The following is a 55,786-nucleotide window of genomic DNA, read 5'->3' on the forward strand; positions in this document are numbered from 1 at the left end:
GCATCGGCGGCGGCTCAAACGCCATGGGCCTGTTCCATCCCTTCCTCGATGACCAGAGCGTGGCCATCATCGGCGTCGAAGCGGCCGGCCACGGCATCGAGACCGGCCAGCATGCGGCCAGCCTAAACGGCGGTGTACCCGGCGTGCTGCACGGCAATCGCACCTTTCTGCTGCAGAACGAGGACGGCCAGATCATCGACGCCCACTCGATCTCAGCCGGCCTCGACTACCCCGGCATCGGCCCCGAGCACGCCTGGCTGCACGACATCGGCCGTGTTGAGTACACCTCCATCACCGACAAGGAAGCGCTCGCCGCCTTCCACAAGTGCTGCCGCCTGGAAGGCATTATCCCGGCCCTGGAAAGCGCACACGCGCTGGCCGAAGTCTTCAAGCGCGCCCCCGGCCTGCCGAAGGATCACCTGATGGTGGTCAACCTCTCCGGCCGCGGCGACAAGGACATGCAGACCGTCATGCACCACTACGACGAACAGGAAGAACACATATGAGCCGCCTGCAGACGCGCTTCGCCCAGCTGAAACAGGAAAACCGCGCCGCGCTGGTGACCTTCATCACCGCCGGTGATCCGGACTACGCCACCTCGCTGGAAATTCTCAAGGGCCTGCCCGCCGCTGGCGCCGATGTAATCGAGCTCGGCATGCCCTTCACCGACCCGATGGCCGACGGCCCGGCGATCCAACTGGCCAACATCCGTGCGCTCGCGGCCAAGCAGGACCTGGCGAAAACCCTGCAGATGGTTCGCGAGTTCCGGCAGGACAACCAGGACACGCCGCTAGTGCTGATGGGCTACTTCAATCCCATCCACAAGATGGGTGTCGAGCGCTTTCTCGCCGAAGCGGTGGAAGCCGGCGTTGACGGCCTGATCGTCGTCGACCTGCCGCCGGAACATAACGAAGACCTCTGCGACCCGGCCCAGGCCGCAGGCATCGACTTCATCCGCCTGACCACCCCGACCACCGACGACAAGCGCTTGCCCACCGTGCTCAACGGCAGCTCGGGCTTCGTCTACTACGTCTCGGTGGCCGGCGTGACCGGTGCCGGCTCGGCGACGCTGGAACATGTCGAAGAAGCCGTGGCGCGGCTGAAACGCCACACCGACCTGCCGGTGGCCGTCGGCTTTGGTATCCGCACCCCGGAACAGGCAGCCGCCATCGCCCGATTGAGTGAAGGCGTGGTGGTGGGCTCGGCATTGATCGACCGGATCGCCAGCGCCGAAACGTCCGAGCAAGCCGTCGAGGGCGTGCTGGGCTTGTGTCGCGATATCAGTGCCGGAGTACGCGGCGCACGCGACTGACGTCCAGTCAGTCGCACCGGGGCCGTTGCCTCGTTTATCTGGGCAGCGGCTTTTTTATCTCGCCTTAATAGCCAACGGTGAAGCGTTGGCGAATGTGCGCCGGGTGCTCGATCTCATCGACCAACGCCACGGCGTAGTCTTCGAAGGAGATGCGACTGCCGTGTTCGTTGCTGAGCAGCGCGTCTTTGCCCAGGCGGAATTGACCTGTCCGCTCGCCGGGAACGAACTCGGCCGAGGGTGACAGAAAGGTCCACTCCAGTTCCGTTTCCTGCTTGAGTTGCTCAAGGAAGGCCGCGCCGCGGGAGGCTTCTGCTTTGTAGGCGTCGGGAAAATCAGGCAAGTCGATGACGCGCTGACCCGGCGCGGCTTCCAGGCTGCCGGCGCCGCCTACGACCAGATAGCGTTTGACGCCAGAGGCGCGTACCGCCTCGATCAGGGTATGCGGCTCGGACGAGGTGAAGTTGACCGCACTGACGACGGCATCGTGGCCGCGCAAGGTCGACGCCAGGCCTTGCAGATCCTGGGCGTCGCCCTTGACGGCCGTGACACCGACACGTGCAGCGATGCGTTCTGGGCTGCGTGCAATGGCGGTGACCCTATGGCCACGGTCAGAGAGCTCTTTGAGGATGCGCGAGCCAGCTGAGCCGGAGGCGCCGATCAATGCGATATGAGACATGCGAGACCCTATGTTCTATTTAGTGGACTAGGTATGTGTTGTAGACCTTTGGAGAGGCCGATGCTACGGTGCGCCGCCTTGACCCACAAGAAGTTAGGTTGGTGTTACCTGGTCACTCGCCGCTGACCTGGCTGGACCTAGGAGATCCTGTATGCCGCAAGCTGTTGGCGTTAACGCCGCTTTCGATCACCCTTGTCCGATCCGCGACGTGCTTGATCGCATCGGTGATCAATGGAGTTTTCTGGTGCTCGACGCGCTGTCCGAGCGCACGCTGCGCTTCAATGAGCTCAGCCGAGAAATCGGCGATATCTCCAAGCAGATGCTTTCGCGGACGCTCAAGCGGCTGGAGATGGATGGATTCGTACAACGAACCCTTTACGCCGAGGTACCGCCTCGCGTGGAGTACCGTCTGACTGATCTGGGGCGGGGGTTCCTGGTGCCGATGCAGGCACTGGTGCAATGGGCCGATGCCAATCACGAACGGATCTGCCAATCACGGCGCACGTATCGCTCAGCCGAAGCGGCAGCCGATTGACATTGCGCGCTTCGTGGCGGCTCGGACGGATGGCTGCTAGTCGAAACCTGGCGGCCGCACACGCCGCTCTACCAAGCACGCACATTCGAACCCATCATTGAGCATCGATGACCACTATCAATCCGCTCGATTTCGACCGTGCAAAACTAACGCGTAGCATGCCCTGCACATCCCCAGTAGCCACTCGAGGAGATTGCCATGCCTGATACCCCTTACGTACCGCCGAAAGTCTGGACCCATGACGCGCCGTCGGGCGGCAAGTTCGCCAATATCAACGCCCCTACCGCTGGCGCGCGCGAGGAAAAGGCGCTGCCGGTCGGCAAGCATCCGTTGCAGCTCTACTCGCTTGCCACGCCCAACGGCGTGAAGGTCAGCGTCATGCTCGAAGAGTTGCTCGCGCTCGGCCACAGCGGTGCCGAATACGACGCCTGGCTGATCAACATCGGTGAAGGCGACCAGTTCGGCAGCGGCTTCGTCGAGATCAACCCGAACTCGAAGATTCCGGCCCTGGCCGACCATAGCGTCGAAGGCGAACCGCTACGGGTGTTCGAATCCGGCTCGATCCTGCTCTATCTGGCGGAGAAGTTCGGCGCCTTCCTGCCGACCGAAACCCGCGCGCGCACCGAAACGCTCAACTGGCTGTTCTGGCAGATGGGTTCGGCGCCCTTCCTCGGCGGCGGCTTCGGGCATTTTTATGCCTACGCCCCGGAGAAGTACGAATACCCGATCAACCGCTACGCGATGGAGGTCAAGCGCCAGCTCGATGTGCTGGATCGCCAACTGGCCGAAAACCGCTACATAGCCGGCGACACTTACACCATCGCCGATATGGCGATCTGGCCCTGGTACGGAGGGCTGGTGCGCGGCGAGCAGTACGACGCAGGCGAATTCCTCTCGGTGCAGGATTACAAGCACGTGCAGCGCTGGGCTGCCGAGATTGCCGAACGGCCCGCCGTGATTCGCGGGCGCAAGGTCAACCGCAGCTGGGGCGACGAGTCGGAGCAGGCTCCCGAACGCCATAGCGCCGCCGATCTCGACTGACCTGCACGCCCCGGTGGGCCGAGGCGAACACTGCTCGGCCCGCTTCACCATCGCCCTCTCGACACGCATGATCGCGACCCACGTGATTCATGGCGCCCCCCGTGCGATTCAATTCCCTAACGCCCGTCGCACGGCGAGCCGAGCAACTATCCGACCGCCGATCTGAACTATGGCGGTGCGCCCCGACCCAATGTTCATGAGCGCCACTCTTGCAGCGGGGCAGCCATCGTCATGGCTGCCCGTACTGGAACCTGTCGTCAGCCATGTAAGCACAGCGCTCGTCATACCCAGTTGTTCAACACAACGCGAGGTGGACCATGAAACACACACTGGTAGCAGCGTTCGCAACGCTGACCGATGCAAACCGCACCCGGGGCGACCTGATGGCCCGGGGCATCGCTCAGGAACAGATACATTCGGTCGGGGCCGACAGCGCAGAGATCCATGCCTACGACGCGCCTTACTCCACCACGGACGGCAACGTGGATCGCGCGCATCACGAGTCAAAGGTCGCGCATTTCTTCAAGTCCCTGTTTGGCAACGAGCCGCACGAAGCGCACCGTCACCACGCCACCGCCTACCCGGAAGCCGTGCGCCGGGGCGCCCTGGTGATCGCGGTGGACGTGTACGACGACGATCAGTTGGTCAGGGCACGCGACGCTCTGGAATACAACGGCGCCATCGACATCAATGATCGCAGCGCCGGCCCAACTGACTCAGGCGCGATGCAGGGTTATGCCGGGCCTACCAGCCCCTATGCCGGCGCGACCGGTGGCGACAGCCATCTCGACAAGCATTTCACCAAGCCGGCCGCCACGACCTCGAACGCGACCACGACCGCTCACACCCACCCGGATGACGATCGGCTCAGCCACGCGGCCGGCGCGGGCCCGACCGACGAAGCATTGCCGACCGACCACGACCGCACAGCGACAGCCGACACGGGTCGCTACGATGTCGGCAGCAGCGCCAAACGAGCCGGTACGGATTATCCAGACACCTTGGCCACTAACCCGGTGACCGGCGGCGGAAATACCGTGCAGAGCTCCACTGCTTCCGGGACCGGCAGTGATCGCATCTGCGTGATCCAGCGGCCCAGCTGATTGCTCGATACGGTGAATGACAGGCCGCGCCCCTGCGGCCTGTCATGAACGTATGGCTCGAATGGGCGCTCCACAGGTCAATCATCTCTCTCCGCAGGGAGGGCCGGGCGGCGTTCCGCTTCAGCCCACCACGCGGAGTCAATGCCGGCGAAGCCGTACCGACACTCATTGCCTGCACGCTCCTAACCCAGCGCACGTCGCAGCCCCGCCCTGCCCAGGGTCAATGCCAGACCATCCTCGGCGAGCCCGAGGGCGGCGTTGATCAGCGGCCGCGGCTGGTAAGGCTTGCGCAGGCTCAGCCCGATCTTCGACGAAACCAGCGCCGCCGACGCACCGATCAGTGCCGGTAGCATCACCGGCTCACGTCGAACGCTCGCCAATGCTGCGGCCGTCACGCCACCCGACAGGGCACGGAACATCATCGACGGGACGATGGTGCGATCCGGCGCAAAGGGCATCTTGTCACCCAGCAGCTCAGCCGCCGCCATCGGTAACAGAACCTGCTGTGCAGGGTGCGAGGCCAGCATACGCGCCGGCTCGCCGGCATCTTCGATCCCGTCACGCGCGGCCAGCGCACGGCTGGTCATCGTCGGCGCCAGCGTGCTGCGCATGCCCGTGACCAGACCAAGCGCCAACGCGCCCCAAAACAGATTGCTGGATATCGTCATCGTCAAGCCTCCCGGTGGTTATCTATACCGACCGGGTGCGGATCGGAGGCGTTCAGCCGAGGAGATGAGCTGTGGTCCGACAACTGGGCTCGCGAGCGCCACCGCGCCGTTGTGGAACTTGGAATTGTCGTAGATGCAAAAAAGGCGGCTCGAAGCCGCCTTTTTCATGCTCGTTGAATCACTGGCCGAGCAGGCCGGCACCCTGTACCGAGCCGAAGGCAAAGCCGATGAACTCCTGGACGCTCATCTCGCGGCCATTGAAGGTCACCCGATCATTGGCGTAGTGCAGGGAGCTGATCAGGCGCTCGCCTTCCAGGCGGGACCAGCCCGAATCGATCGCCATGCTGCTGAACAGGTCGGTGCTGGCGTCGGCTTCCTGCTTCAGCGCCACAGGGTCCAGCTGCCCTTCCTCCTGCCGACGCTGTGCGACGAGGCTGACCACATCGCGCACCAGGCCTTTGTCGATACCGGCGTCGGCCTTGAGCGATGCCAGCATGCTGGAGATCATCGCGTCGGGAGTGAACGCCTCTGCGCTCGGCTCACGCAGATCCACCACTATGGACAGGCGGGCCGCGCCGTGAGCGGTTTCGAAGCCGAACTCCTCGAGGGCCAGCGTGGGGTTGTGCTCGAGCAGCTGCAGCGCCAACGCCTGCAATTCCTGCTGCTGGGAATCGGTGATGTTGGCGATCGACTCCTCCGGCGTGGGGCCGCTATCGAGTATTTCTTTGTAGCGATCGACCAGCGCCTTGAGCTTGCTGCCCTCGAGGTTACGCAGGCCGAAAACCAGAGCCAGGTTGCGGAAGGTCTGCCCTTGCGCGTCCACCTGACCGACACGGTAGCCGGCCGACAGGTCGAGGCCGCGCTCGCCCTCGGCCAGTGCGGCGTCGAACGACGCGTCCTGGATGATCACGGCAGGCTCGTCACCGGCCTGGATCTCCATGCGCTTGAGGGTGATAGCCGACGGCCCCAGGGCGAAGCCATTGGCATCCTCCTTGTTGTCGACGCTCAGGCTGATACCGCGCACATTCATGTGTATCGGCTTATCGGCGGCGCTGTGTTGCAGGTTGACGTCGATTTCCGGCAGCTCGCCGTTCATGCGTACGGCAGCGGCGTTCTTCGCCGCTTCGAAATTGATCGTGGCGGACGAGACGCGAACCGCGCCGTCTTCATCTTCGAAATTGAATGCGGCCGAACGCAGATCGCCGTATTGGCGACCGTCGTAGCCGATAGTGGTGTCGCCCACCAGCGGGCTTTCGCCTGAAGCGGCATCGAACAGCTTTTCGGTCAGCGGTGTCCGCACGAGCTCGGCATGGCTCTGGGCGGCAACCGGCATCAGTTGCCCGCGTGCCAAACGCGACAGAGGGAATGGACCGTGCTCGAGCTGATCTTGCAGCAACACCAAGTAGTGCTTGGTGTTGCCTTCGTCATCAGGCACTTCGATGTCGATCTGATAGCGCGCCGAGCTGGACAGCAGACCGCGCTCGAAGCTGACCAGCTCCAGGCTGACGTCGGCACCAGCGCCGACTCCCATCTGGCGAAGCTTGACGTTGGCCTGGTCGACGGCATCGCGAGCAAGCGATTCGACCTGGGTGCCGGTGTAGAGGGTGGCGGCTCCGATGAGGGCCAGGGGTACGGCAACAGCGAGTGCGAGTTTTTTCATGAAAGCATCCTGTGCGGCGGCTGGGCAGACATCCTGTCAGCCGATAGTTGGCGAGCGGCGGCACTCTATCAGTGGGGCTGCTCGGGCTCCAGCGCGCCATGCAACGAGATGGGAAGGGTGAGAACCTGCCAGCAAACCGCGTCGCGTCGTCACCAGTGGTAGAGCCCATAGACGATCACGCCAACGCCGAAGCCCATCTGCGCCAACAATAGCGCTCGGATGGCAAAGGTGTAGCTGATGACCGGGTTCTGTCCCAGCGCATCGTTGGCAAACAGCCGGTAGCTGGGCGGAAACTCGGACTCGATCTCCCGAAGCGCCGTGATGGTCAGCTGCAACAGCTGGCGGCTACGCGCATCGACGAGCCAGAACACCATGGCCAGCAACACGGTGAAGGCCCCCAGCAACACCAGCAAACCTGGCGAGAAGCCGCGCTCCAAGGCGGCCAGCACACCACCGTCGGCAAAGATCGCCAGCACCACGAAGAAGTTGAACCCACGCAGGCGCTGCTCGGCATTGAGCTTGAAATGCGCCCAAACAAACCCTCGACTGTCCACGCGATTCCCCTTATCGAAAGGCGGCATACCGCCACTTTGAACAGTAGACCCCGACCGTGGGATGGCGTTGAGCGAAGCGAAACCCATCGCCATCCCCGATGGGATATCGCCGACTCAACCCAGCCAGAAAAATTTCAGCTCACCGTCCGTGCCAGCGGTGGGGATAAAAGGCGACATCCTCCCTACCATCTACCGTAGGGTGGATCACGCCTCACCGATCCACCGCTCTACACCACACACCCGCCAAGTAGGATAGCCCTGAGCACTGCGAAACCCATCGAGGCCACCCCAAGCGTGCGAGGCGGATGGACGCTCACCCGTATACGCAGCACGTCAGCCGTCATTAACTCGCGTTTACGCGCGGAGCGACCTATTGCGCCAACAGCTCCTGAACCTGAACGACGGCCTGCTGCTCACGGCTAGCCCAGTCTCCAGCAATTTCTACGAACGGCTGCCGATGCTGCTGGAGCCAGCTGCGGCAGGCGTCATGAAAGATCCATCGCTGGGCGGCGTCCGGTTGGCAACGCTGGCCGTCCGCGTGCCACTCGGCGCCTTCGGGCGAAAGCAGGAGATGCTGGTTGTAGCGGCGCGCCAATAGTTCGGCTTCCAGCCACGCCGGGCAGCTGCCGAACAGCGTCTGGCTCCAGACCATGTTGCTCAGCAGGTGCGTATCGAGGATTAGCAGGCAGGGCCGCTGGATGCGCGCCGCGTCTTCCCAGGCCAGTTGGCCGCGGGCGATGGCCGGGATGTCAGCCAGGCAGGTGTCGCGCTGTTCGGAGTCGATGAAATGCCGGACGTACTCGCCCACCACCACCCCGCCGAAGCGCTGCTGCAGTCGCGCGGCGAGCCAGCTTTTGCCGGTCGATTCGGCTCCGGTGAGTACCAGCACCTTCATTGGCCCGCTCCCCTCGGCTGCCTGGCGTTTTCCCTGTCCATCCGCGAAGTCTTTCCCTCTGCCGTTACCGGTCCGTTCAATCCACGCCCACGAAGCCACCGGTCTGATGCTGCCATAGGCGCGCATAGAGGCCGCCGCGCTCGATCAGCTCGGTGTGGGTGCCGGTCTCGATTACCTGGCCCTTGTCGATCACCACCAGCCGATCCATGCGCGCGATGGTCGACAACCGGTGCGCGATGGCGATCACCGTCTTGCCTTCCATCAGGGTGTCCAGGCTCTCCTGAATCGCCGCTTCGACTTCCGAATCCAGCGCCGAGGTGGCTTCATCGAGCACCAGGATCGGTGCATCTTTCAGCAGTACCCGGGCGATGGCGATGCGCTGGCGTTGCCCACCGGAGAGTTTGACGCCCCGCTCACCGACCATGGCGTCGAAGCCCAGACCGCCCTGGCTGTCGTCCAGCGTGCCGATGAAGACGTCCGCCCGGGCCTTGCGGGCAGCGGCCCAGAGCTGATCGTCGCTGGCTTCGGGCTTGCCGTAGCGCAGGTTGTCGCGAATCGAGCGGTGCAGCAGCGAGGTGTCCTGGGTGACCACGCCGATGTTGGCGCGCAAGCTTTCCTGACCGACCTCGGCGACGTTCTGGCCGTCGATGAGGATCCGCCCGCTTTCCAGGTCATAGAGGCGCAGCAGCAGGTTGACCAATGTGGACTTGCCCGCGCCGGACGGCCCGACCAGGCCGATCTTCTCGCCGGGACGGATATCGATGCTCATCCCGCTGATCACCCCGCCGCGCTTGCCGTAGTGGAAATGCACATCGTCGAAGCGCACACCGCCCTGCTCCACCTGCAGCGGTTGGGCGTCTTCACGGTCGAGCACATCACGGGGTCGAACGATGCTCTTCATACCGTCCTGCACGGTGCCGACGTTCTCGAAAATGCCGTTGACCACCCACATGATCCATTCGGCCATGTTGTTGATGCGGATCACCAGGCCCAGCGCCAGGGCGATGGCACCGGTGCTGATCAGCGCCTCGCTCCAGAGCCACAGCGCCAGCGCGCCGGTGCCGACGATCAACAGGCCATTCATGCAGGTAATCGCGAAATCCAGGCTGGTGATGATGCGCGACTGTAGACGGAATTTGCCGAGCAGCTCCTGCATGGCCTCGCGGGCGTAGCTTTCTTCCTCCCGGGAGTGGGCGAATAGCTTGAGCGTGGCGACGTTGCTGTAGCCATCCACCACCCGTCCCATCACCTTGGAGCGCGCAGCGGACGCCGCCGCCGAACGCGCGCGGATACGCGGCACGAAGTACCAGAGTGCGGCGCTGTAGCCGACGATCCACAGCAGCAAGGGCACGATCAAACGCAGATCGGCGGCGGCGAACAGGTACAGCGCGCTGCCGGCATAGACCACCACGTGCCACAGCGCGTCGATCACCTGCATGGCCGAATCACGCAGCGACGGGCCGGTCTGCATCACGCGCTGGGCGATGCGCCCGGCAAAATCGTTCTGGAAGAAATTCAGGCTCTGCTTGAGCACATAACGATGATTCTGCCAGCGGATCAGGTTGGTCAGCCCAGGGTTGATCGCCTGATGAGTGAGCAGGTTGTGCAGGCCGAACACCAGGGGGCGGATGATCAGCGCCACGGCCGCCATCCACAGCAGCTCGTTACGATGCTCGGCAAAGAATGTCCGCGCATCGCTGGTCGCCTGGGCCATGTCGATCAACTGACCGAGAAAGCTGAACAGCGCCACTTCGATCACCGCCGCCGCGAAGCCAATCACCAACACCGCGATCATCAGCGGCCACACCTGCTTCAGGTAGTGGGCATAGAACCGCAGCATGCCGCTGGGTGGTGCTACATCGGGGCTTGGCTTGAAAACATCGATCAGGTTTTCGAAACGGCTGAACAACATGGGGCACGGTCTGCTCTGGCGAGTGGGCGGGCGTATTGCGTGTTGCGGTCGGCAGATGGAATAGCGCAGCAAGGGGCGGTAGTTGTGTTTCGGTGGTGCCCATATGCTCTGGCGCGTGGGTTACAGCCGGAGGTTGGCAGTATGGGAGGCACGTGGCGCCTTAACAATGACAGCGGGACCACTGGCCTGTTCGGCCAAGCAATGTCGACGGCAGCCGGTATTACGGCCACCCAGCGCCACCCGGCCTGCCAATTCGGCGCCGCGGGCCTCATTGCACCGCGAACTTCGACTGCCGCCACTCATGCAGGCCCATCACCGCCAGCACAGTGAATAACCCGTACAACCCCGCAGTGAACCAGTATTCCTGAAACACGAAGAACGCCACAAAGAGCACGTCCACTGCGATCCACAGCACCCAGCACTGCCACCGCTTGAGTGCCATCCACAGCTGCGCCAGCAGGCTGAACGCCGTCAACGCAGCGTCCGGCCAGGCATAAGCCGCTTCGGTAGCCATGGTCATCAACAAACCCAGCCCGACACTGCCGAGCGCCGCCACGGCAAGGCCCACACCCATCTCCATCGCCGTCGAGCCCACCACGGGCCGGCCACCGCCCTGCCCGCCGCCCCACGTCCACTGCCACCAGCCATACAACTGCATGGCGGCAAATACTCCGTTGAGCAACACCTGCGAATACAACCGCGCTTCGAAGAAGAACCAGGCATACAGCAGTACCATCACCAATCCGATGGGCCAGCACAGCGGGTTCTGACGCACGGTGAGCCAGACGGCGAGCACGCCGAGGGTGGAGGCGATCAGTTCGAGGGTAGTCATGGGCTGATGAAAGAAAACGGGGTGCGCATGATACGGCAAGCGGTGGCCACTGATGCGGTACCGGGCCAGATACAAACGAGGCGGAGACTTCCGCGTGTTTTCCGATCTGCTACGCGAACCCTTGCCACCTGGCACGCCCGCCATCACCCTGCCGAAACGCTGACATGAACAAAGCCATTCTCGCTGTATGCAGCCTTCTCGCCGCGCTCGCCCTGCTCTTTGGCTGGAGCCTGAGCGATGCGCTGAGCGCGCCGCCGTCAGTTTCGCAAGTCAGCCCACAAGGTGGCCATTTGATCGAAAGCGTGCAGGTACAAGGCCTGCTAGCCCCTGGCGGAGGCCTGTCGTATTTGCGCATCGTCGACCGTGCGGACCGGTCGAAGGTATTTCGCAGCCCACTCTTTACCACGCACTCCGTGGACATGCGGGCAAGCGAGGACAGCCAAAGCCTGGGCGTGACCTGGATCGCCTTCGACAAGCGCACCCAGGGCTTCACCCTGAGCATCCCTCAATGGCGCCCGGCCTGGCGCAACATCCTCTTCAGCAATACGCCCTACGAGGTCGTGCCGAACGGCTGAGCCACAAGAGAGGGAAGTTAAATTGAATGCAACAGGGTTGTATTCCATGCCGCGCGCCATGTCACATAGCCATGTCTGCTTGCAATACCCAACCCGATGGGCCAGCGCAGCCGGTTCTGCCGCACGGTAAGCCAAACGGCGAGAACGCCAAGGTACAGATGCACGGCCGACCGGCTTCAAGCCATTCGCGGTCTCAATCGTCATGTGATAAGTACCCCGGACCAAATCATTAGTTCTGGCGAGCCCAAGCGCTACCGGAAACCCCGAACTGGAATCGATGATGGCCGAGGACACTGTGAACAACCCCGGTACCACTGGGCTCATCCTCTCGGGTGGCGGCGCGCGAGCGGCCTATCAGGTGGGCGTGCTGTCCGCGATTGCCGATCTGCTACCCGAGTCCTCAGACAACCCGTTCCCGGTGATCGTCGGCACCTCGGCGGGCTCGATCAATGCCGTCAGCCTGGCATGCGGCGCCCTGCATTTTCGCGAGGCAGTGGGGCGGCTGAGCTCCGTGTGGCGCAGTTTTCATACCGATCAGGTGTACCGCAGTGACTGGCCGGGTGTGTTGCACCAGGCCAGCCGCTTTCTCGGCCGCAGCGTGCTGGGTATCGGCAAGCAAGTGCCGGTTGCGCTGCTCGACAGTTCGCCGCTGGCCAAGCTGCTTGAGCGCGAGCTGGATTTTTCCGGTATCGCCGCGGCTATGCGACATCGGCAACTGCGCGCGATAGCGGTGACAGCATTCGGCTACGAGTCGGCCGAGGCGGTGACCTTCTATCAGGGACATGCTGCGATCGACCCATGGCTGCGCCATCGTCGGGTGGGTGTGCCGACCCGCCTGGCAATACCCCATCTGCTGGCCAGCACGGCCATCCCGCTGATCTTCGAGCCGGTGAAAATCAACCGTGAATATTTTGGCGATGGCGCGGTACGCCAGACCGCACCGATCAGCCCCGCCCTGCACCTGGGCGCAACGCGTGTGCTGGTGGTCGGGGTCAGTGGCAACCCGGTGGGAGCTCAGGCCAAAACAGCGCCGATACCCAGGCCTGCCGGCACCATGCCAAGCCTGGCGCAGATCTCAGGGCACATGCTCAACAGCACGTTCATCGACAACGTCGAGACTGATATCGAGCTGCTGGAGCGCCTCAACCTACTGGGACGACTGGTGCCTATCGAACAGCGCAAGCGCGCCTATGGCCTGACGCCCGTCGAGGTGCTGGTAATTTCTCCCAGCCAACCGCTGGACAAGATCGCCGCTCGCCATCGGCGAGAGATGCCCGCGGCTCTGAGGCTATTCCTGCGTGGTTCAGGCGGCACGCGCGAAGGCGGCGGCGGGCTGTTGAGTTACTTGTTGTTCGAGCCCGGCTACTGCAGCGAGCTGATTGAACTGGGTTACCGGGATGCCATGGCCAAGAAATCCGAGCTCAAGGCCTTTCTAAAGCTCGATGTTTAGCGCACTTCCTAGCCCGCTGCTTCGCTAAGCACTCGCAGTTCTATTAACGACGAGTGGTGGCACTACCTAATTTGACAAAATCCAGGCTATTTCATAGTTTTACATGCACGCAAACGTTTGCGTATCCAAAATAATGACAATAACCGTGGAGTTTTCCCATGCTCGGTCTCCGTCCTGCCCGTCTCTGCGCCGCCATTGCTCTCGGTGCCGCCGCCCTAGTCAGTCTCTCCAGTGCTCAAGCTGCCGAAGGTGAAACGCCTCAGGTGGCACTGGTCATGAAATCCCTCGCCAATGAGTTCTTCCGCACCATGGAAGACGGCGCCAAGGCCTATCAGAAAGAGAACCCGGACCAGTTCACCCTGATCGCCAACGGCATCAAGGACGAGACCGATACTTCTGCGCAGATCCGCATCGTCGAGCAGATGATCGTCGCCAAGGTCGATGCGCTGGTCATCGCGCCAGCCGACTCCAAAGCCCTGGTGTCCGTGATCAAGAAGGCCAGCGATGCCGGGATCAAGGTCGTCAATATCGATAACCGTCTCGATCCGGACGTGGTGAAAAGCAAGGGCCTGAATGTGCCCTTCGTCGGCCCGGACAATCGCAAAGGTGCGCGTCTGGTCGGTGAATATCTGGCCAAGAACAAGCTGAAAGCGGGCGATGAGGTCGGCATTATCGAAGGTGTGTCGACCACTACCAATGCTCAGCAACGCACCGCAGGCTTCAAGGATGCGATGGAAGCCGCCGGCATGAAGGTCGTCAGCGTGCAGTCGGGCAACTGGGAAATCGATCGCGGCAACGCCGTGGCCTCCGCCATGCTCAACGAGTACCCGAACCTCAAGGCGTTGCTGGCTGGTAACGACAGCATGGCGCTCGGCGCGGTATCGGCGGTGCGCGCGGCCGGCAAGCAAGGCCAGGTACAGGTGGTCGGCTATGACAACATCAACGCCATCAAGCCCATGCTCGAGGACGGTCGTGTACTCGCCACCGCCGATCAGTTCGCCGCGCAGCAAGCCGTGTTCGGTATCGAAGCGGCGCTCAAGCTGGTCAAGGGCGAATCCACCGATGCCAAAGACGGCGTCATCGAAACCCCTGTCGAACTCGTGACCAAGCCGTGAGCCAAGCGGTAGCCGGTGGCGAGACCGTTCTCGCCGCCAGCAGCATCGGCAAGACCTATGCTCAGCCGGTGCTAGGCGGAATCGACCTGCAATTGCGCGCCGGCGAGGTGCTGGCACTGACCGGTGAGAACGGCGCCGGAAAGAGCACGCTGTCGAAGATCCTCTGCGGGCTGGAGCAGCCCACCACCGGCTCGCTGAGCTTTCTCGGCCAACCCTATGCACCGGCGAGCCGTCGCGAAGCCGAGCGTCTTGGCGTACGCATGGTGCTGCAGGAGCTCAACCTGCTGCCGACACTGACCGTGGCGGAAAACCTGTTTCTCGACAATCTGCCCAGCCGTGGCGGCTGGATCGCCCGTGGTCGTTTGCGTGAGATGGCGCGCCAGGCCATGGCGCAGGTCGGGCTGGAGTCGGTGGATCCGGATACGCCGGTCGCGGCCCTGGGAGTCGGTCATCAGCAGATGGTCGAAATCGCCCGCAATCTGATCGGCGATTGCCGTGTGCTGGTGCTCGACGAGCCCACGGCCATGCTGACCGCCCGCGAGGTGGACCTGCTGTTCGCGCAGATCCAGCGGCTGCGCGAAGCCGGCGTCGCCATTATGTACATCTCTCATCGCCTGGAAGAACTGGCAAAAGTGGCGCAGCGCGTCGCCGTGCTGCGTGACGGTCAACTGGTGGCGGTGGAAGCCATCGACCGCTACAGCAGCGACGAGCTCGTCACCCTGATGGTCGGCCGCGATGTCGGCGAAGCCATCGACCTGGGCGAACGCCCGATCGGCGCGCCCTTGTTGCAAGTCGATAATCTCACCCGTCGCGGCAAGGTGGAGGATGTGTCCTTCACTGTGCGCGCCGGTGAAATCTACGGCATCTCCGGGCTGATCGGCGCGGGTCGCACCGAGTTGCTTCGCCTGATCTATGGTGCCGATCGCGCCGACAGCGGGCAGGTCTCGCTCGGTAACCCGCCCGTGCCGGTCCAGGTGCGCTCCCCCGCCGAAGCCGTGCGCCACGGCATCGCGCTGATCACCGAAGACCGCAAGGGCGAAGGCCTGCTGCTGAGCCAGCCCATCGCCGCCAACCTGGCACTGGGCAACATGCCGGCCGTCTCACGCAACGGGCTGATGCGGCCAGCCGCGGAACAGGCCCTTGCCCAGCGGCAGATAGATTCCATGCGCATCCGGTGCAACGGGCCGCATCAGGCCGTGGTCGAGCTGTCCGGCGGTAATCAGCAGAAGGTCGTCATTGGCCGCTGGCTGGAGCGCGATTGCCGCGTGCTGCTGTTCGACGAGCCCACCCGTGGCATCGACGTCGGCGCCAAGTTTGAGATTTACCGCCTGCTCGGCGACCTGGCGCGCCAGGGCAAAGCGCTGGTGGTGGTGTCCAGCGACCTGCGCGAACTGATGCTGATCTGCGACCGTATCGGCGTGTTGTCCGCCGGCCGCCTCATTGAAACCTTTGACCGCGACGACTGGAGTCAGGACCGTCTGCTGGCTGCCGCATTCGCAGGCTACCGCAGCCGCGAAGCCATGCTCGGCGATGTCGCGCCCCCGTTACAGGAGCTTTCCCAATGACCGCTTCGTCCGCCACGCCTGCCGCCAAGCGCAGCGGCACGCACCAGGGCCTGGGCACTTACCTGGGCCTCGCTGGCGCGCTGTTGGCGATGATCGTGCTGTTCTCGTCCTTGAGCAGTCACTTCCTGTCCTACGCCACCTTCACCACCCTGGCCAACCAGATCCCCGATCTGATGGTGCTGTCGGTGGGCATGACCCTGATCCTGATCATTGGCGGCATCGACCTGTCGGTGGGTTCGGTACTTGCTCTGGCGGCGGCTGTGGTCAGCGTGGCGATGCTTGGCTTTGGCTGGGGCATCGTGCCGTCGGCGCTGCTCGGCATGGCCTGCGCCGCATTGGCCGGCACCGTGACCGGCACTATCACTGTCGCTTGGGGCATCCCCTCCTTCATCGTCTCCCTCGGTGTGTTGGAGATGGCGCGCGGCCTCGCCTACCAGCTTACCGACTCACGCACCGCCTACATCGGCGACGCCTATGCCTGGCTGTCGACGCCATTCGCGGCGGGTATTTCCCCCGCGTTCATCATCGCGCTGCTGGTGATCGTCGCAGCGCACCTGCTGCTGACCCGCAGCGTGTTCGGCCGCTACCTGGTGGCCATCGGCACCAACGAAGAGGCCGTGCGCCTGGCGGGCATCAACCCTAAGCCGTACAAGGTCTCAGTGTTCGCGCTGATGGGCCTGCTTGCTGGCCTGGCCGCACTCTTCCAGATCTCCCGCCTGGAAGCGGCCGATCCGAATGCCGGCTCCGGCCTGGAGCTGCAGGTGATCGCTGCCGTGGTGATCGGCGGCACCAGCCTGATGGGCGGGCGCGGTTCGGTGATCAGCACCTTTTTCGGCGTGTTGATCATTTCCGTACTGGCGGCCGGGCTGGCGCAGATTGGCGCCACTGAACCGACCAAACGCATCATCACCGGTGCGGTGATCGTGGTGGCGGTGATCCTCGATACCTACCGCAGCCATCGCGCCAAGCGCAGGGGCTGAAGGTTCATGGCCACCATCAAGGACGTCGCCGCGCGCGCCGGCATTTCCTACACCACCGTTTCCCACGTGGTGAACGGCACACGGCCGGTAAGCGACCCGGTGCGGGAAAAGGTCGAAGCCGCCATATCCGAGCTGGGCTATGTGCCCAGCGGCGTGGCGCGCTCGTTACGCGCACGCGCAACCGGCACCCTTGGGTTGCTCGTGCCGAACGCCAGCAACCCCTATTTCGCCGAACTGGCACGGGGCATCGAGGACCATGCCGAGCGCAACGGCTACAGCGTGATCCTGTGCAACTCCGATGACGATATCGACAAGCAGCTACGCTACCTGCGGGTGCTGGTGGAGCGTCGTATCGACGGTCTGATCGTCGCCACCGTGGCCAGCGACACGGCGTTCGCTCAGGCGCTCGCCGGTTTGAAAGTGCCGCTGATGCTGGTCGACCGCTCCCTCGATGGCGTGACGGCTGACCGCGTACAGGTCGATCACGAACGCGGCGGCTTTCTCGCCACGCATCATCTGCTCCAGCTCGGCCATCGCCGGATCGCCTGCATCGGCGGGCCGGCCAGCACGCAGGTCGCGCAGCTACGGGCGGCGGGCTATCGACGGGCGCTGGCGGGTGCGAAGGTCGAGACGCTGCCGGTCGTGGATTGCGCCTTTACCAGCCCCGCCGGCTATGCGGCTGCGCAGGCACTGCTGGCGGGCGATAAGCCACCGACGGCGGTCTTCGCCGGTAACGACATGATCGCCCTGGGCGTGCTGCGTGCAGCGGCCGAGCGCGGTGTGCGCGTGCCGGAGCAGCTCTCGGTGGTGGGCTTCGACGATATCGAAGTCAGCCGCTACCTGTATCCGGCGTTGACCACGGTCGGCCAATCCATCGGCCAGCTGGGTGAAACGGCGGCCGCGCGCCTGCTCGCGCGCATCCGCGAGCCCGAGCTGAGCGCCGCACATCAACTCGTCGAACCCACCCTGGTGCTGCGTGAATCCAGCGCGGCACCAGCGGCTTGAACGGCGCCACCGGTTGAAGAGCCATGAGCCGTCTGCGTATCGCCGCGAAAGAGGAACAACAGCAATGCAAGCAAAGGTAGTTGTGGTGGGCAGCCTGAACATGGACCTGATCGTTCGGACCCCTCGCCTTCCCGTCGGTGGCGAAACCCTCGCCGGCCACGGTTTCGCCACGGCGCCCGGCGGCAAGGGCGCCAACCAGGCTGTCGCCGCCGCGCGCCTGGGTGCCGATGTCGCGATGATCGGTTGTGTTGGCGATGACGCCTACGGCGCTGATTTGCGCGCGGGCTTGATGGCCGAAGGCATCGATTGCAGCTCGGTCATGAGTGCACCTGGCGTCCCCACCGGCATTGCCACGATTCTGGTGGACGATGCCGGCCAGAACGCCATCATCGTCGCCGCGGGCGGTAACGGGGAACTGACGCCGGAGCGTCTGGCCGGCCACGACGCGTTGCTTGAGGCTGCCGACATTGTCATCGCGCAGCTGGAAGTGCCGCTGCCGACAGTCGAGGCGACCCTCCTCCGCGCCCGAGAACTGAGCCGTACGGTCATCCTCAACCCGGCGCCCGCCACCGGCCCCCTGCCCGCTCACTGGTACGGCCTGGTCGACTACCTGATTCCCAATGAGAGTGAGGCGGCGTTGCTCACCGGTGTTCCGGTCGATTCGCCGCAGAGTGCGTTGCTAGCTGCGCAAGAACTATTGCGCCGTGGTGCCCGCCGTGTGCTGATCACGCTGGGCAGCCAGGGCGTGCTCTACGCCGACGATACGCGCCATCTACATCTGCCCGTTCAGCCCGTCGTGGCCGTCGACACCACGGCCGCTGGCGATACCTTCGTCGGCGGCTTCGCCGCTGCCCTGGCTGCCGGGCAGTCACTGGAAGCGGCCATTGGCCTGGGCCAACAGGCCGCTGCGCTGGCCGTCACCCGGCCGGGCGCCCAACCCTCGATCCCCTACCGCCATGAGTTGCCCGCATGAAGAAGACGCCCCTGCTCAACGCCGCCCTCTCGGCCGCCATCGCCCGGCTCGGACACGGCGACATCATCGTCATCGGCGACGCCGGCATGCCGATTCCGCCCGGTACGCCGTGCATCGATCTGGCGCTGACCGCCGGCGTACCGGATTTCGCCACCACCTTGCAGGTCGTGCTCAGCGAAATGCAGGTGCAGGGTCATCTACTGGCCCGCGAAACCCTGGAGGTCGCGCCTTCGGGGCTCGGCGCCATCGAGGCGCTGTACGCCGCCGGCGAACTGGGCGAGCGCCAGCTGGTCAGCCATGACGAACTCAAGGCCGCATGCGCCAAGGCTCGTGTGCAGATACGCACCGGAGAATGCCGGCCCTACAGCAATATCGGCCTAATCGCAGGCGTGACGTTCTGAGGATCTATCGGTGCCAGCCAACGCTGGCGCTGCTGTTTCTTGCACCGCATCTGGTTTTGATAGGTATGTTGCCGCTTACAAGTAGCTGCGGAGGTAGCCGACCGCAACGCAACGCAGCGCGTGGCCACATGTCATTCGGATCATGAAAAACGTGGTCTGCCCCCCTATTGCCCGTCCCCTATTCCCACACAGGGGTGTCGATGACCGAGACGCTATGTGACTTCCATCCCGGTGCAGTGGGACCTTAAAAAGTTCGCGAAGGCTAGGTTACAGCAGTGCAAACCTAGCCTATGCTCCGGTAAGCGTTTTGCTGTCGCTCACGGCCTAGCTTATGAAAAGGGACTTCATAATGAAGACAGCAATCGTTCCAGCACTCTGCATTCTACTGATCACTACCGGCTGCACCCCCGCACGACTTTCCACACGAACCCTGGAGGCTGAAGAAAGGGTTATTACTGCCGTGGACCGAAAAATCGGCAAAAACAGCGTCACAGAGCGCATCGTCTGCCCTGAACCTAGCCCCGACGCACTCAAAACCATAGCGGCATCCGCGAGCGCATCGAAGCAGAACATCGCTGCCATTGCGGCTACCTATGGCGAGTCGGCAGCGAACATTGGGCTGCGAACGCATTCGATACAACTGCTACGCGACCAGCTTTTCAGCATCTGTCAGGCGTACGCCAACGGCGCTATCTCTCCCAACACATACAAGATGTATCTAACCCGCAATCAACGAAACACTGTAGCCATCATGGCGATCGAGCAGCTGACCGGGATAGCTCATGGACCCAATGTCATCCTGGCCTCGTCGAGCTCAGCGGACCAGGGCAGAGACCTGCTTGAACAAACCAAACAGCTGAACGACGCAGAACAGAAATACGCTGCATTGGACGCCAAAACTGACGAAGCAAAAAACCTCCGCACAACGATCGACGCGTTAAAGCTGAAGCTTGAACAGGATCGCGCATCACTCGTAAGCACATCAGCTTCGGCGGTATCGAATACAGTGCCAGTAGTCCAACTGAGCCCGGATGCCCTCGGAAAGGTAGCTTCTTCAGTCGAGAACATCGCGAAATCGGTTATTGATGTTAACGATTTCTTCTATCTATGCTTTGATTCGTACGCCGACGAATCAACCCCAGACGAGCTCAAAGCAGCATGTAAAGCTACGTTTCACGGCAGTACTACAGTCAAGGTCGACCCGACTGAAAGTGGACCTACAGTTAACATAACCCTACCGCCGACAGAGGGGACAAAATAGGTAACTGGGCGCAGAGACAACAAGCCCAACCGAGCAACATTCACGCCTCAGTTTAAATACCAGCAAGCGCAAAGGCACATGAGTTCCACTACCGCTGGACGATGGCAAGGTGAGAGCACACCCGGAGAATGGAGAACAGCCTATGGTGGTGCTAGACGGTCAGCGCAACCTGTACAACTATCAACGAGGGCCAGCCAGCTTGGATGTGATGCTCCTCATCGATGAAAGCCCCTTCGCGCTGCTGTTCGGCGAGCGGACCGGGCAAAACAAGTCGGCCGCTTCCAGCGGTGGCATGCCCGGCTAGTTACACAAGCCTGGCCCCCTACTTCCCGGCGGCGACCGCAATCCAGCCACGAAATGAAAACGCGGCATAAAACAGCGCGACATCACTGAACCCCGCCTCACGGAGCAGTGCTTCATCCTCCTCCGGCGCGAGCAAAGGCAGCCGCTCGTTCATCGCCTTACCCGTAGCTTCCGCTTTTGCCCAATCGATACCGCTGTGGTCGCCGAAAGCGACCGAGCGTGTCATCCAGCGCTCAGCGTCTGGATCGGGCGCCGAGTGATGAGCGATCACAAGGTGCGCGCCCACTTTCAGGCGACGACGGATTTCCAGCAGCGTGTGCAACCGCTCGCTTCGGTCGAGGAAATGCAGCGTGAGAAGGCAAGTGGCGCCATCGAAAGGGCCAGCCGGTGCCTGATCAACAGTGCCCTCCAAGAGCTCGACGCGATGCGCAAACGGCAGGACGGCCTGGCGCGCAAGGTCCAGCATGGCAGACGCTGGATCGACGCCTGTGAAGCGCCAGCCGGGCCGAGCCTCGGCCATGGCCTTCGTTTCCAACCCGCCGCCCGCCCCGATAACGAGAATGTGCGTCTCGTTTGGCGCCTGCTCGGATAACAGCAAGGTCGTCATGCGATGGAGATCGGTCAGTCCAGGCACCTTACGCGGCGTGTCCTGCGCATAGGTCGCGACTGCAGCCTTATTTGCAAAGGGCGATCGGTTGTCCTGGCTCATGGCCGTTTACCGAAACTTAACTTCGAGCATATCTGGTCATGCATAGTGCTTCCTTGAGCGTATAACGGCTTGTTGGCTAACGTGCTGAGGCTGCCCAGTTCGCGGCGTATAATTCAAGACTGCCTTATTTTTAGTATCTTTTGAAGTTACTTTAGCAGACGTTTTAGCAAATATCGCTCTGGTCGGTGCCGCCGCGCACAGGAGCAGGCAGACACTGACCGCATGGAAAGTTCGGAAAACGGAACAGGTGCGTTCTTGAAGCGAGCCATTGCCAGAAATAGCCCTGCCCCCTTTCCGTTTCGCTTGTCAGCTTCCAGGGCGTCGCGCCCCATCCCTGACGTATTTTCAGCACTTACCAGCTCCGCCTCTGCGGTAAATAGACAGTACTCTGCGATACCCCTATACATAAGACAAAAGTGTTCCGTAACAAACAAACGACTAGCAGCTTTCTCTTTCATTACCCTCCTTGGCCCCCAAATAACGCAGCGTGAGGCGCAGCATGTCGAAGTGCTGTATGCCATCCTCAAAAAGAGGCTCGGGATAGTGTTTGATAAAAAAATCGTGGTCAACGCGTGTCACCCGGAAGCCGTGCCGCTGATAGAACGCGAGCTGATAGCCAAACGTGCCGGTGCCCACCTCTAGCTGCCGCGCGCCGCGTGCGCGGTAGAACTCGATGACCCATTTCAAGAGCGCTGCGCCATGACCCGCCCGCTGATGGTCGGGGTGAATGGCGATGCTCATCAACTCGTACGTCTCGTTGATAAGCGGCTGCACGACGCAGGCCCCAACCACGCATTCGCCCGCCAGCACAACGAAGCACTTCGACAGTGAAAGATAAGAACGTATTTTGTCTTCAGAGGGGTCTGCCAACAGCAACAACTCCATGGGAGCCTTTGATGCCGGGATTTCTTTAATCAGTAGCGACATACTGCTATCAGCCGTCTAACCATGCCGTTATGTGTGTACTGCGGTGATGGTGAGTGAACATCAGCGCTCCTGCGATAAATGGGAAAGGGGGACAGATCTATTTAGCGCACAGAAAGATGTACGAAATAAATAAATCTGCCCCTTTTCTTATCAAAGGGCGGGCTTTAGCCCGTCCCAGTGAGCGAAGCGAACGGTTTAAACCATTTGTTATACGACACTGTTTAGCTCTATAGTCATGGGCTGCACCAAAAGTGGTGAGCCAGCTCTCAACTCTTCAAGCTGTCCCGCAGCGATAAAACCAAATTTTTTATACAAGTTAACTGCCGCTTCATTGCTTGTTGTGACGCCAAGTGCCATAAGGCTGCACCCTCTGCCTAAAGCCCATGTTTTAATTTTAAGCAGAAGGGATTTTGCTATGCCTTTACCCCTAAGCTCTGGCGAGACCCACATTTGATAGATATGTGCGACTTGCAAGTTCGGCTTGTGTATAAAGCCCCAAGCAATACCTACCGGCTGGCCCTTGAGCTCTGCGATTAATGGCAAAGCATCAACATCACGAAATTTAAGATCTAAGCGTGATCTCCATTCCGCATCTGACAATACGGCTTCCTGATCATAAATTGAGCCAAAATAATCAGGCGATTCTTTTAAAGAATTTAGTCTGGCTAATTTGTATAACTCCCATTCATCCGGAGTTATTATTTTAATCTCAACCTCATTCATTTTTAGGCCGTATTGTATAACGTTTGGTTAAGGGGCGGGCTTTAGCCCGTCCCAGTGAGCGAAGCGAACGGTTTGAACCTGTTGTTATGTATTTGCTGGCTCATTAAATAGCACTTTATTTGAAAAAGGGTCCGTTACCGTAAAGCAACGATCACCCCATGGAGCCTGCTCAATTTCCGGTTTACTGTACTTATACGGCCGGGAGGTAACCTCATGATAGAGGGTTTCAATGTCACTTACGTTGACAAAAACCTTACTGCCAGGAGTGCAGTCGCCCGAATGTTCGCTGAGATGAAATACAAGATTTCCTTTTGATACCTGCATGTATATCGGTAAATTGGCCTCGAAGCGATGCTCCCAATCTAGGTTCATACCCAAGAATTCGAGGTAAAACTCTTTTGCTTTGCCTTCATCGAAAATTCTCAAAATAGGTATTGTTTGAAATTTCATGATCGATCCTTGATTACACATAACTATAATTAGACACCAATTGGTGTATAAGACGCCGGACGGGCGTGGTGTATAACATTCCACCATCGCCAGGCTGAGCTGCTCTAACACAAGTGCTGCGGCGTTATCGGCGCCCGTTCGGCGTGTTATCCCCCATTCAGCTCACCAGTTGATTGCACGAGATTCTGCGTACATCAGAGTTGCGAAACACCGCAAGCGTTGCTCCTGCGGTGCGGGCACTTGCACCTGACCGCGAAGGATTACGGCTCAACCTTCAGCATGATCTTGCCGATGTGCTTGCTGCTTTCCATCAGCCGGTGCGCTTCGGCGGCTTGTTCGAGGGGGAAGGTGGCGTGGATCACGGGGTGGCAATGGCCTTGGTCCAGTAGCGGCCAGACCTTGTCGTGCAATGCCTTGGCGATATCTGCTTTTTCTTCGCGACTGCGGGGGCGCAGGGTCGAGCCGGTGAAGGTGAGGCGTTTACGCATGATCGGCGAAGTGTCGAGTTCGACGCGGCTGCCTTTGAGAAAGGCGATTTGCACCAGGCGGCCTTCCACGGCGAGGGATTTGATATTGCGAGGAATGTAGTCGCCGCCGACCATGTCGAGGATGACGTTGACGCCGTCGCCATCGGTGGCCTGCTTCAGCACGTCGACGAAATCTTCTTCGTGGTAGTTGATCACCCGATCCGCGCCGGCGCGGCGGCAGGCGCCGGCCTTTTCGCTGCTGCCGACGGTGGTGTAAACGGTGGCACCGAACTGTTTGGCCAGTTGAATTGCTGTCAGGCCGATGCCGCTGGAGCCACCATGCACCAGGAAGGATTCACCGGGCTGCAGGGCACCGCGCTCGAACACGTTGCTCCAGACGGTGAAGTAGGTTTCCGGTAGCGCGGCCGCTTCCAGCAGTGACAGCCCGGCGGGCACCGGCAGGCAATGTTCGGCCGGGGCTACGCAATATTCAGCGTAACCACCTCCCGGTGTCAGCGCGCAGACCTGATCGCCCAGTTTCCAGCCGTTCACTTCGTTGCCGAGCGCGACGATTTCCCCTGAGACTTCCAGGCCGAGCAGGGGCGACGCATCCGGCGGAGGCGGGTAGCTGCCGGAGCGCTGGAATACGTCCGGCCGGTTGATCCCGGCGTAGGCCACCCGTATCAGCACATCGTGCGGGCCAGGCTCGGGGACCGGTCCTTCGGCCAGTCTCAGGCATTCGGCGTCGCCGCCTGGACGATGCTCTACATGACGCATGGTTTGTTCACTCATGGATGCCATTCCTTTCAAAGACCAGATAGCGCATTCGCCTTAACGAAGGCGGCTCGTCGTGACACGGTAGTGCCCAGCAGCCACAGCGCCAACCCCCAGGTGGGGTCGGCGTGGCCTCAGGGGTTTCGGTGAGATGACGGCCGGCCTGCGCGGATGCGGTCAAGATAACGGTAGACCGGCGTCTACTTCGATGGGTGATTTCATTCCTCCGTCCGTTTCGGCATCGGGATGGCGACGCTGCTTTCCACGCTGCCGGCCAACGGGTCGCCTTCCTTGTAGAAGGGTTCGATCTCGTCACGGGCCCGCATCCAGTATTCGACATCCTGTCCCTCGGGGCGGCCAGCGGCCTCCCAGAGCTGATAGGCCCGTTCGCGTATGCGTTGCTCGTCGCTCATGTCTGTCACCTCTCTGATTGAACCGGCTCCAGCCGGATATGCAGGACCGTCTTGGACGGAGCTCCTGTTCAGGAGAGGCGGCCGGTTCGAGGTTGGTTCCAGCTTTTCCTGTCGTAGCCGACGAATCGACCTGCGCTGGCAGCTAACGAGAATGGAAGCTGCTTGCCGCCGGTGAAAGCAGACGAGCCGCAAGACCTAGGCCACCTCGATGGGTATATTTCAGCCTTGGCTCTCAGGATGGCCTTGTTCGATGAGCACGACCCACACCGACCGCGACTGGCTTGCCCGCGCCACTCCATCGATGAAGATGGAGCGCATCGAGGCCTATTTTCGCGGGCACGGCTATACGCCCCATCGACACGACACCTACGCCATCGGCCATACACTTGCGGGCGTGCAGAGCTTCCATTATCGGCAGTCGAAACGGCATAGCCTGCCGGGCGGCACCATCGTGCTGCATCCAGACGAGATCCACGATGGCGAGGCGGGCACCCGGGCCGGATTCCATTACCGAATGCTGTACATCGAGCCGTCGTTGATCCAGAAGGTGCTGGGAGGCGAGCCGTTGCCTTTTATCGCTGGCGGGCTGTCACAGGATCCTCGGCTGTTTTCGGCCACCCGACGCTTGCTGTACAGCCTGGACAACGCCCTAGATCCACTGGAAGAAGATGATGCGATCTATGACCTGGCCCAGGCACTCAGGCTCGCCGCCGGCACGCATCGCGGCCGTCGTGCGATCGATTATCCCGCGGCGGAGCGGGCACGCACGTTCATCCATGACGCCCTGGAGAAGGCCATCACGCTGGGTGATCTGGAGCGGGCAAGCGGTCGCGATCGCTGGAGCCTGTCGCGGGACTTCCGTGCGCTGTATGGCACCAGCCCGTATCGCTACATCACCCAGCGGCGCCTGGCAGCGGTGCGCACTCGGCTGCTGGCCGGCCAATCGCTGAGCGACGCGGCGCTGACCAGCGGGTTTTTCGATCAAAGCCACATGACCCGTCTGTACACCCAAACCTTCGGCATCTCGCCTGCACGCTGGCTGAAGATGCTTGCGAGCCGGTAGCGGCCGCAGACGGAACTTGCACGATCATGCAAGACGGGCGTCGGAGGCAACACTAACGTAGTCGCCTACTCCGCAACGAGAGCGAGCCACGCCATGACATCCCAAGCGACACCCACCCGCTATACCTCCATCAATTTCGCCGAAAAATACGCGCTGTTCCACGAGCAGTGGGCGCCGAAAGTCGTGGCCGAGATGAACGACTACCAGTTCAAAATCGTCCGGCTCGACGGCGAGTTCGTCTGGCACAGCCACGCCGACACCGATGAGACCTTCATCGTGTTGGAGGGCGAACTGGTCATTCATTTTCGCGACGGTGAGGTAACCGTGGCGGCGGGCGAGATGTATGTGGTGAAGAAGGGCGTGGAGCACAAACCCAGCGCCGCGCGGGAGACCAAGCTGTTGCTGATCGAGCCGCGGGACGTATTGAACACCGGCGATGAAATCAACGAGCGGACCGCCGTGAACGACGTCTGGATCTGATCACTTTGCACCGGCCGCGACGCGAAGCATTTGCGCCGCGGCCGTTCACCATTACAGCACCGGGGACGCAGCACTCACCACACGCAGGGCTAGCCCCTCATAAGGGTCGAGGTTGAAGGTCATCTCGCCGTTCTCGGTCAAATCGCCTTCGACACTTTCGTGAATGATGTCGACCACCGGACCGGGCGCGATGCCAGGCAGCGTGATCGTCTCGCTGACGGTCTCGGCGCTGAAGTTCAGCGCTGTGATCTGCACGCCCTTGCCGGCGGGCAGCTCGTGCACCATGACCAGCAGCCCCGGAGCCTGGACGTCGGGAATCAGGATCTGCTTGCTCGCGGCGATGTCGTAGGCGCGGCGGACGCTGAGGATGTGCTTGAGCTGGCAGGCGAAGGAGCCCGGAGTCTTCAATTGTTCCACCAGGCTGCCATAGAGCGAGCGCGCCTTGGGCAGCCCCTCGCTGGACGTCTCGGCTTCGGGTGCGATATCGGCCAGGTCGTAGCCGCCGCGGTGCAACCAGCGGGTATCGCCGTCGCCCATCAGGTGCTCGACCTGTTCGGCCTTCAGGGGCAGGGCGCCGACCAGATCCCAGCCAGAGAGGGCGAACACACCGGGCTGCATGGCGTTGAACATCACCAGCAGGATGTGCAGGCGCTGAATCTGTTCGATGTCGGCCGGCTTGATGGCGTCCAGGTCACGAATGCCAAGCGCTGCGGTGATCACGCTGACCGTGGTGCAGGACACGCCGTTGGTGACGAATTTGAGGTTGTAGGGCGCGTGCTCTCCGGTCAGCCGCTCATACATTTCCTCGCGGATGTGCTCGCGAAGAATGCCGCCGGACAGGGTCTGGCCGTGATAGTGGTAATGGTCGTAGGCGTGCAGCGTCCAGAAGTGCACCAGCTCCAGGGTCAGCTCGTCGTGGTTCTGCATGGCGTGGATCAGTGATGCCGGGTCGATACCGAACGCGTGCACCTCGCGCAGCATCAGCCGCAGGAACTCGGTGTCGCCGGTGAGCAGGGCGTGCTGATAGGCGGGGCGGGTAATGAAGTCATAGGACAGGTCGGCGCCGCCGTGGGACATCGAGGCGATATCGTCGATGGTCAGGTTCAGCTCCTGGAAGCTGAAACCGCCGGCCTTGCGGATGGTGCTGGCGATCAGTTGATTACCGGTCACCGACAGCGGATGCCCCTCGGACCAGGCGGTGCCCTCGGCGCGGCGCTCGACACCGAGGAAGCCGTTGGCATCCAGACGCAGCACGCGCGCGCCGGAGATGTCGATGGCATGCAGGGCATCGCCGATGATCAGTTGCTGGGCGGCGAAGGTCGGGTCCAGCCAGTTCAGCGAAGGCTGGCCTTCCTTGAAATAGTGCAGATAGACCCAGCGCCGACGCTTGCCATCGACGCCGGTGACCACGCCGGTGGCGCTCCAGTCGGTGTCCTTGATGCCGGGTTCGAAGAAGATCACCCGCTGCAGCTGACCGACGATGTAGTGCTTGTCCTTGAGCTGGTCGACCACGATCGGCGAGAGGTTGACCGAGTCGCGCCCCTTGGGCACGTCGGGCAGCAGGGGCCAGTCCTCCTCGTTGATCTCGACCATGTGGTAGAGGCCCGGATAGTCGCCGTAGGCCATCTCGGCGAGTCGGAAGTCCGCGCCCTTGCCGGTATGCGCGGGCACGATGTCGTCGATGACGATGGCGTTGTGCGCGGCGGCCATGCGGCTGAGCTGCAGCATCTCGGCCTCGGTGCCGAGGTTGGGGTCGATGTCGAAGCTGATGCGGTCGAAGTTGCCATCGATCGTCGGCGTGAACTCGCGCCCACGCAGGCCGCCGGAGCGCTTCATCGGGCCATTGTGAATGCCCTGCACACCGAGTTCGGACAGCGCGCTCCAGAGGCGGTCGTCACCCAACGCTTGCAGCACCGAGCCGCCCTCGGGAGTGATGATCGCGGCGGGGTAGGCGGTGAACCACACAGAGGAAATCGCGCTCGCGTCGCGCGGCCGCGCCTGGGCGTAGGGACGCTGCCAGAGCCGCGCCTGGCCAGCATAGAGGCGGGCCCGCTGACGGGCTGCGTGGAGCATGGATTGGCTTTCCAGCCATTCGATGTAGGCGTTGTCTGGTGTGCTCATAACGACGTTGGGTTCCCGGTGCGCTGAAGGGGAAGGGTAGTCGTTTGAGTCGAACGCACCGGCATCGTTGCATCGATCGGCGTATCGATGTCCGGAGGTGCCGTAGCAGGGCGGCTTACATCTCTCTCACCCTTGCGAATCGTCGTGCGTAGGGTGGATATCGCTCTTTACATCCACCGTGACGGTGCTCGGTGGATCGGTGGGGCGTGATCCACCCCACGCCGCTTCGACCATCCCAGCCGGCAGCAGCGTGGTGTCGGGGCGATAGAAGCGGGCGGCTCGCCTTACAGCAGGCTCCGCGAATGAAGTCGCAGGCACCGAGGCCCCATCGTCCTGCGGTGCTTCAGCGCGCGCCGGCGACCACCGTAGCCGAATTGTCCGGCTGAGGGGTCAGCTGCCGCTTGGCCATTCTCTGCTGCTTGTAAGCCAGTGCGGCGGGCGCCACCGGGGTGGTCTTGCCGGTCTCCAGCCATTTCTTCAGACGGCTGGCATCGGCCATATGGGTGTACTTGCCGAACGAATCCAACACAACGAAGGCCACGTCGCGACGGTTCATGACGGTGCGCATCACCAGGCAGTGGCCCGCGGCATTGGTGAAGCCGGTCTTGGTCACGTGAATGTTCCAGTCGGGCTTGCGTACCAGCGCGTTGGTGTTGCGAAAACCCAGCGTGTAGTTGGGCTTGCGAAAGGCGACGGTCTTTTCCGAGGTGGTGCTGAACTGCTCTATCAGCGGATAGGCCTGGCTGGCCTTGAGCAGCTTAACCAGATCGTTGGCGCTGGACACGTTCTGCTCGGACAGGCCGGTGGGCTCGACGTAATGCGTATGACTCATTCCCAGCGCCCGGGCCTTGGCGTTCATGGCCTGAATGAAAGCGTTGTAGCCACCTGGATAATGGTGCGCCAGGCTCGCCGCGGCGCGGTTTTCCGACGACATCAGCGTCAACAGAAGCATCTCGCGCCGGCTGATTTCGCTGCCGATGCGTACCCGCGAATACACGCCCTGCATTTCCCGCGCATCGCGAATGGTAATGGGCAGGCGCTCGTCGAGCGGCGGCTTGGCGTCGAGCGCGACCATCGCGGTCATCAGCTTGGTGACCGAGGCAATCGGCACCACCAGGTTGGGGTTGCTCGAATAGAGCACCTCGTTGCTCTTCAGATCGATCAACAGCGCGCTGCCAGACGCCAGCTCCTGCTGGGTGGTCGCCTTGGAAGCAGCGATAACGGAAGGAGTCAGGATGACGCTGCTGCATGCGAGCAGCAGACCGAGAATGGATTGGCGAAATTTCAAGATGAACACCGATGAATTGGCAGTGAAAAAAGACGCGCCCGAAGCCGACGAACGCGACGCGCATTATAGGTAAACCCAGGCCACGCATAAGGCCCCTGCAGCGTTATATTTCGGCTCGTTCAGGGCCGTTTCGACCCGTTCCGTACAAGCCGTTTCGCTCGTTGCCCAGATTGGCGCCCGGGTATCCGACTGTGCTGAGCGGGCCCAGGGCGCTGCGTTCTGAGTGTAGAAGAACATCGACTGCTGCGCTTTCCACACCCTCCGAGCCGATACAGCGAAGCCGCAACACGAAACCACCGTGGAGGCCTCTCCCCGGCTATCGGCAGCGATGCGCGCCGAATCAATCAGCCCGACGGACGGGAACCCGTACGCCTGCTGCTGGTCCGCTGCCTGTCAGGATCTTTGCCGTAACCATGGGGTCCAACGAGCACATTCAAAAGGGGAGAACCGATATGTCCCGTTTCAGCCGCAAGCCCACCACCCGCGACGAAATCGAAAGCGAAATCCACGACTTGATGACCGCGCTCGATGAGCTCAAGCACGACGCGGCGCGCGGCTCACGACATCGCTTCGACTCCCTGCGCGCACGCGCCGAATCGCTATGGCACGACGCCGACTGGGACGCGCACTGCCGCGACCTGTCCAAGCGGGGGCGTGATGCCGGTCGCATGGCCAAGGAATGCGTACGCGAACACCCGCTGAGCACCGTTGCATTGGCCGCCGGCGCGGTCGCGCTGATCGGTTATCTGGTCACCCGGCGCTGACCGGCTCGTCCCGCCATGCTCAACGCCGAGACGCCCAGGCTCAAGTTCGCACTGTACGGGGCGCACTCAAGTCTGGGCAATGCCTTGCTGTGTGAATTACTGAGCCGGCAGCACGAGGCCGTGGCGCTGGTGGACGATCTGAATTCGATGACCGTCCGCCCAGGGCTGCGTGCCAAGACCGGCGATCTATTCGATGCCGTCAGCGTATCGCAGAGTGTCGCCGGCATGGACGCGGTGGTCTGCCTGTACGACAGCCAGTCGGTGCCCACCGCCTCCGGTACCGCAGCGGCAAAGCAGCCGCACGATCTATATCAGGCGGTCGATGCCTTGTTGTCCGGGCTACCGAAGGTCGGCGTCGAACGGCTGCTGCTGGTGGTCGACTTCAGCGCCCATGGCGGAGAGCCGGAGGTGGCGGCGGCGCTGCAGCGGATCGCGGAGCACCCACTGAAGTGGACCCTGGTGGATGCTGAAAGCAGCGGCGAGGACCTGTCGATCGAGGATTTCAGCGTCCTCGACGGGCTGGAAACCGATGACCGCCGCGTGCAGCTTCGGCGCATGGCCGCCGGCATGGTCGACGAGCTGGAAACGCCACAGCATTTGCATCAGCAGATCCACTTCCGCCTTTGAGCGGCACTCAGCCGGCGAGTTGCTGACGCAATTGCGTCAACACCGGAACTGCATCCGGACGTACCCCGCGCCACAACTCGAAAGCCGCCGCGGCCTGTTCAACCAGCATGCCCAAACCATCCCGGGTCTGCGCGCCAAGGTCAGCGGCCCATTGGCAGAAGGGCGTCGGCTTCGCGCCATACATCATGTCGTAGCAGAAGGTCGTGCCCGAGCGGATCAGGCTGTCGGCCAGCGGCGGCAATTCGCCGCCGAGACTGGCCGAGGTGCCGTTGATGATCACATCGAACGGACTTTGCAATTGCTCGAACGCGCTCGCGCTCACAGGGCCCAGCTCGCCGAACTCATCGGCCAACTGCTCGGCCTTGCCCAGCGTGCGGTTGGCAATGACCAGCGTTGTCGGCCGCTGTGTCAGTAACGGCTCGAGCACACCGCGTACCGCGCCGCCCGCACCCAACAGCAAGACGCGCTTGTCTTGCAGCACCACGCCGGCGTTATCCAGCAGATCGCGCACCAGACCAATGCCGTCGGTGTTGTCGCCCAGCAGGGGGCCGTCTTCGAGCTTCATCAGGGTGTTCACCGCGCCGGCGCGCCGTGCGCGTTCGGTCAGCTGATCGGCCAGGCGAAAGGCCTCTTCCTTGAACGGCACGGTGACATTGGCGCCCAGCCCGTGGGCGAAGAATTCACGGGCGAAGCCGGAGAAATCATCCAGCGGGGCCAGCAATGGCTCGTAGCTCAGCGCCTGGCCGGTCTGCTCGGCGAACAGGCGGTGGATCTGCGGTGATTTGCTGTGGCCGATGGGGTTGCCGAAAACGCCGTAGCGGTCCATGAAAGCTCCTGAATGTCGTAGCAAGTGCAGCAATGGCGAGCCGTGCTCAGGGCTGCTCGCCCAGCCAGTCGCGATCCTGCAGGAAATAATCGGTCAGTCGCGCTTCCGGCGTGCCGGGCTCCGGCTGCTTGTCGTAGCCCCAACGCACCAACGGCGGCAGCGACATCAGGATCGATTCGGTACGCCCGCCAGACTGCAGGCCGAACAAGGTGCCGCGATCGTAGACCAGGTTGTATTCCACGTAGCGGCCGCGGCGCAGCTCCTGGAATGCCCGTTCGCGCTCGCCGTAGGCCATGGCCTTGCGTTTCTGGACGATGGGCAGATAGGCCTCGATGTAGGCATCGCCAACCGCACGCATGAAGGCGAAGCTGGTGTCGAAATCCCACTCGTTGAGGTCATCGAAGAACAACCCGCCAACGCCACGCGGTTCGTTACGGTGCTTGATGTGAAAGTAGCGGTCGCACCATTCCTTGTAGCGCGGGTACACATCCGCGCCGAAGGGCGCACAGGCATCGCGGGCCACGCGGTGCCAGTGGATGCAGTCTTCCTCGTTGCCGTAATAGGGCGTCAGGTCGAAACCGCCACCGAACCACCACACCGGCTCTTCGCCTTCCTTTTCGGCAATGAAGAACCGCACGTTGGCATGCGAGGTTGGCACATAGGGGTTTTCCGGGTGTATCACCAGCGACACGCCGAGCGCCTCGAAGCCACGGCCGGCCAGTTCAGGGCGGTGCGCGCTGGCCGAAGGGGGCAGACCACTGCCGTGAACATGCGAGAAGTTCACGCCGCCCTTCTCGATCAGCGCACCGTTCTCGATCACCCGAGTTCGGCCACCGCCGCCGGCCGGGCGGGTCCAGGCGTCTTCAACGAAGCGGGCGCCGCCGTCTTCGGCTTCGAAGGCGGCGCAGATACGGTCCTGCAGGTCGAGCAGATAGGCTTTGACGGCTTCGGTACGCTCGTTCACGAAAATCACCTTGGCAAATAACCGCACAGGTCCGGCGTTATTGGCTGGCCGGGCCGTGCTTCAGCAAAAGGGCCGGCAAGCATATCACCCAGCCGATTGACGGACGCGTCCGGGAAGCGTTGGATAGGCTCCTTTGCATTTGCCCAGGAGTCGATATGTCGCAGCGCATCCAGTTCAGCCAGCACGGTGGTCCCGAGGTTCTCCAACAAGTAGATGTGCCCGTCACAGCGCCGGGGGCCGGCGAAGTTCGGGTGCGTAACCATGCGATCGGGCTGAACTTCATCGATACCTATTTCCGCAGCGGCCTCTATGTACCGCCGAGCCTGCCGTCCGGCCTGGGTGCCGAAGGTGCGGGTGAAGTCGAGACCGTTGGCGAGGGCGTCAGCGGATTTCAGGTCGGCGATCGCGTCGCCTATGGCACCGGCCCATTGGGCGCCTATGGCCAGCATCACACCTTGCCGGCGCGGCACCTGGTGAAACTGCCGGACGCCATCAGCTACGAGCAGGCCGCCGCCGTAATGCTCAAGGGCCTGACCACGCAGTATCTGCTGCGCCAGACTCACGCGTTGCAGGCCGGCGAAACCGTGCTGTTCCATGCCGCAGCCGGTGGTGTCGGTTCGATCGCCTGCCAGTGGGCCAAGGCCATCGGCGCGAAACTGATCGGTGTCGTCGGCTCGGCGGACAAGGCCGAACGGGCCAAGGCGCTGGGTGCCTGGGCGACCATCGACCGCACCCGCGAGGACGTTGTCCAGCGCGTGCTGGAACTCACCGAGGGTAAGAAATGCCCGGTGGTCTACGACTCGGTGGGCAAAAGCAGCTGGGAGATCTCGCTGGATTGCGTCGCACCGCGCGGCCTGCTGGTCAGCTTCGGCAATGCCTCAGGCGCAGTCACCGGGGTGAACCTCGGAGTGCTGGCGCAGAAGGGCTCGCTGTATGTCACCCGACCGACGCTCGCCGGCTACGCGGACACCGCCGAGCGCCTGCAGGCGATGGCGAGCGAACTGTTCGAGATGATTGCCAGCGGCAAGATCAAGGTCGAGATCGACCAGCGCTACCCGCTTGCCGAGGCGGCCGAGGCACAGCGCGCGCTGGCAGCGGGCCAGACCACAGGATCGACCATTCTGCTGCCCTGAGGTTGCCGTCCGGCTGTCGTCAAGACGGCCGAATGACCTCGCCGTTACGCACATCGCGGATGGTGCTGGGGTTGCGCCGCCCACCCAGGTAGCCGCCGAGCACCGCGTCGAGCTGGTCGGAGAAATACTGCTCGACGCGCAAGCGCGATCGCGCTGCGGGGCGGCCGGCGGGGTTCGCCGAGGTGGATACCAGCGGCCCGGTCAGCGCGCACAGTCGGGCAACCAACGGATGATCGCTGACGCGCAGGGCCACGCTGTCGTGCTTGCCGGTAATCCAATCCGGCAACCGCTGGCGATGTGGTACCAGCCAGGTATTCGGCCCAGGCCAGGTGCCGGCCAGACGATCCAGCCAGCGCTCGGGCAGGTCCTCCAGGAGGAAGTCGAACTGCTCGACGCAGTCGGCCACCAGGATCAATCCCTTCTCCACCGGCCGCTCCTTCAGAGCCAGTAACCTATGCACCGCATCGCTGTCCCAGGGATCGCAACCCAGCCCCCAGACCGCTTCGGTCGGATAGGCGATGACGCCGCCCTGTCTGACCACCCGAGCCGCCTGCTGCACACGCCAGTTTCCGATCATTAGCACCCCCGCTGAGACTGATCGGCGCAGTGTACCCAAGCACATGCGACTGCACAGCCGCGCTCAACCGGTTCGCGCGACCCAGAGCCCATTTTCACAGGCGACCAACCCTTCGATTTCCAGCTCGGTCAGTTCCGCCAGTACCTGAACCAAGGGCTGCGCCACCGCCCCGGCGAGAGACTCACTGGTCATCGAGCCGGCAATCAGTTGATCGAGCAAGGCATGTGCCGGCCGCTCTGGTTGCGGCTCGTCGGCTGCAGTCGTCTGTTGCCAGCCCCGGAGGGCCTGAAGAATATCGTCGACGCTTTCAACCAGTGCCGCGCCCTGACGGATCAGCTGGTGGCAGCCACGAGCGCCGGGATGATGAATCGAACCGGGGATGGCGTAGACCTCGCGGCCTTGCTCGGCTGCCAGGCGCGCGGTGATCAGCGAGCCACTCGAAGGGCTGGCCTCGACCACCAGCACGCCGAGCGAGAGCCCGCTGATGATGCGGTTGCGACGGGGAAAGTTGGAGGCGTGCGGTGCGCAGTCCAGCGGCAGTTCGGACACCAGAGCGCCGCCGCTCTCAATGATGCGCCCGGCGAGACCGACATGCCGGCGCGGATAGAGCTGTTGCAGACCGGTACCCAACACGGCGATCGTTCGGCCGCCTACGTCCAGCGCGCCCTGGTGCGCGGCGCCATCGATGCCGAGGGCCAGGCCACTGGTGATTACAAAGCCGCCGCCCGCGAGGCTGCGGGCAAAGGCAGTGGCATTGTCCAGGCCCGGGCGCGAGGCTCGACGGCTGCCGACCATGGCCAGCTGTGGTTGCTCCAGCAGGGTGGAATCGCCGTGAACGAACAACAGCGGCGGCGCATCCGGCAGCTCCGCCAGCAATGCCGGGTAGCCAGGGTCGTCCCACATCAGTAACTGATGGTCTGGCTGCTCCAGCCAGGCCATTGCCTGGGCGGCCCGTTCGCGTATCGCAGGACTGCGTCGGGGTTCAGCGCAGCTCGCCGGCAGCCCCAGCGCACGCCAGGCGGTCGCCGGTGCACTGAGCGCAGAGGAGGCATCGGGGAAGGCGCTGAGCAGTTTATGCAGACGCCGCGGGCCGAGCTCCGGCAGCAGATGCAGGCGCAGGCGGGCTTCCAGTTCGGCAGGGGAAATCGCAGGCATGGGTGAGCATTCCTTGTCTCGTCGCACCGCATCCATGCGGTGGTGTCGGCTGTAAAAAAAACCCCGCATTCAGGCTGCGTGAAAACGTAGCGAGCGAAGGTTAAGCAAGAACTAGGCGTCCCCACAAAAACAGGCGAGGAAGCGGACTGGGCTCGCACTCGAGTTTACGAGCTGTAAATGAGCATTCCGACTGGGCTCGCATCCGAGCCTGTTTTTAACGCGGCATAACCGAGCGCAGTAGTTTTCACACAGCCTGATCAGCGGGGCTCGGGAATCAAGGATTGCGGACCTTATCCATCACCGACAGCGAGCGCGTGGCCTGGAGGACCAGGCCATAGCTGAGCTTTTCATAGGTGCGGAAGACCATCAGCAGCCCCGAACGCTCATCGGGAATCTTGACGTTTTCACCGGTCACCCGGTCGCGCACGGTTTCACCGGTCTTGTACACCGCCAGCACATTGCCGACGCTCAACCCGTCGCGGGCGCCCTTGTTCAGGGTCACCACATCGAACTGGCCGATCTGGGTCACGCCGCGCGGCACGTCGAGGATCACGCCTTTGATCTCGCCTTCCGGTTCGCTCGGCATGAACGTCGAGTTCACCGCGCGCTCCTCGCTGGGGAACATGCGGTCGCCGAGACGGGCTTCCTGGGTGACGCGCGTGAGCATCATGGTGGCGATGTCACCTTCCATGTCGAGCAGCTCGGCGGTGCCTACGTCATCGGCGTTGATGCCCAGGAACTCCTCGGTCTCGGGATCTACATAGGTCTTGCCCTGACGAAAGATACCGTAAACCTTGATGTCGTCTTGGAAGTTGCCGCGCCCGTAGACGCGATCGCCTGCACCACTGATGACTCGCTCGGCATTGCCGGCGACGATATAGGGTGCAGCCTCGAATTCGGCGGCGTTGTTGACGATGCGGTTGCTCAGCAGGAAGCTGTTGATCGCTTCCAGCGGGATGGTGCTGATGGCTTCGGCTATGGGTGTGGTGCGGACGGTTGGTGACAGTTTGATGGTGCCGCGCGATGCTCCGCGATTGAGCACGACACGCGGCTGGCCGTCGATGTAGACCAGACTGAGGCTGTCGCCGGGATAGATCAGGTGCGGGTTTTCCACTTGGGGGTTGGCGTGCCAGAGCTCCGGCCATTTCCAGGGTTCGCGAAGGAAGCGACCGGAAATATCCCAGAGCGTGTCGCCTTTCACTACGGTGTACTGCTCCGGATGGTCATCCTTGAGCTGCACAGCGGCCTGTGCCATGCCGCCAACCGCCACCAGCAGCAGGGCGAGTAGTGATTTCCTCATGTGGTGAATCCCTTTATGATGTGCCTTCACGTAAAGCGCCCTAGCGCCGCAGAAACCCTTGTGGAAAGCGGCGTTAAGCCGTTTACAAGCTGCTCGGCATCTTAGCAGCGGCTTTTGACTTTATTCCATAAGTGCATCACAAACGCATATGGCAATCCTGAACATCCTAGAATTTCCCGATCCCCGGCTGCGCACCATAGCCAAACCGGTGGACGTGGTCGACGATGGCATCCGCCAGCTGATCGACGACATGTTCGAGACCATGTACGACGCCCCCGGCATCGGCCTGGCCGCGACGCAGGTCAATGTCCACAAGCGTGTGGTGGTGATGGATCTGTCCGAGGACAAGTCCGAGCCGCGAGTTTTCATCAACCCCGAGTTCGAGTTCCTGACCGACGAGATGGAGCAGTACCAGGAAGGTTGCCTGTCGGTGCCCGGTTTCTACGAGAACGTCGACCGCCCGCAGAAGGTCAAGATCAAGGCATTGGATCGCGACGGCCAACCCTACGAGCTAATCGCCGAAGGCCTGCTTGCGGTGTGCATCCAGCACGAATGCGATCACCTCAACGGCAAACTCTTCGTCGATTACCTCTCCACTCTCAAGCGCGACCGGATCAAGAAGAAGCTGGAAAAGCTTCACCGTCAGCAGGCTTGATCACCGACCCGAAGGCTTGCAGCAGCAAGCCTTTTTTATTTATTGACGAGTCCTTCCATGCGCATCGTTTTCGCCGGAACGCCGGAATTCGCCGCTCAGCATCTGCAAGCCCTGCTCGATGCCAATCGCCAGGTAGTGGCGGTCTACACGCAGCCGGATCGGCCGGCCGGACGCGGGCATAAGCTGATGCCCAGCCCGGTCAAGCAGCTCGCTCTACAGCACGGGATTGCCATCCATCAACCGCAGACCCTGCGCGACCCCGCGGCCCAGGCCGAACTGGCTGAACAGAACGCCGACCTCATGGTGGTGGTGGCCTACGGATTAATCCTGCCGCAAGCCGTGCTCGATCTGCCGCGCCTGGGCTGCATCAACAGTCACGCCTCGCTGCTGCCACGCTGGCGCGGCGCCGCGCCGATCCAGCGCGCGGTCGAAGCTGGCGATGCCGAATCCGGAGTGACCGTGATGCAGATGGAAGCCGGGCTGGATACCGGGCCCATGCTGCTGAAAGTCCGCACACCGATCGCCGCCGACGATACCGGCGGAACCCTGCATGACCGGCTCGCCATGCTGGGTTCGGAGGCGGTGGTCAAGGCCGTCGCCGCCCTCGAAGCCGGCACGCTCCGCGGCGAGGAGCAAGACGACAGCCAGGCCACCTACGCACACAAGCTGAACAAGGACGAGGCGCGCCTCGACTGGAGCCGCCCGGCTGTCGAGCTGGAGCGCCTGATACGGGCGTTTCACCCCTGGCCGATCTGCCATAGCCGGCTGGACGAGGCCGCTGTGAAGATTCACGCCGCTCGCCTGGCTTCAGCACAGGGCGCGCCCGGCCAAATCCTCGATGCCGGCAAGGACGGCCTGCAAGTCGCTTGCGGTGAGGGCTCGCTGCTGCTCACCCGACTACAACTGCCCAACGGCAAGCCGCTCAACTTCAGCGATCTGTACAACAGCCGACGTGAGCAGTTCACGCCTGGCAAGGTGTTCGTCTGATGTCGATGAATCCGCGTCTGGCCGCCGCGCGCGCGCTCAGCGCCGTGCTGTCCGGCAAGGCCTCGCTGAACAGCAGCCTGCCCGAGGTGCTGAGCAAGGTAGACGCCCGTGATCGCGGCCTGACCCAGGAACTGGCGTTCGGCACCGCTCGCTGGCAACCGCGTCTGGCCGGCCTCGCCGAGCGACTGTTGCAAAAGCCATTCAAGGCCGCCGACCGCGACGTCGAGGCTCTGCTGCTGGTTGGCCTCTACCAGCTGTTCTACACCCGCATTCCCGCTCATGCCGCCATTGGCGAAACCGTCGGCTGCGCGGAAAAGCTTAGAAAACCATGGGCCAAGGGCCTGCTCAACGCGGTGCTGCGCAATGCCCAGCGCGATGGCGAAACATTGCTCGTCGAACTGGAACACGACCCGGTGATTCGCTTCGCCCATCCGCGCTGGTTGCAGAAATCCTTGAAGGCGCACTGGCCCGAGCACTGGCAGGCGATCTGCACGGCGAACAACCTTCATCCGCCGATGATGCTGCGGGTCAACCATCGCCAGACCCGGCGTGACGCCTACCTTGGCGAGCTGCAGAGCGCCGGCCTCGAAGCCTTTGCCTGCGCCCACAGTGAAGACGGCATCCGCCTGGCCGCGGCCTGCGACGTCAACCAATTGCCGGGCTTCGCCGAAGGGCGGGTCAGCGTGCAGGACGAAGCGGCACAGTTGGCGGCCGGGCTGCTCGATCTCGCCCCGGGGCAGCGCGTGCTGGACGCCTGCTGCGCGCCCGGTGGCAAGACCTGTCACATCCTCGAGCGCGAGCCGGCGCTGTCCGAGGTCATCGCGTTGGATCTTGAGCCTAAGCGCCTTCAGCGCGTTCAGGAAAACCTCAGCCGCCTGCAATTGCAGGCCAAACTGGTCGCGGCCGATGCCCGCGCGACCGAGGTTTGGTGGGACGGCCAACCGTTCCAGCGCATCCTGCTCGATGCCCCCTGCTCGGCGACTGGGGTCATCCGCCGCCATCCGGACATCAAGTTGGCCCGCCAGGCCGACGACATCGCGCCATTGGCGATCCTGCAGGGCGAGATGCTCGACGCGCTGTGGCCGACGCTGGCAATCGGTGGCGTGCTGTTGTACGCCACCTGCTCGGTGCTGCCGACCGAGAACCGCGAGGTGATCGAGGCCTTCCTGGCGCGCATGCCTGGCGCCCGTGAGCTGGATTTGCCGAGCGGTTTCGGTGTCGAACAGTCCCATGGGCGTCAGTTGCTGCCGCAGGAAAACGGCCACGACGGCTTCTACTACGCCAAACTGATAAAAATCGCGGCCCAACCCAATGGCCATAATTCGTAAATGAGCCAGGCAGCATGCTTCGGCCAATCATGGATGCGGCGGCCTGCCGCCTTTCAGGAGTGATCGCGTGAAGATCATTATTCTCGGTGCAGGGCAGGTGGGCGGCACGCTCGCCGAAAATCTCGCCAGCGAAGCCAACGACATCACCGTGGTCGACACCGATGCCGATCGTCTGCGCGATCTTGGCGACCGCCTGGACATTCGCACCGTGGTCGGCCGCGGCTCGTTTCCCACCGTGCTGCGCCAGGCGGGTGCGGACGATGCCGACATGCTGGTGGCGGTGACCAACAGCGACGAAACCAACATGGTCGCCTGTCAGGTGGCCTACACCCTGTTCCACACCCCGACGAAGATTGCGCGGGTACGCGAGTCAGCGTACCTGACCCGCTCAGGTCTGTTCAGCAACGAGGCGATTCCGGTCGACGTGCTGATCAGCCCGGAGCAGGTGGTGACCAACTACATCAAGCGTCTGATCGAGCATCCCGGCTCGCTGCAGGTGATCGACTTTGCCGAAGGCAAGGCGCAATTGGTGGCGGTGCGCGCTTACTACGGCGGACCGCTGGTGGGTCAGGAGTTGCGCCAACTGCGCAAGCACATGCCCAATGTCGACACCCGCGTGGCGGCGATCTTCCGCCGCAACCAAGCGATCATGCCGCAGGGCGATACGGTGATCGAGGCCGACGACGAGGTGTTCTTCATCGCCGCCCGTGGGCATATTCGCGCCGTGATGAGCGAGATGCGCCGCCTCGATGATTCCTATCGGCGGATCGTCATTGCCGGCGGCGGGCATATCGGCGAGCGACTGGCCGAAGCCATCGAAAGTCGCTACCAGGTGAAGATCATCGAGATGAACCCGGCGCGCTGCCGCTACCTTTCGGACACCCTCGACAGCACCATCATTCTTCAGGGCAGCGCCTCGGATCGCGATCTACTGGTGGAAGAGAACATCAATGACGCCGATGTCTTCCTCGCGCTGACCAACGACGACGAAGCCAACATCATGTCGTCGTTGCTGGCCAAGCGTCTCGGCGCGCGCAAGGTGATGTGCATCATCAACAATCCAGCCTATGTCGATCTGGTCCAGGGCGGCGAGATCGACATCGCCATCAGCCCGCAGTTGGCCACCATCGGCACCTTGCTGACCCACGTGCGTCGCGGCGATATCGTCAGCGCCCACTCGCTGCGTCGAGGCGCGGCGGAGGCCATCGAAGTGATCGCCCACGGCGATTCGCGCTCGAGCAAGGTGGTCGGCCGCGCCATCGGCAAGATCGGTCTGCCGCCAGGCACCAGCATCGGCGCGGTGATTCGAGACGAGGAGGTGCTGATCGCCCACGACAACACCGTCATCGAATCCGGCGATCATGTGATCCTGTTCCTCGTCGACAAGAAGCATATCCGCGATGTAGAACGGCTGTTCCAGGCCGGCCTGACCTTCTTCTGAATTCAGAGCACCTCGGCAGCCACCGCGTCCACCGCACTTTTGGCGATCTCGACGACCTGATCCGCTTCCGCCTGGGTCAATACCAGGGGCGGGGCGAAGCCGAGGATGTCGCCCTGCGGCATGGCGCGGGCAATCATACCGCGCTCCAGGCAAGCGGCCGAGACCCGCGGGCCGACCTTCAGTGCCGCATCGAACGGCGTACGGCCCTTGCGGTCAGCCACGAACTCGAGCGCCGCGAGCATGCCGATGCCGCGCACCTCGCCGACCAGGGGATGGTGCTCGAAGGTCTGGCGCAGCTGAGCATTGAGATAGGCACCCACTTCAGCGGCATTGCCGGGAATGTTCTCCTTTTCCAGGATGTCCAGATTCGCCAGCGCCGCGGCGGCACAGATCGGGTGCCCAGAGTAGGTCCAGCCGTGCCCCATGGCGCCGTCAAGGGTCGAGGCTTCGTCTATCGCATCCCATACTTTTTCGCCGACGATCACCGCCGATAACGGTGCGTAGGCACTGGTCAGGCCTTTGGCCGTGGTGATCAGGTCCGGCTTCATGCCGAACAGCTGGCTGCCCATTGGCGTACCCAGACGGCCGAAGGCGCAGACCACCTCGTCGGCGATCAAAAGGATGTCGTATTTCGCCAGCACCGCCTGGATCGCCTCCCAGTAACCCTTGGGTGGGACGATGATGCCGCCCGTGCCCATCACCGGTTCGCCGATGAAGGCAGCGACGGTGTCCGGCCCTTCGCGCTCGATCAGTTGCTCCAGGTCATCTACGCAATGGCGCACGAAGGCCGCTTCGTCCATGCCGGCCGGGGCTTTGTAGAAGTGCGGGCAGGCGGCGTGCTTGATGTCCGCGTGTGGCAGATCGAAGTGCTGATGGAAACTGGCCAGGCCGGTCAGGCTGCCGGTCATGATTCCCGAGCCGTGATAGCCGCGCTGACGGGAGATGATCTTTTTCTTCTGCGGGCGGCCGAGCACGTTGTTGTAATAGCGCACCAGCTTGATCTGGGTCTCGTTGGCATCCGAGCCGGAGAGGCCGTAATAGACCTTCTTCATACCCTCAGGCGCCCAGTCGATGATGCGCCGCGACAGTTCGATGATGGCCTCGGTCGAGTGGCCGACGTAGGTGTGGTAGTAGGCCAGTTCCTTGGCTTGCTGGTAGATGGCCTCGGCCACCTCGGTGCGGCCATAACCGATGTTCACGCAGTACAGCCCGGCGAAAGCGTCGATCAGCTCGCGGCCTTCGTGGTCACGGATACGGATGCCCGAGGCGCCGGTGACAATGCGCCCTTGGAGCGCCCCGCTGGCATGGTCGTGGGCATGGGTGGACGGGTGCATGAAGTGGGCACGATCCTGGGCGAAGAGGGTGTCGTAGTCATGGCTCATGGGCTTCTCCTTTTGCGGTGATGGATGGGGCTCGGATTCCGCTTCCCTCATCCTGACCCACCCTTAAGGGCGGAAATGGCTCGGCTTGTCTGGCAGGCTGTTTTCGGTCCGCCAGTTTGGTGTTGGCTCTTCGGCTAGTGGCCAGGTTCTGTGGGAGGCGCGACCCGCGGCGAGCGGCGCCAACCCGGAGTCCGAAAAGCTTCGCCCCGGGGTCGGGCCTCCCACAAAAAACGCAGTGCACGGCGCCCCTTGTGGGAGGCGCGACCTCGCGCCGAACGACGCCAATCCGGAGTTCGAAAAAGCTTCGGCCCGGGGTCGGGCCTCCCGCAAAAAAACGCAGTGCACGGTGCCCCTTGTGGGAGGCGCGACCTCGCGCCGAATGGCGCCAACTCGGCGCCCGAAAAGCTTCGGCCCGGGGTCGGGCCTCCCACAAAAAAAGCAGTGCACGGCGCCCCTTGTGGGAGGCGCGACCTCGCGCCGAACGACGCCAATCCGGAGTTCGAAAAAGCTTCGTCCCGGGGTCGGGCCTCCCACGAAAAAAGCAATGCACGGCGCACCTTTGTGGGAGGCGCGACCTCGCGCCGAATGGCGCCAACCCGGCGCCCGAAAGCTTCGGCCCGGGGCCGGGCCTCCCACGAAAAAAAGCAGTGCACGGCGTCCCTTTGTGGGAGGCGCGACCTCGCGCCGAATGGCGCCAACTCAGAGTCCGAAAAGCTTCGCCCCGGGGTCGGGCCTCCCACGAAAAAAACAATGCACGGCGCCCCTTGTGGGAGGCGCGACCTCGCGCCGAACGACGCCAACCCGGCGCCCGAAAAGCTTCGGCCCGGGGTCGGGCCTCCCGCAAAAAAACGCAGTGCACGGTGCCCCTTGTGGGAGGCGCGACCTCGCGCCGAATGGCGCCAACCCGGAGTCCGAAAAGCTTCGCCCCGGGGTCGGGCCTCCCACGAAAAAAAAATGCACGGCGCACCTTTGTGGGAGGCGCAACCTCGCGCCGAATGGCGCCAACTCAGAGTCCGAAAAGCTTCGCCCCCGATGTCGGGAGCTCCCACGCAAGCGACCCGAGCATTGCGCCAACTCAGTGCCACAGCTTCGCCCGACCCACCAGTCCATCAGTAACGCTGACCTTGATGGTGGATGCAGACGTACTTGGTCTCGACGAAGGGCTCGAAGCCCTCGCTGCCGCCCTCACGGCCGAGGCCGGAGGCTTTCATGCCACCGAAGGGGATCGGGTGTCCGGTGAATTTGGTGCCGTTGACCGCGACCATCGCATGATCGAGCCGACAGATGAGCGGGTGAACGAGGTCCAGCCGATTCGAGCAGATGTAGGCCGCCAGCCCGTATTCAGTGTCGTTGGCCATGCCGACCGCCTCATCCAGGCTGTCGAACGGCAACACACCGGCGATCGGAGCGAAATTTTCTTCGCGGTAGATCCGCATGTCGGTGGTGACATCAGCCAGCAGCGTCGGCTGCCAGAACCAGCCGCCGAGCGCGTGGGGCTCGCCGCCGGCCAGCAACCGAGCGCCTTTGTCGAGCGCGTCGGCGACCCGCGCGGCGGTGGCGTCGAAGGCCGCCTGGTGCATCAACGGGCCGATCTGACTGCGCTCATCCACGCCAGGGCCAACGCGCAACTCATGCACGGCGCGGGCAAAGCGCATCAGGAACGCTTCATAAACGGGTCGCTGGACGAGGATGCGGTTGGCTGCGCAACAGTCCTGACCGGATGTTTGGAACTTGGCGTCCAGCGCCACCTGCACGGCGTGCTCGAGATCGGCATCTTCGCAGACGATCAGGGGCGCATTACCGCCCAGTTCCAGAGCCACTTTTTTCACCCCGGGGGCGGCAGCCTCCAGTATCAAGCGGCCGACCCGGGTCGAGCCGGTGAAGCTCACTGAACGCACACGCGGGTCCCGTACCAGGGTTTCCATGACCGTTTGCGGTTCGCCCAGTACCACATTGAACACGCCAGCCGGCAGGCCCGCCTCTTCGGCGAGCTGAGCCAGGGCGAAGGCCGAGTAGGGCGTTTCATGCGCTGGCTTGACCACCACCGTACAGCCGGCCGCGAGCGCCGCAGCGGCCTTGCGGGTGATCATCGCGCTGGGGAAATTCCATGGCGTGAGCAGGGCGCAGACGCCGACCGGCTCCCTCAGAGTGCTCAACTCGGCATCGACGATATGGCTCGGGATGGTCCGGCCATACAGCCGCCGCGCCTCCTCGGCGAACCAGGGAATGAAACTGGCGGCGTAGCGGATCTCGCCTCGCGCCTCGGCCAGCGGCTTGCCCTGTTCCTCGCAGAGGATGGCGGCCAGGTCTTCCTGGTGTTGCAGGATCAAATCGGCCCAGCGCTGCATAAGGGCCGCCCGCTCATCCAGGCTTCGCAGGCGCCAGGACGCAAAGGCCCGTTCGGCGGCATCCACCGCGGCGACGATCTGCTCGCACTCAAGCATCGGTACATGACCGATCTCGGCCTGGCTGGCCGGGTTGTGCACGGCGATGCTGGCGCCGCTGGGGTTGTGCACCCATTGCCCGTCCACGTAGCAAAGCGATTTCAGCAGCAGGGGGTGTTTGAGCGACATGGCAGTGTCTCCGGGCCGATGGGCATGGGAGACATGCTAGGGAAGGGCGGCTTGGGAGTTTTTCTGTAGCGGCTCGATTGGCGGGTGGATTTTTCTGTTTGGCGATGGGCAAACAAGAAAAGCCTGGAGGCTGGAGGCCTACGGTGGAAAAGGCTTCGCCGTTTTCCACCCTACGGGTAGGAGCCAAAGCGCTTTTTGCGCTTTGGCCGAGGCGGCCGTTTATGCGGTAGCGGTCTTCTGCTGCGGCAGCATGCGCACGATGGCATTGAGCAACACGCCGTAAAGCGGCACGAACAGCGCCAGGCTGACGGCCAGCTTGATCACATAGTCGACGCTGGCGATCTCTACCCAGTTGGCCGCCATGAACGGATCGTCGCTGTGCCAGAAGGCAATGGAGAAGAACACAAAGGTGTCCAGCAGATTGCCGAATATGGTCGAGGCACTGGGCGCTACCCACCACTGGCGCAGTCGCCGCAGCCGGTCGAATACCTGAATGTCGAGAATCTGACCGAAGACGTAGGCGAGAAAGCTGGCAATGGCGATGCGGAACACGAACAGGTTGAACTCGCCGAGCGCCGCGAAACCACTGAACGCCCCCTGGTGGAACAACACCGAGACCACGTAGGACGCCACCAGCGCCGGGACCATGACCCGCGCTATCACCTGCCGCGCCGGGCCCTTGCCGAGCAGGCGCACGGTCAAGTCGGTGGCCAGGAAGATGAACGGGAAGCTGAACGCGCCCCAGGTGGTATGCCAGCCGAACAGGGTGATCGGCAACTGCACCAGGTAGTTACTGGCGATGATGATGAGGATGTGGAAGGTGATCAGACCGGCGAGGGTGACCCGGCGGACCGACGAAGGGATCTGCAGCATGGTATGTCCTTTTTGAACGTGATGGGGTGAGGGAACCCATTTGCCGAGCCAACAGGGCCGAGGCGGCGCGCATTCTAGGGGCAAACCGACCCTGCGGTACAGACGCGCTGGTCAGAACGCCTCGCTGTTCGGCGCCGAGCGCTCATCATCGAGCCCTGCCGGCGGGCCTCCTTCGTCGCGCTTTACGCTCTTGGTAACGATATAGGTGTAGTAGCGCTCGATGCCCAGATCCTCCAGCAGTAACTGGTCGATGAAGCGCTGGTAGTGGTCGACATCGCGGGCGCGGATCATCGCGATGTAGTCGATACCGCCGCCGGTGGCGTAGCAGAAGGCGACTTCCGGAGCCTCGGCCAGGCGCTGCTCGAAGCGGCGCATGTCCTGTGCGGTGTGCCGCGCCAGGCTGATCTCCACCAGCACCTGCTGGGTCCGGAACAGCGCGCCCCAGTCGATCAGCGCACGATAGCCGCGCACCAACCCGGCGGCCTCGAGTTTGCGTACCCGCTCCCAGGCCGGGGTCACCGACAGGTTGATGGCCTCGGCCAGCGCCGACTTGGTGATGCGGCCATCCCCGGACAGGATGCGCAGGATCTTCAGGTCATAGCGGTCGAGCTTGTGCATGAACTCTCCTTCTCGATGCCCTGGCCGTTAGCGCTGCAGTTGACGTTCGCCCTCCGGCAAAAAGGCGAATGAGGATGGCCGCCACAGCGGCGGGCGAAGGGCCGCTGCACAGCGCCCTCACCCTACCACCTCGGCGATCACCGCCAACGTATCGCCGCTTTGCACTCGTCCCGGAAAGTGTCGGGCGCTGATCAGGCCGCTGCGCCGTGCTCGGTACTCCACCGGCGCGGCACCGGTACGGCGCACATCGTGCACCCGCGCCACCAGCTCGCCTTGCTGCACGGTTTCGCCCAGATCCTTACACAGCTCGAGCAGCCCGTCGCTCTCGCTGCACAGGTAGCAATCGCCGTCCGGCATATCCAGCATCACCGACTCGGCCGGCTCGAACTCGCCGTCGAGCAGTTCGAAATGGATCAACAGGTTTCGCACGCCACGTTCGGCGATGGCCAGACTCCAGGCGCTGATGGAGCCGCCACCGCCGAGCTCGGTGGTGACGAAAACCTTGCCCTGCGCCTCGGCCGCGGTGTCGTACATGCCCAGCGCATCCTGCTCCAGCATGCGCATGCAGTAGGGCGCCGCGAAAGCGCGCATGCCGGCCTCGCAGCGCGCCTGCTGGGCCTTGTCCGGCAGCACGTGACAGGCGGCGAAGGGCAGGAAGTCGAGGGTTTTACCACCGGAATGGATATCCAGCACGAGATCCGCCAGCGGTAGCAGGCTGCGCTGGAAGTAATCAGCGATCTTCTGCGTCACGCTGCCATCCGGGCGGCCGGGAAAACTGCGGTTCAGATTGCCCTGGTCAATCGGCGAGGTACGAGTACCGGCCCATACCGCTGGCGCATTCATGAACGGCACGATGATCACCCGCCCTTGCACGCGCGCCGGGTCGAGGCTTGCGGCCAGCTTGCTTAGCGCCAGCGGGCCTTCGTACTCGTCGCCGTGGTTGCCACCGGTGAACAGCGCGGTGGGCCCCACGCCGTTCTTCACCACGCTGATCGGGATCATCACCGCGCCCCAGGCCGAATCGTCACGCGAGTAGGGCAGGCGCAGATAACCGTGCTGCACGCCGTCTCGCTCGAAGTCGACGGTGGGGCTGATGGGGTTGCGCAACGGCGTTTCGCTCATGGCTAATCCTTGACGTAAAGCTTGCGTGGCAAGTCGCAGAAGGTCTCCATCCCGGTCTCGGTGATCAGGATGCTCTCGGTGATTTCCAGTCCCCAGTCGTCCATCCACAGCCCAGGGATGAAGTGGAAGGTCATGCCCGGCTCGAGCACGCTTTCGTCGCTTGGGCGCAGGCTCATGGTCCGCTCGCCCCAGTCCGGCGGGTAGCTGATCCCGATTGGGTAACCGCAGCGGCTGTCCTTCTGGATGTCGAACCTGTCCAGCACCTTGAGAAAGGCGCGGGCGATGTCGCCGGTGGTATTGCCCGGACGCGCGACTGCGAGGCCCGCGGAGATGCCCTCGACCACCGCCTGCTCGGCCTCGAGAATGTGCGCCGGTGGCTTGCCCAGGTAGATGGTGCGCGACAGCGGGCAGTGGTAGCGCTTGTAGCAGCCGGCGATCTCGAAGAAGGTGCCGGCGCCCAGTCGGAACGGGTTGTCGTTCCAGGTCAGATGCGGCGCACTGGCGTCGGCGCCAGTCGGCAGCAAGGGCACGATCGCCGGGTAGTCACCGCCGTGACCCTCAACGCCGAGGATGCCGGCGCGGTAGATGTCGGCGACCAGCTCGTTCTTGCGCAGCCCCGGTTCGATACGCTCGTAGATCGTCTCGTGCATGCGCTGGACGATGCGCGCGGCGACGCGCATGTACTCGATTTCCTGCGGCGACTTCACGGCTCGCCGCCAGTTGACCAGCGCGGTGGCGTCGAAAAACTGCGTCTGCGGCAGGTGCTGCTGCAGCGAGCGGAAGGCGGCCGCGCTGAAGTAGTAGTTGTCCATCTCCACGCCGATGGCCAGTCGGTCCCAGCCGCGCGCAGCGATCACCTCGCGCGACAGATAGTCCATCGGATGGCGCACGCTGGACTGCACGTAGTGGTCCGGGTAACCGACGATATCGTCGTCCGCCATGAACACCGTGCGGCGCGCACCGTTGGCGTCCTGGTCACGGCCGAACCACAGCGGGTCGCCCTCGAGGGCCAGCAATACGCATTGGTGCACGTAGAATGACCAGCCGTCATAGCCGGTCAACCAGGCCATGTTCGATGGATCGCTGACGATCAACAGCTCGATACCGTGGGCCGCCATGACCTGGCGAACCTTGGTGATGCGCAACGCATATTCCTCCCGACTGAACGGGAGATTGACGACGATTTCGGACATCTTCTTTGCCCTCGTGGGTGGACCGCGCTTGCTCTGCAGGGGCGAGCTGGCTCGCGAGCCGCAAGGTGCGGCCCGAGCGCGAGTAGGCTCGCGTCTGAAGATCAGGGGTTGAAGATGAAACCCCTTCCAGCCGCACGCGCCCGGTCGAAGGCGAAGCTGGCGATGGCGGTGTCCTGTGCGCCGGTGCCGGTCAGGTCGCAGAGGGTGACCTGGCCGGCCGAGATGCGCCCGGGGTGCTGCATGGCGATCACCTGGCCGAGTTCGGCGAAATCAGACTCGTCGTCCACCACACCTGCTGCCAGCGAATGGTGCAATTCACCAAGCCCCCGGGTCTGGCTCAGGCGGTCGGCGACATAGAGATCGCAGGCGGCGAGGGCGGCGGCGGCGATCTCGTTCTTGTGCTCTGCGTCCGAGCCCATGGCGGTGATGTGCAGGCCCGGCTGCAGATGATGCGCCTGGATCAGTGGCGTGCGGCTGGGTGTGGTGGTGATGGCAATGTCAACGCCGTCCATGGCGGCGTCGACATTATCCGCGACCCGCGCCTCGACGCCCTCCAGCTCGCCGGCGAACACCGCCGCCTTCGCCGGATCGCGCGCCCAGATGCGCACTTCGCGAACGTCGCGCACCAGCCGCAAGGCCGCCAGCTGCAAACGCGCCTGTTCGCCGGCACCGAGAATGGCGACGCGGCTCGAATCCGCCCGGCTCAACCATTTCGCGGCTATTGCGCCGGCCGCGGCCGTGCGTACCGCCGTGAGGAAGCCGTTATCCAGCAACAGAGCGTCGAGCAGGCCGGTACGCGCCGAGAACAGCATCATCAGCCCGTTCAGGCTCGGCAAGCCGAGCGCCGGATTGTCGAAGAAGCCGGGGCTGACCTTGATGGCAAAACGCGGCAGACCGGGCAGGTAGGCGGTCTTCACGTCGACCTCGCCGTTATGCTCGGGAATGTCCAGGCGCAGGATCGGCGGCATCGCCACCGCCGCGGTGGCGAGCAGACGGAACGCTTGTTCGACCGCGCCGAGGCTGGCCAAATCGAGTGCCAGGCAGGCGCGGAGATCGGTTTCGCTGAGCAGGACGGTCTCGGCCATGTTGATCTCCATCGGAGTACACCGGACGCACCGGTAGCAGGGTTGAGGGGCTTGGGTTGTTTATTCGTTGCTGCCGTTGAGCACGCGTAAGTGCTGTCCGGTATCCACGTTACGGCCGCTGATCACAATGACCACCGATCCGCGCGGCTTGATCGAATGCTCGAGCAGAGCGGCGATGCCGACGGCCGCGGCGCCTTCGATCACCAGCCGTTCCTCGTGGTAGGCATGACGGATGCCAGCGGCAATGGCCGGCTCGTCGAGCAAATGGATTTGGTCGGCCAGCTCGCGAACGAGGCCGAAGGTGTAGCGATTGTTCAGGCCGATGCCGCCGCCGAGTGAATCGGCCAGGCTGGGGCGCTCTTCGACCTCGACCGGATGGCCAGCCTCGAGGCTGGCGTGCATCGCCGCGCCACGGCGCATGCTGATGCCATGAACGCGGATCTCCGGTCGCTGACGCTTGATGCCCAGGGCGACACCGGCAAACAATCCACCGCCGGACAGCGGCACCAGCACTTCAGCGACTTCGGGGCACTGCTCGAGGATTTCCAAGCCGAGCGTGCCCTGGCCGGCAATGACGTGTGGATGGTCGAAAGGCGGGATGAAGGCAGCGCCCTGCTCACGGGCGATGCGTTCGGCCTCGACCTGGGCGTCGTCCTGGCTGTGACCGACAATGACCACTTCGGCGCCCAGCTCGCGGATCGCCTGCACCTTGTTTTGCGGCACCAGTTGCGACAGGCAAACGATCGCTCTGACCTCCTGCTGCGCCGCCGCGAAGGCGAGCGCCCGACCATGGTTGCCGGTGGAGGCGGTGACCACGCCGAGGCGCTTCTGCGTTTCCGACAACTGCGCGACCGCATGACTTGCGCCACGGAGCTTGAAGCTTCCGGTCGCCTGCTGCGATTCCAGCTTCAACCACACCGGTACGCCGGCCAGCCGGCTGAGCGACGCCGAACGCTCCAGAGGTGTTTCCCGGACGAGGCCGCAAATGAGCTCGCGTGCGTCGAAGAGGTGGTCGAGAAGAATCGGCTGCATGGCGAACATTCCGATGGTGAATGCGGCCGAGTGTAGGAGCGCTGATTTCACCAGCCCAATGTACTAGGACTCTTTTTTTTCGCCCCTCATATTGTGCCGATCTAAGCCCTGATGCGCCCTGATCTCGGGCTCTAAAGCCTGCGAGCGCGACCCGTTGGTGCACGGTGGGCTCGCTTTCAACGCGCGCCGCGAAATTCGTGAATCTCCGGGAACTGCTCGAAGACTTCGCGGATGCTGCACAATCCCTCACGCAGCCGTTCTTCGTCGCATTCGGCGCCTACGCAAAGACGCATCGCCCGGGGCCGTCGGGTACCGGGCGGCAGAAAGGGGTCAGGCAGAGTCAGGGCAATCTCGCGGCGGCGCAGTTCATGCTGCAGCGCATCCAGCTCCCAATGTTCAGGCACATTGAGCCAGGCGCTGAGGGAGGCCGGATGGCTGCCGCGCAGGTAATCGCCCAACTCGGCGGTCACCGCGGCCTGACGGGAGGCGATCAGCTCACGCTGCAAACGCACCAGTTCGTTGGCCTGACCACGCTCGATCCAGCGTGTGGCGATCTCGCCCAGCAGTGGCGCGGCCATCCAGCTGTTCACCCGCAGGATGCTCTCGGTGCGCAGGGCCAATCGCCGAGGCATGGCCAGGTAACCGATGCGCAGGCCGGTGAGCACCGACTTGGTCAGGCTGGTGCAGTAGAACGACAACTCAGGCAGGTAATGGCTGATCGGCAAGGCGTCGCGGTGCTCGCCGAGCAGCGGGCCGTAAACGTCGTCCTCGATCACATAGACGCCGTAGCGGCGGGCGATCTCGGCAATTTCGCGGCGACGCACGTCCGGCATTATGGTGCTGGTGGGGTTGTTCAGGTTCGGCGTGCAGACCAGCGCGGTGACTCGCTCGTTGCCGCACAGGTCTTCGAAATGCTCCGGATCGAGACCATGGCGGTCGGTCTCGACACCTTGCAGGGTGAAGCCGAGCACCTGGGCGGTACCGATTACGCCGTGATCGGTACAGTTTTCGCAAAGAACCAGATCGTCCGGTCCAGCCAGTGAGGCGAGGGCGAGAAAGATGGCGTGGGAGGTTCCATTGGTCAGCAACAGATCCTGCAACTCTACCTTCAAGCCCAGCCCAGCGAGCCATTGCACGCCGACTTCGCGGTGATGCTCGAAGCCAGCGATCGGCCGACAGGCGTGAATCCAGGGTTGCTCGTGCTCGGCCGCCAGCTCCTCGCAGGTCTGCCGCCACAGGCGGTCATGGGCCTCGGTGCGAACGATGCGCGCCGTGGAGAAGTCCAGCAGCGAATTCTCGCCGCGGTCGAGCATGGAGCTGGCGACGCGTTCGCTGATGCGCCGACTGACGAAGCTGCCGCGCCCGACCTCACAGCGCACCCAGCCCTGACGCTCCAACTCTTTGTAGGCATTGGTCACCGTTTGCACGCTGATATCCAGCTGCTCGGCGAGCAAGCGCTGCGGCGGCAGGCGCTGGCCGTCGTGCAGGTTACCCTGCTCGATGTCGGTTGCGATGGCGGTAACCAGCAGCTTGTATTTCGACGCGCCGCTACGGGCAGCGAGCAAGGCCTGTTTCCAGTTGCGCATGACGATCCACCTTCAGTCGAGCCGACAGGATCGACGCAAGCGCAGTGTCATGCAATTGTCCTAGTGCAATCCCATGAAGAAAACGGCTTTTGCTATGCTCGGTCGGCGAAACGCGGCGCACGCCTCTACGAAAAAGAAGTCCAAAGCCGCGCTGAGGCAGGGAATGCCCTGTCCTGATGCTCTTGAAACTGCCCTCCTAATAGCAGGCCTGCCTGCGTCCCATAAAAAGCACAGGAGAATTCATGATGAATCGCGCACATCCATTCCGTTTCGGCAAAGTTCTGCTGACCTCCGCTGTACTGGCCGGTCTATCCCTTGCTGGCTTGGCCCAGGCCGACACCCTTGATGAAATCAAGGAAAAAAACAGCGTTCGCATCGGCTATGCCAACGAAACCCCCTTCGCCTACACCGCCACTGACGGCAGCGTCACTGGCGAATCGCCGGAAATCGTAAAAAAGGTCTTCCAGCGGATGGGCATCGAAACCGTCAATCCTGTGCTCACCGAATGGGGCTCGCTGATTCCCGGCCTGCGTGCCGGACGCTTCGACCTGATCGCCGCCGGCATGTACATCACACCCGAGCGTTGCAAGCAGGTGATTTTTACCGACCCGCAATATCAGTTGCCCGACACCCTGCTGGTCAAAGCGGGTAACCCGAAGAACCTGCATAGTTACGAGGACATCGCCAAGAGCGGGGCCAAGCTGGCGATCATGTCCGGGACGGTGAACCTGGCCTACGCCCGCGACGGCGGTATCAGCGATGACCAGATCCTCCAGGTACCCGATACCACCGCACAACTTCAGGCGGTGCGCAGCGGTCGCGCCGATGCCGCGGTGGGCACTCAGCTGACCATGAAAGGTCTGGCCGAGAAGGGTGGCGACTCGCTCGAAGCGGTCAGTGAATTCAAGGACGATCCGTCACACACCGGCTACGGTGCGCTGGCGTTCCGCCCCGAGGACACCGCACTGCGCGACGCCGTGAATGCCGAATTGAAGAAGTGGCTCGGCAGCGAAGACCATCTGAAGACCGTCGAACCGTTCGGCTTCGATGAGTCCAACGTCACCGACAAGACCGCCGCGCAGCTCTGCGCCCAGTGATCCACGAGCGGAGCGCCGCGCCCTAATCGGTGCGGTGCCATCCGTTCGTGTGGTTTCGTTCCTGCACAGAGGTATCGAACCTATGGGCGAACTTCTCCCCCTCATGTTTCAGGGCGCCTGGGTGACATTGCAGATCACCTTCTGGGCCTCGCTACTGGCGATTGTATGCGCCGTCTTCGGTGCGCTGGGGCGCCTGTCACCGTTCGCTCCGCTGCGCTGGTTCTCGATTGCCTATATCGAGGTGTTCCGCGGCACTTCCCTGCTGGTCCAGCTGTTCTGGTTGTATTTCGTGCTGCCGATGCCACCGTTCCACGTGGAACTATCGGCTTTTACAGTCGCCGTATTCGGTCTTGGCCTGCATATCGGGGCCTACGGCGCGGAAGTCATGCGCGGCACCATCCGCTCGGTGGCACGCGGGCAATATGAAGCCTGCGTGGCGTTAAACATGTCTCCACTCAAACGCTTTACCCGGATTATCCTGCCGCAGGCGCTGCTGGCTGCTATCCCTCCCGGCACCAACCTGCTGATCGAGCTGTTGAAAAACACTTCGCTGGTCTCGCTGATCACCATTTCCGATCTGGCGTTCCGTTCGCGCCAGCTGGATCAGGCGACCTTCATGACACTTGAAATCTTCGGCATGGCGCTGGTGATGTACTTCGTCATGGCCCAGGCGATCAACCTCGGCATGCGCCTGATTGAACGGCGCCTCAGCCGCGGTAGGATCAAAGGAGGCCTGGCATGAACTTCTTTGATTGGCAGTTCGCCTGGGAGATCCTGCCTCAGCTGCTCCAGGCTTCGCTGAAGACGATTGGCATCACCATCAGCGGCTTCGCCATTGCAGTGGTACTCGGCCTGTTACTAGCCGTAGCCCGCCGCAGCAAGCGAGTCTGGTTGTCCTGGCCGGCTACCGGCCTGATCGAATTCATCCGCAGCACGCCGTTGCTGATCCAGGCCTACTTCCTGTTCTACGTCTTTCCCAATTACGGCATCAACCTCAGCGCACTACAGGCCGGCATCGTCGCCATTGCTGTGCACTATGCTTGCTATACGGCAGAGGTCTACCGGGCCGGGCTCGATGCCGTGCCTCGGGCCCAATGGGAGGCGGTAACTGCGCTGAATATGAAGCCGACGACCGCCTACCGCGATGTCATCCTGCCCCAAGCACTGCGCCCGATACTGCCAGCACTGGGCAACTATCTGGTGGCGATGTTGAAAGACACCCCGGTGCTTTCGGCGA

At 62.9% G+C, this 55,786-nt stretch carries 56 protein-coding genes (2 of these 56 only partly in view); 27 read left to right on the plus strand and 29 right to left on the minus strand.

The annotated features are described in order from the left end of the window. Both trpB and trpA read left to right on the plus strand, forming a co-directional pair. Positions 1–506, plus strand: the 3' portion of a protein-coding gene (gene trpB, locus ACL0K2_RS13235) for a tryptophan synthase subunit beta (protein ID WP_045160039.1). The gene continues 706 nt to the left of window position 1, outside the view; the window shows 506 of its 1,212 coding nt (coding positions 707–1,212); the start codon falls outside the window, past its left edge; its stop codon occupies positions 504–506. Then, positions 503–1,312: a tryptophan synthase subunit alpha gene (gene trpA / locus ACL0K2_RS13240; protein ID WP_045160020.1), complete on the plus strand. Its 810-nt coding sequence runs from the start codon at positions 503–505 to the stop codon at positions 1,310–1,312. The genes trpB and trpA overlap by 4 nt, the downstream gene beginning before the upstream one ends. A gap of 64 nt (positions 1,313–1,376) precedes the next feature. On the opposite strand, the gene ACL0K2_RS13245 is transcribed toward trpA, so the two are convergent. Beyond that, the gene (locus ACL0K2_RS13245) at positions 1,377–1,988 is read right to left on the minus strand and encodes an NAD(P)-dependent oxidoreductase (protein ID WP_413042804.1); all 612 of its coding nucleotides are present in this window, start codon (positions 1,986–1,988) and stop codon (positions 1,377–1,379) included. 151 nt (positions 1,989–2,139) lie between these two features. Between ACL0K2_RS13245 and ACL0K2_RS13250 the strand changes: the two genes are divergently transcribed. The 3 genes from ACL0K2_RS13250 to ACL0K2_RS13260 all read left to right on the plus strand — a co-directional run bounded on the left by ACL0K2_RS13250 (position 2,140) and on the right by ACL0K2_RS13260 (position 4,667). Beyond that, entirely contained in the window at positions 2,140–2,523 is a 384-nt protein-coding gene (locus ACL0K2_RS13250) for a winged helix-turn-helix transcriptional regulator (RefSeq protein ID WP_045160018.1), read from the plus strand. 198 nt (positions 2,524–2,721) lie between these two features. Next, positions 2,722–3,564, plus strand: a complete 843-nt coding sequence (gene yghU / locus ACL0K2_RS13255; RefSeq protein WP_413042805.1) for a glutathione-dependent disulfide-bond oxidoreductase — start codon at positions 2,722–2,724, stop codon at positions 3,562–3,564. A 317-nt stretch (positions 3,565–3,881) separates the two neighbouring features. After that, the gene (locus ACL0K2_RS13260; protein WP_413042806.1) at positions 3,882–4,667 is read left to right on the plus strand and encodes a hypothetical protein; all 786 of its coding nucleotides are present in this window, start codon (positions 3,882–3,884) and stop codon (positions 4,665–4,667) included. A 182-nt stretch (positions 4,668–4,849) separates the two neighbouring features. Here the strand turns inward: ACL0K2_RS13260 and ACL0K2_RS13265 are convergent, their stop codons facing one another. The 6 genes from ACL0K2_RS13265 to pnuC all read right to left on the minus strand — a co-directional run bounded on the left by ACL0K2_RS13265 (position 4,850) and on the right by pnuC (position 11,188). Then, entirely contained in the window at positions 4,850–5,335 is a 486-nt protein-coding gene (locus ACL0K2_RS13265; protein WP_413042807.1) for a DUF4126 family protein, read from the minus strand. A gap of 178 nt (positions 5,336–5,513) precedes the next feature. Further along, positions 5,514–6,995, minus strand: coding sequence for a YdgA family protein (locus ACL0K2_RS13270; RefSeq protein WP_413042808.1), 1,482 nt, complete (start codon positions 6,993–6,995; stop codon positions 5,514–5,516). 149 nt (positions 6,996–7,144) lie between these two features. Then, the gene (locus ACL0K2_RS13275) at positions 7,145–7,549 is read right to left on the minus strand and encodes a hypothetical protein (protein ID WP_413042809.1); all 405 of its coding nucleotides are present in this window, start codon (positions 7,547–7,549) and stop codon (positions 7,145–7,147) included. A gap of 370 nt (positions 7,550–7,919) precedes the next feature. After that, positions 7,920–8,444 (minus strand): AAA family ATPase, encoded by a 525-nt coding sequence (locus ACL0K2_RS13280; protein WP_239612173.1) that lies wholly within the window; start codon positions 8,442–8,444, stop codon positions 7,920–7,922. Between the two features lie 76 nt (positions 8,445–8,520). Further along, positions 8,521–10,356, minus strand: coding sequence for an ABC transporter ATP-binding protein (locus ACL0K2_RS13285; protein ID WP_413042810.1), 1,836 nt, complete (start codon positions 10,354–10,356; stop codon positions 8,521–8,523). Between the two features lie 268 nt (positions 10,357–10,624). After that, entirely contained in the window at positions 10,625–11,188 is a 564-nt protein-coding gene (gene pnuC / locus ACL0K2_RS13290) for a nicotinamide riboside transporter PnuC (RefSeq protein WP_413042811.1), read from the minus strand. A 164-nt stretch (positions 11,189–11,352) separates the two neighbouring features. Here pnuC and ACL0K2_RS13295 point away from each other — a divergent pair, with 164 nt between their 5' ends. The 10 genes from ACL0K2_RS13295 to ACL0K2_RS13340 all read left to right on the plus strand — a co-directional run bounded on the left by ACL0K2_RS13295 (position 11,353) and on the right by ACL0K2_RS13340 (position 20,817). Further along, positions 11,353–11,763 carry a hypothetical protein gene (locus tag ACL0K2_RS13295; protein ID WP_413042812.1) on the plus strand — a complete coding sequence of 137 codons (411 nt, stop codon included), beginning with the start codon at positions 11,353–11,355 and terminating at the stop codon, positions 11,761–11,763. Positions 11,764–12,043: 280 nt separating this feature from the next. Then, positions 12,044–13,213, plus strand: coding sequence for a patatin-like phospholipase family protein (locus ACL0K2_RS13300; protein ID WP_413042813.1), 1,170 nt, complete (start codon positions 12,044–12,046; stop codon positions 13,211–13,213). Between the two features lie 158 nt (positions 13,214–13,371). Next, entirely contained in the window at positions 13,372–14,328 is a 957-nt protein-coding gene (locus ACL0K2_RS13305; RefSeq protein WP_413042814.1) for a sugar ABC transporter substrate-binding protein, read from the plus strand. Next, positions 14,325–15,893: a sugar ABC transporter ATP-binding protein gene (locus ACL0K2_RS13310; protein WP_413042815.1), complete on the plus strand. Its 1,569-nt coding sequence runs from the start codon at positions 14,325–14,327 to the stop codon at positions 15,891–15,893. Before ACL0K2_RS13305 ends, ACL0K2_RS13310 begins: the two co-directional genes overlap by 4 nt. Continuing rightward, a complete protein-coding gene (locus tag ACL0K2_RS13315) occupies positions 15,890–16,873 on the plus strand; it encodes an ABC transporter permease (RefSeq protein ID WP_045160004.1) in 984 nt (327 codons plus the stop codon). The genes ACL0K2_RS13310 and ACL0K2_RS13315 overlap by 4 nt, the downstream gene beginning before the upstream one ends. 6 nt (positions 16,874–16,879) lie before the next feature. Next, a complete protein-coding gene (locus tag ACL0K2_RS13320) occupies positions 16,880–17,878 on the plus strand; it encodes a LacI family DNA-binding transcriptional regulator (protein ID WP_413042816.1) in 999 nt (332 codons plus the stop codon). A gap of 64 nt (positions 17,879–17,942) precedes the next feature. Then, complete coding sequence (gene rbsK / locus ACL0K2_RS13325) at positions 17,943–18,851, plus strand: ribokinase (RefSeq protein ID WP_413042817.1); 909 nt, start codon at positions 17,943–17,945, stop codon at positions 18,849–18,851. Next, the gene (rbsD, locus tag ACL0K2_RS13330; protein ID WP_413042818.1) at positions 18,848–19,252 is read left to right on the plus strand and encodes a D-ribose pyranase; all 405 of its coding nucleotides are present in this window, start codon (positions 18,848–18,850) and stop codon (positions 19,250–19,252) included. Before rbsK ends, rbsD begins: the two co-directional genes overlap by 4 nt. A 349-nt stretch (positions 19,253–19,601) precedes the next feature. Continuing rightward, positions 19,602–20,513: a hypothetical protein gene (locus ACL0K2_RS13335; protein ID WP_413042819.1), complete on the plus strand. Its 912-nt coding sequence runs from the start codon at positions 19,602–19,604 to the stop codon at positions 20,511–20,513. 142 nt (positions 20,514–20,655) lie between these two features. Then, a complete protein-coding gene (locus tag ACL0K2_RS13340; RefSeq protein ID WP_239612165.1) occupies positions 20,656–20,817 on the plus strand; it encodes a hypothetical protein in 162 nt (53 codons plus the stop codon). Between the two features lie 18 nt (positions 20,818–20,835). On the opposite strand, the gene ACL0K2_RS13345 is transcribed toward ACL0K2_RS13340, so the two are convergent. The 6 genes from ACL0K2_RS13345 to ACL0K2_RS13370 form a co-directional block, all read right to left on the minus strand. Next, positions 20,836–21,525, minus strand: coding sequence for a class I SAM-dependent methyltransferase (locus ACL0K2_RS13345; protein ID WP_413042820.1), 690 nt, complete (start codon positions 21,523–21,525; stop codon positions 20,836–20,838). A 438-nt stretch (positions 21,526–21,963) separates the two neighbouring features. Beyond that, positions 21,964–22,452 (minus strand): GNAT family N-acetyltransferase, encoded by a 489-nt coding sequence (locus tag ACL0K2_RS13350; RefSeq protein WP_239612163.1) that lies wholly within the window; start codon positions 22,450–22,452, stop codon positions 21,964–21,966. A 207-nt stretch (positions 22,453–22,659) separates the two neighbouring features. Beyond that, on the minus strand, positions 22,660–23,175 hold the full coding sequence (locus ACL0K2_RS13355; RefSeq protein ID WP_239612162.1) for a GNAT family N-acetyltransferase: 516 nt from the start codon (positions 23,173–23,175) through the stop codon (positions 22,660–22,662). Between the two features lie 84 nt (positions 23,176–23,259). Beyond that, the gene (locus tag ACL0K2_RS13360) at positions 23,260–23,625 is read right to left on the minus strand and encodes a glyoxalase superfamily protein (protein ID WP_239612161.1); all 366 of its coding nucleotides are present in this window, start codon (positions 23,623–23,625) and stop codon (positions 23,260–23,262) included. A gap of 260 nt (positions 23,626–23,885) precedes the next feature. Further along, a complete protein-coding gene (locus ACL0K2_RS13365; RefSeq protein ID WP_413042821.1) occupies positions 23,886–24,884 on the minus strand; it encodes an NAD(P)H-quinone oxidoreductase in 999 nt (332 codons plus the stop codon). 200 nt (positions 24,885–25,084) lie between these two features. Beyond that, entirely contained in the window at positions 25,085–25,279 is a 195-nt protein-coding gene (locus ACL0K2_RS13370) for a DUF2934 domain-containing protein (protein WP_045159995.1), read from the minus strand. 250 nt (positions 25,280–25,529) lie between these two features. On the opposite strand from ACL0K2_RS13370, the gene ACL0K2_RS13375 reads away from it, so the two are divergent. Both ACL0K2_RS13375 and ACL0K2_RS13380 read left to right on the plus strand, forming a co-directional pair. After that, the gene (locus ACL0K2_RS13375) at positions 25,530–26,342 is read left to right on the plus strand and encodes an AraC family transcriptional regulator (protein WP_413042822.1); all 813 of its coding nucleotides are present in this window, start codon (positions 25,530–25,532) and stop codon (positions 26,340–26,342) included. A gap of 93 nt (positions 26,343–26,435) precedes the next feature. After that, positions 26,436–26,822 carry a cupin domain-containing protein gene (locus ACL0K2_RS13380; protein WP_413042823.1) on the plus strand — a complete coding sequence of 129 codons (387 nt, stop codon included), beginning with the start codon at positions 26,436–26,438 and terminating at the stop codon, positions 26,820–26,822. Positions 26,823–26,873: 51 nt separating this feature from the next. Here ACL0K2_RS13380 and treS read toward each other — a convergent pair whose 3' ends face one another. Continuing rightward, positions 26,874–28,943 carry a maltose alpha-D-glucosyltransferase gene (gene treS / locus ACL0K2_RS13385; RefSeq protein ID WP_045159991.1) on the minus strand — a complete coding sequence of 690 codons (2,070 nt, stop codon included), beginning with the start codon at positions 28,941–28,943 and terminating at the stop codon, positions 26,874–26,876. Between the two features lie 343 nt (positions 28,944–29,286). After that, positions 29,287–30,231, minus strand: a complete 945-nt coding sequence (gene pbpG / locus ACL0K2_RS13390; protein WP_239612157.1) for a D-alanyl-D-alanine endopeptidase — start codon at positions 30,229–30,231, stop codon at positions 29,287–29,289. 452 nt (positions 30,232–30,683) lie between these two features. Here pbpG and ACL0K2_RS13395 point away from each other — a divergent pair, with 452 nt between their 5' ends. Further along, on the plus strand, positions 30,684–30,995 hold the full coding sequence (locus ACL0K2_RS13395; RefSeq protein WP_045159990.1) for a glycine zipper domain-containing protein: 312 nt from the start codon (positions 30,684–30,686) through the stop codon (positions 30,993–30,995). Positions 30,996–31,010: 15 nt separating this feature from the next. Continuing rightward, positions 31,011–31,622 (plus strand): NAD(P)-dependent oxidoreductase, encoded by a 612-nt coding sequence (locus ACL0K2_RS13400; RefSeq protein WP_045159989.1) that lies wholly within the window; start codon positions 31,011–31,013, stop codon positions 31,620–31,622. Between the two features lie 7 nt (positions 31,623–31,629). Here ACL0K2_RS13400 and aroE read toward each other — a convergent pair whose 3' ends face one another. Beyond that, entirely contained in the window at positions 31,630–32,448 is an 819-nt protein-coding gene (gene aroE, locus ACL0K2_RS13405; RefSeq protein ID WP_045159988.1) for a shikimate dehydrogenase, read from the minus strand. 46 nt (positions 32,449–32,494) lie between these two features. Continuing rightward, positions 32,495–33,412, minus strand: coding sequence for an oxygen-dependent coproporphyrinogen oxidase (hemF, locus tag ACL0K2_RS13410; RefSeq protein WP_045159987.1), 918 nt, complete (start codon positions 33,410–33,412; stop codon positions 32,495–32,497). A gap of 155 nt (positions 33,413–33,567) precedes the next feature. Between hemF and ACL0K2_RS13415 the strand changes: the two genes are divergently transcribed. Beyond that, positions 33,568–34,545, plus strand: coding sequence for an NADPH:quinone reductase (locus ACL0K2_RS13415; RefSeq protein WP_413042824.1), 978 nt, complete (start codon positions 33,568–33,570; stop codon positions 34,543–34,545). Positions 34,546–34,564: 19 nt separating this feature from the next. Here the strand turns inward: ACL0K2_RS13415 and ACL0K2_RS13420 are convergent, their stop codons facing one another. From ACL0K2_RS13420 to ACL0K2_RS13430, 3 genes are all read right to left on the minus strand, one after another. Beyond that, on the minus strand, positions 34,565–35,122 hold the full coding sequence (locus tag ACL0K2_RS13420; RefSeq protein ID WP_045159985.1) for an L-threonylcarbamoyladenylate synthase: 558 nt from the start codon (positions 35,120–35,122) through the stop codon (positions 34,565–34,567). Between the two features lie 63 nt (positions 35,123–35,185). Continuing rightward, positions 35,186–36,277 carry a DNA-processing protein DprA gene (dprA, locus tag ACL0K2_RS13425; RefSeq protein WP_413042825.1) on the minus strand — a complete coding sequence of 364 codons (1,092 nt, stop codon included), beginning with the start codon at positions 36,275–36,277 and terminating at the stop codon, positions 35,186–35,188. Between the two features lie 274 nt (positions 36,278–36,551). Further along, positions 36,552–37,577 carry a LysM peptidoglycan-binding domain-containing protein gene (locus ACL0K2_RS13430; RefSeq protein ID WP_045159983.1) on the minus strand — a complete coding sequence of 342 codons (1,026 nt, stop codon included), beginning with the start codon at positions 37,575–37,577 and terminating at the stop codon, positions 36,552–36,554. Positions 37,578–37,725: 148 nt separating this feature from the next. On the opposite strand from ACL0K2_RS13430, the gene def reads away from it, so the two are divergent. The 4 genes from def (at position 37,726) to trkA (ending at position 41,988) form a co-directional block, all read left to right on the plus strand. Continuing rightward, positions 37,726–38,232 (plus strand): peptide deformylase, encoded by a 507-nt coding sequence (gene def / locus ACL0K2_RS13435; RefSeq protein ID WP_045159982.1) that lies wholly within the window; start codon positions 37,726–37,728, stop codon positions 38,230–38,232. Positions 38,233–38,289: 57 nt separating this feature from the next. Next, on the plus strand, positions 38,290–39,219 hold the full coding sequence (gene fmt, locus ACL0K2_RS13440) for a methionyl-tRNA formyltransferase (protein ID WP_413042826.1): 930 nt from the start codon (positions 38,290–38,292) through the stop codon (positions 39,217–39,219). A 5-nt stretch (positions 39,220–39,224) separates the two neighbouring features. Then, positions 39,225–40,547: a 16S rRNA (cytosine(967)-C(5))-methyltransferase RsmB gene (gene rsmB, locus ACL0K2_RS13445; RefSeq protein WP_413044469.1), complete on the plus strand. Its 1,323-nt coding sequence runs from the start codon at positions 39,225–39,227 to the stop codon at positions 40,545–40,547. 67 nt (positions 40,548–40,614) lie between these two features. Then, a complete protein-coding gene (trkA, locus tag ACL0K2_RS13450) occupies positions 40,615–41,988 on the plus strand; it encodes a Trk system potassium transporter TrkA (RefSeq protein WP_045159979.1) in 1,374 nt (457 codons plus the stop codon). Positions 41,989–41,990: 2 nt separating this feature from the next. Here the strand turns inward: trkA and ACL0K2_RS13455 are convergent, their stop codons facing one another. From ACL0K2_RS13455 to ACL0K2_RS13495, 9 genes are all read right to left on the minus strand, one after another. Then, a complete protein-coding gene (locus tag ACL0K2_RS13455; protein ID WP_413042827.1) occupies positions 41,991–43,370 on the minus strand; it encodes an aspartate aminotransferase family protein in 1,380 nt (459 codons plus the stop codon). Between the two features lie 1,109 nt (positions 43,371–44,479). Further along, entirely contained in the window at positions 44,480–45,943 is a 1,464-nt protein-coding gene (locus ACL0K2_RS13460; protein WP_413042828.1) for an NAD-dependent succinate-semialdehyde dehydrogenase, read from the minus strand. Positions 45,944–46,162: 219 nt separating this feature from the next. Then, complete coding sequence (locus ACL0K2_RS13465; protein WP_413042829.1) at positions 46,163–46,816, minus strand: 7-cyano-7-deazaguanine/7-aminomethyl-7-deazaguanine transporter; 654 nt, start codon at positions 46,814–46,816, stop codon at positions 46,163–46,165. Positions 46,817–46,927: 111 nt separating this feature from the next. After that, on the minus strand, positions 46,928–47,434 hold the full coding sequence (locus tag ACL0K2_RS13470) for an Lrp/AsnC family transcriptional regulator (RefSeq protein ID WP_045159975.1): 507 nt from the start codon (positions 47,432–47,434) through the stop codon (positions 46,928–46,930). Between the two features lie 117 nt (positions 47,435–47,551). Then, positions 47,552–48,556: a N(2)-acetyl-L-2,4-diaminobutanoate deacetylase DoeB gene (gene doeB / locus ACL0K2_RS13475; RefSeq protein ID WP_413042830.1), complete on the minus strand. Its 1,005-nt coding sequence runs from the start codon at positions 48,554–48,556 to the stop codon at positions 47,552–47,554. Positions 48,557–48,558: 2 nt separating this feature from the next. Beyond that, positions 48,559–49,749: an ectoine hydrolase DoeA gene (doeA, locus tag ACL0K2_RS13480; protein ID WP_413042831.1), complete on the minus strand. Its 1,191-nt coding sequence runs from the start codon at positions 49,747–49,749 to the stop codon at positions 48,559–48,561. Between the two features lie 101 nt (positions 49,750–49,850). Next, on the minus strand, positions 49,851–50,834 hold the full coding sequence (locus tag ACL0K2_RS13485; RefSeq protein WP_413042832.1) for a cyclodeaminase: 984 nt from the start codon (positions 50,832–50,834) through the stop codon (positions 49,851–49,853). Positions 50,835–50,894: 60 nt separating this feature from the next. Beyond that, entirely contained in the window at positions 50,895–51,866 is a 972-nt protein-coding gene (gene eutB, locus ACL0K2_RS13490) for a hydroxyectoine utilization dehydratase EutB (RefSeq protein ID WP_045159970.1), read from the minus strand. Between the two features lie 176 nt (positions 51,867–52,042). Continuing rightward, entirely contained in the window at positions 52,043–53,452 is a 1,410-nt protein-coding gene (locus ACL0K2_RS13495) for a PLP-dependent aminotransferase family protein (RefSeq protein ID WP_045159969.1), read from the minus strand. A 245-nt stretch (positions 53,453–53,697) separates the two neighbouring features. Between ACL0K2_RS13495 and ehuB the strand changes: the two genes are divergently transcribed. The 3 genes from ehuB to ehuD all read left to right on the plus strand — a co-directional run. Beyond that, positions 53,698–54,549 (plus strand): ectoine/hydroxyectoine ABC transporter substrate-binding protein EhuB, encoded by an 852-nt coding sequence (gene ehuB / locus ACL0K2_RS13500; protein WP_413044470.1) that lies wholly within the window; start codon positions 53,698–53,700, stop codon positions 54,547–54,549. A gap of 82 nt (positions 54,550–54,631) precedes the next feature. Next, positions 54,632–55,291 (plus strand): ectoine/hydroxyectoine ABC transporter permease subunit EhuC, encoded by a 660-nt coding sequence (gene ehuC, locus ACL0K2_RS13505; protein ID WP_045159968.1) that lies wholly within the window; start codon positions 54,632–54,634, stop codon positions 55,289–55,291. Then, a protein-coding gene (gene ehuD / locus ACL0K2_RS13510; protein ID WP_045159967.1) for an ectoine/hydroxyectoine ABC transporter permease subunit EhuD crosses the window boundary here: on the plus strand, positions 55,288–55,786 show its 5' portion. The gene runs 161 nt beyond the window's last position; 499 of the gene's 660 nt are visible here — the first part of the coding sequence; the start codon lies at positions 55,288–55,290; its stop codon lies beyond the right edge, outside the window. The genes ehuC and ehuD overlap by 4 nt, the downstream gene beginning before the upstream one ends.

This window comes from Pseudomonas sp. YJ42 (assembly GCF_047225135.1).
Lineage (GTDB): Bacteria > Pseudomonadota > Gammaproteobacteria > Pseudomonadales > Pseudomonadaceae > Stutzerimonas > Stutzerimonas stutzeri_E.

Bases quoted from the DNA above. Each gene is read 5' to 3' on its own strand.
- trpA (WP_045160020.1), top strand. From the start codon at position 503: ATGAGCCGCCTGCAGACGCGCTTCGCCCAGCTGAAACAGGAAAACCGC.
- ACL0K2_RS13245 (WP_413042804.1), bottom strand. From the start codon at position 1,988: ATGTCTCATATCGCATTGATCGGCGCCTCCGGCTCAGCTGGCTCGCGC.
- ACL0K2_RS13250 (WP_045160018.1), top strand. From the start codon at position 2,140: ATGCCGCAAGCTGTTGGCGTTAACGCCGCTTTCGATCACCCTTGTCCG.
- yghU (WP_413042805.1), top strand. From the start codon at position 2,722: ATGCCTGATACCCCTTACGTACCGCCGAAAGTCTGGACCCATGACGCG.
- ACL0K2_RS13260 (WP_413042806.1), top strand. From the start codon at position 3,882: ATGAAACACACACTGGTAGCAGCGTTCGCAACGCTGACCGATGCAAAC.
- ACL0K2_RS13265 (WP_413042807.1), bottom strand. From the start codon at position 5,335: ATGACGATATCCAGCAATCTGTTTTGGGGCGCGTTGGCGCTTGGTCTG.
- ACL0K2_RS13270 (WP_413042808.1), bottom strand. From the start codon at position 6,995: ATGAAAAAACTCGCACTCGCTGTTGCCGTACCCCTGGCCCTCATCGGA.
- ACL0K2_RS13280 (WP_239612173.1), bottom strand. From the start codon at position 8,444: ATGAAGGTGCTGGTACTCACCGGAGCCGAATCGACCGGCAAAAGCTGG.
- ACL0K2_RS13285 (WP_413042810.1), bottom strand. From the start codon at position 10,356: ATGTTGTTCAGCCGTTTCGAAAACCTGATCGATGTTTTCAAGCCAAGC.
- pnuC (WP_413042811.1), bottom strand. From the start codon at position 11,188: ATGACTACCCTCGAACTGATCGCCTCCACCCTCGGCGTGCTCGCCGTC.
- ACL0K2_RS13295 (WP_413042812.1), top strand. From the start codon at position 11,353: ATGAACAAAGCCATTCTCGCTGTATGCAGCCTTCTCGCCGCGCTCGCC.
- ACL0K2_RS13300 (WP_413042813.1), top strand. From the start codon at position 12,044: ATGGCCGAGGACACTGTGAACAACCCCGGTACCACTGGGCTCATCCTC.
- ACL0K2_RS13305 (WP_413042814.1), top strand. From the start codon at position 13,372: ATGCTCGGTCTCCGTCCTGCCCGTCTCTGCGCCGCCATTGCTCTCGGT.
- ACL0K2_RS13315 (WP_045160004.1), top strand. From the start codon at position 15,890: ATGACCGCTTCGTCCGCCACGCCTGCCGCCAAGCGCAGCGGCACGCAC.
- ACL0K2_RS13320 (WP_413042816.1), top strand. From the start codon at position 16,880: ATGGCCACCATCAAGGACGTCGCCGCGCGCGCCGGCATTTCCTACACC.
- rbsK (WP_413042817.1), top strand. From the start codon at position 17,943: ATGCAAGCAAAGGTAGTTGTGGTGGGCAGCCTGAACATGGACCTGATC.
- rbsD (WP_413042818.1), top strand. From the start codon at position 18,848: ATGAAGAAGACGCCCCTGCTCAACGCCGCCCTCTCGGCCGCCATCGCC.
- ACL0K2_RS13335 (WP_413042819.1), top strand. From the start codon at position 19,602: ATGAAGACAGCAATCGTTCCAGCACTCTGCATTCTACTGATCACTACC.
- ACL0K2_RS13340 (WP_239612165.1), top strand. From the start codon at position 20,656: ATGGTGGTGCTAGACGGTCAGCGCAACCTGTACAACTATCAACGAGGG.
- ACL0K2_RS13345 (WP_413042820.1), bottom strand. From the start codon at position 21,525: ATGAGCCAGGACAACCGATCGCCCTTTGCAAATAAGGCTGCAGTCGCG.
- ACL0K2_RS13350 (WP_239612163.1), bottom strand. From the start codon at position 22,452: ATGTCGCTACTGATTAAAGAAATCCCGGCATCAAAGGCTCCCATGGAG.
- ACL0K2_RS13355 (WP_239612162.1), bottom strand. From the start codon at position 23,175: ATGAATGAGGTTGAGATTAAAATAATAACTCCGGATGAATGGGAGTTA.
- ACL0K2_RS13360 (WP_239612161.1), bottom strand. From the start codon at position 23,625: ATGAAATTTCAAACAATACCTATTTTGAGAATTTTCGATGAAGGCAAA.
- ACL0K2_RS13365 (WP_413042821.1), bottom strand. From the start codon at position 24,884: ATGAGTGAACAAACCATGCGTCATGTAGAGCATCGTCCAGGCGGCGAC.
- ACL0K2_RS13370 (WP_045159995.1), bottom strand. From the start codon at position 25,279: ATGAGCGACGAGCAACGCATACGCGAACGGGCCTATCAGCTCTGGGAG.
- ACL0K2_RS13375 (WP_413042822.1), top strand. From the start codon at position 25,530: ATGAGCACGACCCACACCGACCGCGACTGGCTTGCCCGCGCCACTCCA.
- ACL0K2_RS13380 (WP_413042823.1), top strand. From the start codon at position 26,436: ATGACATCCCAAGCGACACCCACCCGCTATACCTCCATCAATTTCGCC.
- treS (WP_045159991.1), bottom strand. From the start codon at position 28,943: ATGAGCACACCAGACAACGCCTACATCGAATGGCTGGAAAGCCAATCC.
- ACL0K2_RS13395 (WP_045159990.1), top strand. From the start codon at position 30,684: ATGTCCCGTTTCAGCCGCAAGCCCACCACCCGCGACGAAATCGAAAGC.
- ACL0K2_RS13400 (WP_045159989.1), top strand. From the start codon at position 31,011: ATGCTCAACGCCGAGACGCCCAGGCTCAAGTTCGCACTGTACGGGGCG.
- aroE (WP_045159988.1), bottom strand. From the start codon at position 32,448: ATGGACCGCTACGGCGTTTTCGGCAACCCCATCGGCCACAGCAAATCA.
- ACL0K2_RS13415 (WP_413042824.1), top strand. From the start codon at position 33,568: ATGTCGCAGCGCATCCAGTTCAGCCAGCACGGTGGTCCCGAGGTTCTC.
- ACL0K2_RS13420 (WP_045159985.1), bottom strand. From the start codon at position 35,122: ATGATCGGAAACTGGCGTGTGCAGCAGGCGGCTCGGGTGGTCAGACAG.
- dprA (WP_413042825.1), bottom strand. From the start codon at position 36,277: ATGCCTGCGATTTCCCCTGCCGAACTGGAAGCCCGCCTGCGCCTGCAT.
- ACL0K2_RS13430 (WP_045159983.1), bottom strand. From the start codon at position 37,577: ATGAGGAAATCACTACTCGCCCTGCTGCTGGTGGCGGTTGGCGGCATG.
- def (WP_045159982.1), top strand. From the start codon at position 37,726: ATGGCAATCCTGAACATCCTAGAATTTCCCGATCCCCGGCTGCGCACC.
- fmt (WP_413042826.1), top strand. From the start codon at position 38,290: ATGCGCATCGTTTTCGCCGGAACGCCGGAATTCGCCGCTCAGCATCTG.
- rsmB (WP_413044469.1), top strand. From the start codon at position 39,225: ATGAATCCGCGTCTGGCCGCCGCGCGCGCGCTCAGCGCCGTGCTGTCC.
- ACL0K2_RS13455 (WP_413042827.1), bottom strand. From the start codon at position 43,370: ATGAGCCATGACTACGACACCCTCTTCGCCCAGGATCGTGCCCACTTC.
- ACL0K2_RS13460 (WP_413042828.1), bottom strand. From the start codon at position 45,943: ATGTCGCTCAAACACCCCCTGCTGCTGAAATCGCTTTGCTACGTGGAC.
- ACL0K2_RS13465 (WP_413042829.1), bottom strand. From the start codon at position 46,816: ATGCTGCAGATCCCTTCGTCGGTCCGCCGGGTCACCCTCGCCGGTCTG.
- ACL0K2_RS13470 (WP_045159975.1), bottom strand. From the start codon at position 47,434: ATGCACAAGCTCGACCGCTATGACCTGAAGATCCTGCGCATCCTGTCC.
- doeB (WP_413042830.1), bottom strand. From the start codon at position 48,556: ATGAGCGAAACGCCGTTGCGCAACCCCATCAGCCCCACCGTCGACTTC.
- doeA (WP_413042831.1), bottom strand. From the start codon at position 49,749: ATGTCCGAAATCGTCGTCAATCTCCCGTTCAGTCGGGAGGAATATGCG.
- ACL0K2_RS13485 (WP_413042832.1), bottom strand. From the start codon at position 50,834: ATGGCCGAGACCGTCCTGCTCAGCGAAACCGATCTCCGCGCCTGCCTG.
- eutB (WP_045159970.1), bottom strand. From the start codon at position 51,866: ATGCAGCCGATTCTTCTCGACCACCTCTTCGACGCACGCGAGCTCATT.
- ACL0K2_RS13495 (WP_045159969.1), bottom strand. From the start codon at position 53,452: ATGCGCAACTGGAAACAGGCCTTGCTCGCTGCCCGTAGCGGCGCGTCG.
- ehuB (WP_413044470.1), top strand. From the start codon at position 53,698: ATGAATCGCGCACATCCATTCCGTTTCGGCAAAGTTCTGCTGACCTCC.
- ehuC (WP_045159968.1), top strand. From the start codon at position 54,632: ATGGGCGAACTTCTCCCCCTCATGTTTCAGGGCGCCTGGGTGACATTG.